The sequence below is a fragment of the Nitrososphaera sp. genome, from assembly GCF_013388945.1.
Lineage (GTDB): Archaea > Thermoproteota > Nitrososphaeria > Nitrososphaerales > Nitrososphaeraceae > Nitrososphaera.
Map to the genome: position 1 here is coordinate 1 of NZ_JACAEH010000017.1, position 54,843 is coordinate 54,843.

Consider the following 54,843-nt stretch of genomic DNA (forward strand, 5'->3'; position numbering starts at 1 on the left):
GAGGTAGCCTTCAAGTATCCGAGACCGACGCTGCCAGCGTACATGACGCCTATAGAGCCCCAGGTAGGTAAGTTCTACAACTCGCCTGTCGCTCTGGGATCTGGAGCTGGTGCAGTGCTAACGGTGCCCATCGCTGCGTTGGGTGCGAAGCTAAACACGTGGACATACAGATGGATGGCCGCGTGGAGCAAGTGGGATTAAACTCCCCTTTTCTTTCCTTTTTCTTATTTTTCCAAGACCCAGCGCAAGCCATACCGACAGGTTTATCATCGACAATAGCCTAACCCATTGGCATGGCGGAGACGCAGGTATACATGTATGCGGTGACGATAGGCGTGATGATCTTCCTGACAGGCATACTGTTCGGCACCAGGGCCAGAAGGCCTCACGGCTCGCAGGCCACTCAGGTAGGATCAAGCTAGCGGAACCAGCTCGCGCATTTGCCTTGTCTGGCGCCAGCGTGTGGTGAGAGTATTCTACATCATTATTATATAGCTCTTTAACGGTTCAAGTCCCATGTTCAGGGCAGTGGCCGTCGCGCTGGCAGGCATCCTCCTGCTTTTTGCGGCAGGTGTAGCGGTCCCTGCAAGCGCCCAGACGCACAGCCACGGGCACGGCCATGACGACCACCAGGGCATACCATACATGATGATGGCAAGCGGCACCGCCACACACATCAAGGACAGGACCGCCTCGGACTCCTCGGTTGACATACACATGCTGACCACCAAGGCCAACGACAACGCTGTCAGCTTCAAGGTTGTAGAGGGCGAGCTCAAGGTGGGTGATAAGACCTATTCCATAGTCGGAGGCAAGGCAAACCTCGCCGTCAAATCAGGGAGGCTCGGGATAACTATGACGCTCAAAGACGACGCGGGCAAGAGCCAGCTCTTAAGGATAACTTCCGTGCTGGCCGATCCACTGCCGCACGACGGCGACGACCCGGCGTCTGTCAACTTTAAAGTCGCCAAGGCACTGCGCTTCTGGAAGCTTGACATGAGAGGCGAGGTCGCCATGTCGGAGCCAGAGTCAAGCGGCTGATTTTTGGAAAACAGTGGGGTCGGCCGGATTCGAACCAGCGACCTCCAGCGCCCAAGGCTGGCATCCTGCCAAGCTAGACAACGACCCCCTTAGACTTGGCGCGGGGCCGGCGCAATTTTAACCTAGTGTATGAACTGCAGGCGGGTCTTTTGCTTGTGCAGCGTGCCGGTTATGGGTATCTGCTGTCCGCATGTCTTGCAGCGGTTGTGCGTGTCGAGGTTCCACGCGTCGATGGTAAAGCCGTACCGGCCGACGACCACGCTGTTGCAGCCGGGACAATAGGTATCTTCAAGCGGGTGACCCGGCACGTTTCCCAGGTATGCGTATGTGAGGCCCTCCTTCTTGGCTACCTCATAATGCTTTTCAAGCGTCTCGACAGGCGTGGGCCCAAACTCCATCATCTTGTAGTCGGGGTGGAAGCGCAGGAAATGAATAGGCGTGTCAGGGCCGAGCTCGTCGTGCACGAACCTGCACAGCTTTTTCGCCTGCTCCAAGTCGTCGCCCACCTGCGGCACGATAAGGTCGGTTATCTCCACGTGGATCTTTTTCTTTTTTATTTCGCGAAGCGTCGAAAATATCGGGTCGGCGCTTGGTATCCCTATGTAGCGCCGGACAAACTCTGTCTTGCCCGAGCCTTTAAAGTCGACTGTGATGCAGTCGAGGAACCTGCCCATCTCGTTTACAGACTCGGGCGTGTCGTAGCCGTTTGACACGAAGATATTGAATATGCCGCGCTTGTGCGCCTCGATGCCGCAATCGCGGGCAAACTCGATGAATATCGAGGGCTCGTTGTAGGTGTAGGCGATTCCCTGCGCGCCGTACCTCTGCGCGGTCTGGACCACCTGCTCGGGCGTCATCTCTGCGCCCTCGACCTTGCGCCTCTGCGAAATGTCATAGTTCTGGCAATACTTGCAGAGCCAGTTGCAGCCAGTCGTCGCTATCGAAAATATCCCCGAGCCGGGCTGGTAGTGCGTGACAGGCTTTTTTTCAATCGGGTCGACGTGGCCTGCTATCACCCTGCCATAAACGAACAGGCGCAGCTTGTTATTGACGACGCCCCGGACGCCGCAGAGTCCTATCTTGCCTTCAGGAATCTCGCAATAACGGGCGCAGGCAGTGCACTTTACCCTGCCGTTTGGCAGCGCGATTCCAAGCTCTGCATCCTTTCCGGGTACCTCTGTCTGCACCGGGAGTAATTCGCGTTATAATCTTATAAACCCACATTCTATCGCGCCGTTTTGGCATCTGGTCAGGTGTAGCAATGATACAGAAGACGGATGTGCAATGCAGATAAGCGCAGCCCGCCAGAAAAAGGCGTGCTATACAAGGCTCCCCTGTTTGCAGCCCTCATTGTTATTTCGCTTTCCGCCGGCGCCGCAAATTCTGCGTCGGGTTTTTCCACCGATGACAAGATCAACCTGAGCAACAGCCCGGGCCCGAAATCAGGAAAGGATATCGTAGCTGCAGGCGGCGACGCCTATGCGACGTGGTTTGAGCGGAGCACAGGCGAGATAATGATCAAAAAGATAACGCGCAGTCAGGTCACAGACATTGCGGCGCCCGAGTCTGGCTCAAATCCGCGGCTTGCTGCCGATGGAAAAAGGGTGTTCCTTTTCTACGACGGCACTGATGGCAAGACGCACTTCAAGGTCATAAATGCCGGCAGGCACTTTGGCGACGAAGTGGCGATGGGCGTAACTGCAGGCGCAAGCATTGCCATACAGGATGGCATCATGTATGCAGTGTATCCCGTTGGAGAGGGCAAGATGCAGTTTGCAAAGAGCACAGACGTGGGCAGGACGTTTCGCAACGTGACTGTGATTGAAGACAGCGACATAGAGGTGCACTATCCTGATGTCAAGTATTCTGGCGGCCAGAGGATTCTGGTTGACGGCAAGAACGTCTACCTTCTCTGGGTGGAGGGAGCCTATCCGCCGTCTATATGCGACTGTCCGTACCTCTACAGGTACCAGCACGTGCTCTTTGCCAAGAGCGGCGATGGAGGCGCGACGTTTGGCCCGACAGTCATCCTCAGCCAGGGGATCGGTGGCTACTTTGGAGACCCGCAGATATCCGCGTACAGGAACCACGTGTACGCCGTCTGGCACGTGGAAAGAGGACTGCCTTACTTCACCCTCAACACATACACAGCAGTCAGCGACGACAGGGGAGACTCGTTTAGTGTGATCCGCGAGGCAGAAGGTAACCAGTCGTTTGATTCAGACGTTGCGGCATCAAGGACCGGCGCGTACCTGGTGCTTGCAAACTATACGTCGGGAAATACCGAAATCCTGACAAGAGACAAGAATGGCATCGAGTTTGAAAAGGCAGCCACCGCAGGCACGGCGAACTGGACAAACGACCCCCAGATTGCCGTTGAGAGGAGGCACGTTTACGTCCTGTGGGAAGAGGGAGACGACGGATCAGGGTACGCAAACGACGTGTTTTTCAGGTCCTACAAGTTGAGGGACTTGGGCTAACCAGGGCGCAATCTTGGTGTGCTCAGGCGGCCTTGCCTATCCTGTCAACCGCCATCAAGAGCCCGTGCAAAAGCGCCTCCGGCCTCGGCGGGCACCCCGGTATGTACACGTCCACTGGAACCACTTTGTCTATCCCGCCCGTGGTCGCGCAGGTGTCTCCGAATATCCCGCCGCTGCACCCGCACGCGCCCACCGCGACAACAATCTTTGGGTCCGGCGTCGCCTCGTACGTCCTTTTCAGCGCCACTTCCATGTTCCTTGACGCAGGGCCCGTGACAAGCAGCACGTCTGCGTGCCTGGGCGACGCGACGAAATGTATGCCGAACCTTTCTATGTCGTATACCGGGTTGTTGAGCGCGGTTATCTCTACTTCGCAGCCGTTACACGAGCCGGCGTCAACTTCGCGTACCGCAAGCGACCTTCCAAGGATCTTGCCTATCTTCTCCTTCAGCTCCTTTCCCACCGCCTCGTACGACTTGTCGGCCTCGGAGCCAGAGGATTCAACAAGGTCCCCTCTTGTCTTTGCAGGCGGCGCATACTTGCTCCCAATCTTGAAAATGTCAGGAGCTGCCTCTCCGCACCTTCCGCACAGGATGCACTTGCCCATGTCAAGCGTTATCTGCTCCTTTGCCATCCCGATTGCGCGCGACGCGCAGGCCTCCTCCACTTGCCAGTATTTTTCAGGCAAAATTGGCACACTTGCAAGCGACACGTTCCCGCGGTAGTTTGGCGGCGCGCGGTCGCCTTTGAGCGGATCCCGCAGGGTTTCAACGCTGTTGCCCAAGATGTCTCTTTTGTCTTCTGCCATCAAAGATCATTCCCCGAATAAGAGAGATCCAGGCTCTTGTTCACTATCGGAAAATCGGGCACTATGTCGCTCAAAACTGCCTGCTCTATCGCCGGCCAGTTCACAAACGACGCGGTCCTTACTTTGTAGCGGAAAAGCGAGTCGCGGTTTTCCCCTATCATCACCCAGTGCATAGTCTGACCCCTGTGCGACTCGGCGTAACCCAGGGCGTGGCGGTAAGGCTCTAGCCGGTCCCGGACATCAGGAACGACGAGCTCGCCGTCGTGAAGGTTGTTTATTATTCTGACTATGATTCCTGCAGAGTTGACAACCTCTTCTGCCCTCACGTCAAAGCGGGACAGCGCGTCGCCCCTCCTCTTTTGCATCTCGACTTCGTACTCCATCAGGTGCTGTGGCGTGTCGTGGTGCTTGTCGATGTCAAGTTCCCCGTAGATGCCGTAGGGGTGATCGCGCCTCGTGTCGTCGTCTATGCCTGCGCACCTTGCGGCAACTCCTACCAGCGCTAGGTCGCCGGCCACCTTCCTTGCTATCGAACCCGTGTTCCTCAGCCTGTCCACGACTGACGACTTGTTTCTCAGCAGCGAAACCACGCGGTTGAAGTCTTCAAGCACAGAACTTGTGGTGTCCATTACCAGCTTTTCCTTGCCTTTCAGGTCTATCCCTACGCCGCCTATCCTGTTTACGCCAAACAGCAGCCTGCTTCCTGCCACCTGCTCGTTTAGCCGCATCATCCTTTCTTTTAGGATGTTCAGCCTGGCCGCGCCGTATGAAAACGCGACGTCAGTCACCATGCCTGCGAGAGTCCCCAGGTGGTTGTAGATGCGCTCCATCTCTGCACAGACGGCCCTTGTCTGGAGCGCCCTGCGCGGGACCTCCGCCCTTGCCGCCTTTTCAATTGCCTGACAGTATGCTGTCGAGTTTGCCACAGCCTCGTCGCCGGAAATCCGTTCGCTCAGGAGCAGGACCTTGTCAAGGTTCATCGTCTCTGCAAGTTTCTCTATACCCTTGTGCGTGTAGAAAAGGCGCGTCTCGAGGTTGACGATGTTCTCGCCCAGGACGCTGAACCGAAAGTGCCCCGGCTCTATTATGCCGGCGTGCACCGGCCCTACAGGTATCTCGCACACGCCTTCCCCTTCGACTTTTCCAAACGGGTATTCGCGCCCTTCCACCCTGCCGACCTTTGTGCGCCCGTCAAAGTCCTTCCTGAGCGGGTGCACGTCGCCGGGCCAGTGCTCGTGTAGCACAAGCGGCCTTGTGTCCGGGTTGCCTTCAGGCACAAGTCCGAACATGTCCTTTATCTCCCTCTCGAATAGCGCGGCCGCAGGTATGCGCAGCGCCACGCTTGGAAACGACTGCTCTGCTGCGTCGATATTCACAGTCACGAAAATAAAGACATCCTCGCCGTTTTCCTTGCCAAAGACGTACCTTACCACAAAGCCGCGGCCCTGCTGGCACTCGTCTGTGCATATCACCGTGGCAAGTTTTGTCTTCAGCTCGTCGCTTACAAAGTGGCACGCGTCCGGCGCATCCTCCTTGCCGGCAAGCGTGACGTGGATCTCGTTGCCGTTGAGCGTACGGACGGACCGTGCTTTTCTGCCCAGCTTGCGCAGGACTGCCGCCCTGTATTTTACGGCGCCGGCGTGCTCGACGTCGCCTGACATCATTAGCCCGAGGCGCCTCCCTCGACTGGACTTACCGCAACAGAACCCTGACCAAAGATCTGCGCGACGTCGCCGGCAAGCTCCTGCAGCGGCTGCGGGACGTAAAAGCCGAGCACCACCACAAGGCCTGCCAGTATCACCATGGGCACTACTGCAAGCCTGCCTTCGTCCTCCTTTGCCATACCTGCAGGAAGTCTCTTGCCGGGCTCCTTGGGGCTGCCAAAGACCATCCGCACCAGGTGCCTCATAAAGCCCGCAAATATCACCACCAGAAACGCCATGACAAGCGCGCTTGGGAGGAACTGGCCGCTCCCAAAGCCCGAGCTCAGTATCAGAAACTCGCTGACAAAGATGTTGAAAGGCGGCATGCCCACTATCGCAAGGCCCCCTATCAAAAAGAGCGCGCCGGTGACCGGCATGGACTTGATTATGCCCCTGATCTCAGACATGGCCTTTGTCTCGTACTTGTGGCTTATCGAGCCGCTTGCAAAGAACATGAGCGGCTTGGCTATCGCGTGGTTTATGATGTGCAATAGCGCGCCGTAGATGCCGAAAAACCCGCCAAAGCCCACCGCCACTGCGACTATGCCCATGTGCTCGACGCTTGAATACGCCAGCATGCGCTTCATGTCCTTCTGGAAGTATATCGACGCAGCCGCTATCCCGACTGATACGACGCCCAGAAGCATCAATAGCTGGCTTGAAAATTCGGCTCCCAAGGTGCCGGAGGTTATTATGTGGAACCTCAATATGCCATAGATGGAGCAGTTGAGGAGCACGCCGGACAGGAGCGCGCTGACAGGAGTAGGTGCCTCGCTGTGTGCGTCGGGGAGCCAGGTGTGCATCGGCGCAAGGCCGGCCTTTGTGCCAAGGCCCACCAGGACAAAGACGAACGCGACCTTGATGATGTTTGGGTCAAGCAACTTGGAGTTTGCTACCATGCCGGTCCAGTTCATGGCAGACTCGGGGTCTGCGCCTGCCGTGACGTTTGCATAGTAGAAAAAGACAGTGCCAAAGAGCGCAAACGACAGGCCGACTGTCGCGATTATCAGGTACTTCCATGCGGCTTCAATGGCGCTCTCTTTTGTGTAGAGCATTATCAAAAGCACGGATACAAGCGTCGTGGCCTCTATTGCAACCCACATGGTCCCCATGTTGTTTGACACAGGCACAAACAGCATAGTGAGGAGAAAGATGTTGAATCCCTGGTAGTACCTGATTATGCGCCTGTCGTCTATCAGGTCGTGCTCGTACTGCCTTCCCATGTAGCTTATCGAATAAAGCGACGAGATGAAGCCGACTCCTGCAATCGGCAAAAGGACGACTGCGCCAAAGGAGTCGAGGTAGAACAGCTCGCCAAACGCAGAGATCCGCTTTTCTGAAATGACCGCCCCTATCAGGGCGACTGCAAGCACGAGCATCAGTGACGCAGACGCGGCGGTAGCCACCTCTGCGGCCCTTTTTTTGCGCGAGACCGTGACTGCGACGGCGCCTGCAACGGGCGCTAGGAGCATAGAGAGCAAGAGCGCGCTTGACACCGTGGGAAGCGCCGCCGCGTCGGCAAGGGCGGTCAGCATCTCAGTCATCTCTCAGCTTCTCCAGGCTTCCGATGTCAAGCGTGTCAAACGTCTGGCTTATCCGGAAAAGCAGTATCGCCGAGATGACGACGCCCACTAGAATGTCTGCAAATATCCCTATCTCGATTACCAGCGAGACGCCGTGCGTGAGCGCGGTGGTGAAGAGGAATAGCCCGTTCTCTATTATGAGGAGCCCGACCACCTGGTTGAGCGCCATCCTCCTGCTCACGATGACAAACAGCCCTATGAAAAAGAGCGAGACTGAGACCGGCAGGCACGTCATCGCAACGACGTCAAGGCTGGACGATGAAAGCATCTGCTGCGTCAGGGCGTACGAGAGCGCGACCAGCAGCGCAGATATCAGGACCGAAAGCCGGAGGCCGACGTACGGGTTTGCCTCTATCTTGAACTCGTCTTTTATTTTCCTCGTGACCCTGACAAGCACCCTCGGTATGACGACTGCCTTTATCACAAGCGTGAGCGCGGCTGCGACGTAGATCTCCCATACGCCCGTGTAATACGCAATGACTGCAGTGACGCCGGCAAGGACAATGGTCTGGTACCTGTAGGCGCTCAGCCAGTCTGCAAACCCGCGCCTTACAACCACGCCGAACGTGGCTATCAGGAGCCCTGCCGACGAGATGGTCAGTATGTCTGCGGGAAGTATCTCGAGCCCCGTCATAGGTAGTAAAAGATCACTCCTATCATCGAGCTTGCGATTGCCATCACGAGCAGGTCAGGCACCCGGAACAGCCTCCACTTGGCGACCCGGGTTTCCACGAAGGCGACCAGCGCGGCTACAAGCGCCACCTTTGCCACAAACGCCCCGGCGCCGGCAGCGACCTGCCAGCCGGCGTCAAGGCTTGGAGGCATTCCGGCGGGGAAGAACAGGTTGACAAGAAGCGCAAGCAGTATCAGCTGCTTTATTGACTGCGACCACTGGACAAGCGCCAGGCTCTTGCCAGAATATTCAAGCACCATGGCTTCGTGGATCATGGTAAGTTCCAGGTGCGTCGCCGGGTTGTCAAACGGGACCTTTCCGGTCTCTGCCAGTATGACTATGAAAAAGGCTATCAGCGCAAAGAGCATGCTTGGCACCGCTACAAAGCCGGCCGACTGCGCGGCCGCCCCCACCAGGCTTGAGAGGTTCGTTCCGCCAAGCGTGAGCGACACGACAAAAATAGTCATGAACATCGCCGGCTCTGCAAGGGCAGACATCATCATCTCCCTGCTTGTCCCGAGGCCGCCAAACGCGCTTGCGACGTCAAGACCGGCAAGCATCGTGAAAAAGCGCGCAAGGCCAAAGAGGCCGAGCACCACCAGCACGTCGCCCACGGCGCCAAAGGGGCTGAGCGGCAATAAAGCAGGCACGAACAGCGCCGCGGTGACGGTTGCCACCATCATCACCCACGGCGCCGCGCGGAACACCCAGGAGCTCTGGTCCGATACGACCTCGTCCTTTTTCAGGAGCTTGGCAAGGTCGTAATAAGGCTGGAGCACGCTTGCGCCCACCCTCTTTTGCGTCCTTGCCTTCACCTTTCTCATGACGCCCGTCAAAAACGGGGCAAGCGCCACTATTCCTGCTGCCTGCACGACGCCTATTGCAACCGTCGCAACGTCGGCCATCAGGGCATCACCCTCGCCAGAAGGAGCAACAGCGCAAGCGCAATCATGACGTAGAGCAGGTAGGCGTTGACTTTGCCGGTCTGAATCCTGCGCACCCTGTCAAAGAATCCGACCGCGGTCTTGACTGCAGGTGCGTAGAGCCTGTCTTCAAAGACATCCTTGGTTTCCGACTCGACGCGCATTGATTTTTTCATGTATGGGTTGGAGTCAGAATAGCGGTCCTTGCTGATTGTCATCCGCGGCTTGTAAAGCGCCCTGAACACAGTCCGGATGGGCTGCGAGAGCGAGGATGCAGTATATTCCATCCGCTCGTTCAGCTCTCCAAACCCGCAGTCCCAGGTGCTGTATATCTTCCTCGCAGTCTTTCTCGAGCCGGAAGCAAGCACAAAGCCGGCGATGGCTGCGCCTGCTGCTCCCATCATCACTGCCACAGCAGGCATCGACATGCTGCTAATGGACTCTATGCCGCTGACGCTGTAAGGCACGGTCAATACGTTAAAGGAAGCGACGCTTTCGTCAAGTCCAAACGAGGAGGCTATCATGCCGGTCGCCGCAAAAGGCAGGATTCCAAAGACTATGCACAGGCCGGCTGCCACGCTCATTCCTGCTATCATCGTTTTTGGCACCTCCTTTGCGTGCTCGGCCTCCTTTGAGCGGGGCCTTGAGAGGAAGGTGGCGCCAAACATCCTGACAAATGTAGCAAGCGCGATGCCGGCGGTGAGCGCAAAGGCGATGCTTGCAAAGCTGATGGACACCTGCAGCGCGACGTTTGGCACCTGGTACGACGACAAGAGCGCCTGCATCGTGAGCCACTCGCTTGCAAAGCCGTTGAGCGGCGGAAGGCCGGATATTGCAATGGCGCCTATCAGGAAAAGGAGCGCGGTCCAGGGCATCTTTTTTGCAAGCCCGCCCAGCTGCTCCATGTTCTTTGTGTGCGTGCCAAAGAGCACCGAGCCGGCGCCCATGAAAAGCAGGCTCTTGAAAGCGGCGTGGTTGAGCGAGTGGTACATGCTTGCCAACAAAGCAACAGCGGCTAGCGCCTGCAGGCCAAACGAGAGGAACACCACCGAGAGGCCCAGGCCGAGTATGACTATCCCGATGTTCTCTATGCTGCTAAACGCAAGCGCGCGCTTGATGTCCTTCTCTATTGCGGCGTAAAGCACGCCAATGAGCGCCGACGCAGAGCCTGCGACGACCATCAGCATGCCCCACCATGCAGAGTCAGGCGAGCTTGGGGCCGCAAAGTCAAGCGTGACCCGTGCAAGGCCATAGATTGCAGTCTTTATCATGACAGCAGACATCAGCGCGGACACGTTGCTTGGAGCCGACGGGTGAGCCTGCGGGAGCCACACGTGCATCGGCACGAGGCCCGCCTTTGTGCCAAACCCGACAAGAGCAAGGACAAACACGATGTCCCTGATGTACGCAGGCATGGGCGACCCGGGGCTTCTGAACGAGTCAAACGACAGGCTCCCTGTCTGGAAGTACATGGCAAGAAACGAGCCGAGTATGAACGCGGTCCCAAGGTGCGTCATCACGATGTAGGTCATGCCAGCCCTGATGCTGCCCTCGCTTTCGTGCTCGTATATCACCAGGAAGAACGAGGCAAGCGACATGGCCTCCCAGAAAACAAGGAACGAGAACACGTTGTCAGAGGCAACGACAAGTATCATTGATAGCACAAAGAGGTTGAACAAAAAGCCAAGCGCCCTTATGCTGCGCTTTTCATGGTACTCGCTGCTGTAGCCTATCGAGTATATCGACACGGCAAGGGTCACAAGTCCTATTATGAGCATGAAAAACGCCGACATGCCGTCGATGTAAAACTGGAATTCTATTTCAGTCGCGGCTGCTGCAAAGGGCAGGGGCATTTCAAGCGCCGTGCCTGAAACTGCTATAGACGCGGCAAGTGCAATCGTCAGGACAGAGCCGGCGGCTCCTGGCGCAAACGAAGCGACGCTTGCTTTTCTGCTATTCCTGAAGGCAAGCGGCACAAGCGCGCCTGCGATGAACGCAAGAATAACCAAATAGAATAGGACCGAGTGGCCATCTCCAATAATCATAGTTTCGACACTTTTTTCCTTGGGTAGATGCACTCGAGCTGCCTTTCAGTTGCAGCAGCGGGACATCTTGGCTGTCCGCTTTTAAGCATTGGGGTAGAGATTACGCAATTTTGCAGAATTTCCAGATTTTCAGATTTTCGAAAAACTTAAAAACAGAAAAGGACCTGCAGACGCTGTTGCAGTCATCCAAGGCACGGAACATCAGGACGTACCTGACGCACTTTCCCGTAAAATCGTACTTTGAAGCAGACATCCTGTCAAAAGAGACCACTTGGCGCATCATGGACTACATCAGGCAGGCAGGCTCCCAGGGCATAACTGCGGAGGACATAATCAAAAAGGAAAAGATCCCAGCAAGCGTCGTTTATGCAACGTTGAAGGAGCTTTACCGGCTAGAGTTTGTCTTTCTCTACCCCAGAGAAAAGAAGGCAAGGGGGGAGCGCATGAAGAGGTTTGTCTGCGAGAGGAGCACATGGGGCAAATATGGTATCGACGAGGAGTTTGACGCCGCGCTCAGGGTGAGCGGACTTTTAGACAGCATCACGGAGGAGATGCGCGTGCCGGTGATGAAGGCGCTGAAGGTGGCATACGAGCAGTTCAGTACGAAAAAGGAGCTCCAAAAGTTCCTGCCCACCAAGCAGACGAACATCTGCCCCAACTGCCAGAGGAGCCACGAGGCGATGGAATTTTTCTACGCGACCCTGCTCCGCAGCATCGACCTGATGATAACAGAGTCAGACGAGTTCAAAAAGTTCCTGGTGGACATAAAGTACGCAAGCGACTGACCACGCAGGATCAATCTTTTCCGTAGACTTGCTTGTGGTCGCCCGCAGCATGCAATATTATTGTCCTGTTCTTACGGTCAATTGTGTATAACAATCTGAAGGAACCTGTGACATTGTAGGCGTAACACCTCAGACCCGATCCACGCTTGAAGGTTCCTAAGGCGGCAGGGTCTTTGCTTTCCGCCAGTTCAGATATTGCCCTTGCAAATAATTCATACCTTGGAGAATCTTTGAGCTTTCTTAACTGCCGCTTTGCGGTATCTGAAACTAGTATCGCCCAGATCAAAGTGTGTCGTTCTTGATTGCTTCCAAAAGTTCCTGTACGCTTGAATACTTCCTATACTTTTCTTCGGCGATGTCTTTTTCGCTCTGGCGCACTATGCGAGACTCGCTTGGAGTTAGCCTGCGTTTGTCTGAAATGACAGCCTTACGAGTCACAGTCTTGTGATTCCTATCAGAATTACGTGAGACCTTCTTTGCGTGCTTCGCCTGCAATACACTACCATCTTGCAGCTTCCACTATAAAAACGAGCTCGACAAGTCCTTACGCGACTGCCCGCAATTCCACTTCGCTTGACTTGCCTGAAATTTCAGTCGGCTCGGTATAGTCGTGCCTGCCCCAAGACACGCGTATGTCTGCTGACAGCCTGTGCGCGCCAGATGCCAGATCCTTTCCAGATAACTCTATCACCTTGTTCACGTCAAACAGGAGCGACTGCGCCTCTTCGACTGTGAGCGGGTAGTAAGGCGTCTCGTCCTTGACTATTGACACCCATACCCTGTACGGGATTTTCGGGTTGCGCGTCCAGAAAAGCGCCGCCTTTCTGACAAACTTGAGCGGCATTATCGTCTTGCGGCCCGACTTGAGGTCAACTTCAATTGTCATGCGGAAGCCGTTGTCGTGCTTGTTGTAGGCCTTTTCCCAGTTTTTCTGGACAAAGGCGTCCCTTATCGCACCCTCTATCTTGAAGCTGAGGTTGAGCGTAAGAGGCTGGTCCGGCCTGACCGTGTCCTGGGATTTCTCCAAGGTCGCGCCGGAGATGTAAGACGACAATTTCCCTTATGGTTTCCCTTTGCAAGAAGCATTAAACCTTTCTTTTTGCGACCAGCAAAGCAAATTAGACAAACCTGCATAATCATGCCATGAGTAGCCAGGATTCTGCAGAGATCAAGGTCCAGATCAATTCAATAAGTGTGGTCTACAAGCCACAGCACCTGACTTCTTCTTTCAATTACATGAGCCCAAACCCGCCGGTGCCAAAGCCGCCAGAGATAGACCCAAGCCACGTGCACTTGCATGTGGTACCTCTTGTTGACGAGCTTCGAGATTGCGTGGGCGGCAGCATCCTGATAAGAAAGGATGACGTGCGACGCCTCAACCTCATGGTCGGCGACACTGTAACGCTAAAGATAACCAAGTCGTAGGCGCGCAGCAGAGGCTTCATGCGTCCTTGCGGAAAACTTCAGGGCATCATTTATATCCTCAATAAGTAGTTGTCTTTTCGCCGTCATGCTTGCAGAGATTACCGATTTCAAGGATAACGAACTCGAGCTCAGGATATCAGAAGAGGACATCTCTGTCCTCTACATCGTGCAGCACGAGCTCTTGAAGGAAAAGAGCGTCGACTTTGCAGGAGTCATGCTCCAGCACCCGCTCACCAAGGACTTTAAGATGCGCGTCGTGACAAAGAGAAAGAGCCCGGTCGAAGTCATCCAGGACGCTTCTGCAGCCGCTGTCGATTATTCAAAGGAACTTTCAGGCACGATTAAAGCGGCCCTCAAATAGCGGAGGTTTTGCCTTGCGGTTCTGTCCTGATTGCGGAGCACGTTTGAGGCCCAAGCCCGGCGAGACCATCGTCTGCCCCAAGTGCGGCAAGAAGGTCAAGGGCGGCGACAGCACAAAAAAGGAAGAAGTGGTCAAGCAGGTCACAGGCAGCGCCGCGTCGCTCAAGGTCATGGAAGAAAACGAGGGCGAGGCATTGCCGACGATTGCCATGTCCTGCCCGTCGTGCGGCCACGGCGAGGCAGTGTGGTGGATGCTGCAGACAAGGTCGGCAGACGAGGCAACTACGCAGTTTTTCAGGTGCACCAAGTGCAACCACACCTGGCGCAACTATTCCTAGAACAACAGCGATACCAAGTCGCCAAAAAGTATTGAAACAACAAAGCCGGCAAGCAGGAACACCAGAAACGGTATGCCCGGCGTCACCCAGACATCCTTTCTTGACTCATAGTCTGCAGTCTCGGCATTTCTAAAACCGAAATCAAACTTCCGTTGCGAGCCTCTGCCCTCTATCGGGAACGCAAAGCGCGGGTTTGTCGCCCTGTAGCCTATCAAGAACGCGACCGCCTTTTTTGACGCGCTCTCCTGCTCAAACCCGACAAAGAGTCCGCGCCTCAGCGAGGAGAGGTTCCTTGCGACGTTTGCTGCTATCTGCAATGCTGATATCAAGAGCGCGTTTGTGAAAACCGTGAGCGGGAACAACAGGCCCGGCTCGCCTGCCTGCATGTACCTGCCCGTGTATTCAGGGACAAGCAATGCAAGGACGACGACTCCGATGGCGTCTGCCCCGCCAAAAAGGCCTGTCCTGTAAGCAGCAAACGACACGCCTGCAACCATGCCAAGTCCCAGAATCATCATGGGGAGCTCTTCTGCTGCAGGGACGTCGAGCGCGAACAGGATTGCCGCCGCTGCTCCAAAAACTATCCAGAGCCAGTCGCTAACTGACCGGCTCCGGAGGTCCCATGCCGAGGCCAGCGAAAGCATGGCAAGAGCCAGCAGTATGCGCACCTCTTCGGGCCCAAGCACGCAACAAGTCGCCCGAAATCGGTGTTATAGGTTAGTACGTGAGGGGGGCACACTTGCCGGGGTTGTATGTAGTACCTCTATACTTGCAAAGACTCTAGTCCACCGCCCTTAGTAGATTTAAATGATGAGCGGTCTAGCTAACGAGACGTTTGCACAGGCAATAGACAGGATATTCAAGTCTAACGAAAACATCGCCTACATGGCAGTCGTGGACGATGAAATAAAGGTGATAGCGCATAAGGGGTTCCTGGACCTGCACCCTTCCAAGATGGAGAAGCTCCACATCCAGGCTGCCATGCTCGTGAAAATGTGCTCGCTCTGGACCGAAGACTTTGGCAGGCTGAACTTTGCCGGCGCAAACTTTCTGGACAAGTACGAGATACTTGCAATCCCGCTTTCAAAGAGGCTGCAGGCAGTCGCGGTGCTCTCGCACGCGACTGAAGAGAACCTCAGGGCTCTGACAGTGAGCATAGCAGAGCAGTTCAAGTCGCTCAGGTAATTTTCCTGCTGCGGCGTCTATCCATCTTTTGCCCTTGACGCGTATGCAGGTCGCTGCTCCATCCTCCTATCTTTAAATAGCCTTGTGGAGAAGTAAATGGCATGACCACTGAAGAAACGATAAATGAAGAATCGAGCCTGTCAGTGGAACAGCTGGAGAAAATAAGGGCCAGACATCCAGACCTCGCGGAGGCCCTAGCCCAGGACGATCCATCGTTAATCAGGTCAGACTGACAACATTTTTGTCCAGATATCCTTCCACTTCATGAAAGATAGTCTTGTCCCCGGGGAACTTGAAAACCGTCTTGACCAATAGACCATAAATCTCCTTTTTTTCCTTTAGTGATTTGTCTTTGAGGTCAAAGCCATTGTTGTTAAGATAGCCTATCGTTGCATCCAATGCAGTTTCTTTATTGCCTTCAGAGAACGGCTGGTCAAAACAGATACCTGCCATTAAAGTTGCAGCCTTTTTGACTATCCTAGTTCTCCTATTTGGAATGTCGTTGAACCTATCCATGCGGACAACGATATTTTCGATTACATGATAGTCAACGTCAAAACTCTCCCCTGCTCTCCACGATCTTCTTGTTGTACTCTATCATCGCTTCGATGTCTTTTCGTGTGAGTGACTCTTTGCGGATAAGTGCCTACCCATCTTGTGGATTAATTACTTTTTCAATAAAGTCAAATGCCAGGTACGTTTCCGGGGCTCAGAAACACTGACGGCGTGATGTTGAACTCCAGCGTCATGACGGCTGCGCCCATCGATATTGCGACAAGCATGATGGCGTACTTGAAGCCGGCCACAAACGAGCCGGTCGATATCTTGCCTATCAGAAACCCCGTCAGCCAGGACTGTGCGGCTATGCCTATCGCAAACACTTTCGCCGAGTCCTCCTGGCTTTCTACAGCCGACGGGTCGCCGCCGGGCATTATAGTCTGGCTCACCTCGACAAAGGTCTGCGAGACCATTAGAGTAGTCACGGACATGAGCGCGGTCACCATGAACGCTATGAGGAAGTAGGGCTTGAGCATGCTCTTTTTCTCGTTCTCGATGTTGTACGCGGCCTCGCTTGACTTGGCGAGTATGTCAAGCGACGCGGTGTAGCCTCCGCCGCTCTCGATGGCCTCTATCAGTATCCTGAAGTGGATGAGCGCCATGCGCGACTTTACGCCTGCCGCAAGGTTCTCGTAGATCTTGCGAAGGGGCACTCCCCACTCTAGCTGGTTTGAAAACGACCTGACCACCGTGTGGAACTCGTGGTCCCGCAGCCTGTCTGAAGCGTATATTATGGATTTTTCCGGCGAAAGGCCTGCTTTTCGCGATTCTGCTATGTCGCGCAGGTACGACGGCAGTTCTGCCTCCATCCCCTTCATGTTGCGCTCCGAGCTGAGCGTCTTGTACGCAGGCCACACAGACGCGCCGATGAGAAAGAGCGGGAAGGCATAGACTGGGTCCAGTATCCCTTCGAGCATGCCCGTCAGGTGTATGAGCACAAACGCAAGGATGGCGGCGCCGGAAAACATCGCGCCCCTGAGGAGCACCTCCCTCGAGCCGACAAGGGAGGAAGACACGGTCTTGTCAAGCGCAAACAGGATTGCTATCGATATAACCGGCAGGATGACAAACACGATGAGGTAGGAAAACACGGGCGAGTCCATGGATATCGGAATCAGATCGCCTGCAGGAAGCGATGAAAGCGCCGCAACTACAACGTACAGGCTCAGACCTATCACCTGCATTATCATGTAGGCATCTACAAGCCCGCCTATCTTGGCAATAGACTGCCTTGCTATTGCGACTTCAAACTCGAAAATAGATTGCATCTTGCTCTGAAGAAAATCCGCAATGTCGCCACCGTTTCGCACCGTTGACACATATCCTAAAAGCAGGTCGCGGTACTGCCTTGACTTTGTGCCGTTGGCCCGCTTTTCCATGGCGCTGAGAGGGTCCTCACCGAGTATGTGCACCATGTTGACAATCTTGCGCGCCTCTATCATGACGTTTGGCAGGAGCTTGTACCTCGCAAGTTTCATGAAACTCCCAAACGGGCTGATGCCGCTAGCAGCCATTATGCTCACAAGCGTCACCACGAACGGGAGCTCGCGGTCAAGCCTTGACGCAAAGCCCGGCTGCTCTTTTGGCTTTTTTGCCTCCTTTGACTTGAAGAGCGGCATCAAGTGCTCTTCACCTTCTCCATCAGCCTCTGCGGCTCCTGGTTGAACATGCCTATCACCTTGCTTATGCTGCGGTAGTCGCGGATCCCCCTGCTCAAAAGCCAGCTCAATATCTCCTTGCGGCGCGCAAGGTCGTCGTAGACGTCGTTTATGTCGACACCGGTGTCAATAGCTATCTTGGGCAGGTGCTTGCTCTTTAGCAGGTTGTCGTGGTAGCCGTCGTACTCGGGGTCCCACTCGAACACGCTGTTGAGGCTGTTGTGCGACAGGACCTCGGTCACTTCGGTAACGCGCCTTCCCATCATGTTTGTCTGCCTGCCGCTCACAGGCTCGGTCCGCAGCTTGACGCGCTTTACTGTGATTACGCAGTTCATGAGCGGAACGTAGGCAGGCGGTATGTCCATCGGCTTTTGCTGGAGCCTCCTGACTGCGGCTTCAGAGTCGTCGGCGTGCATGGTGGCAATGCCTCCGTGGCCGGTCGCCACCGCTTGGAACAGCACGTACGCCTCTTCACCGCGTATCTCGCCCACCAGGATGTAGTCGGGCCTGTGCCGCATTCCTGACTTTAGCAGGTCAAAGAGCCCTATCTCACCCTGGCTCTCGAGCCCGAAACTTGCCCTTGAGACAAGGCTGAACCAGTTGGTGTGCGGGATGTTTATCTCGGCGACGTCTTCGACTGAAAAGATCTTGTAGGACGGGTTTATCAGGCCGGTGACGGCGTTAAGTATAGTCGTCTTGCCGCCGCCTGTAGAGCCTATGACCATGAGCGATTTCTTGTTGTCAAGCATCAGCCAGGCGTATGCTGCCATGTCAAGGTCAAGCGTGTCTGAATTTATCAGGTCGACGACTGTTATCGGGTCTTCGCGGAACTTGCGTATGGTAAACGACGAGCCCATCGTCGTGACCTCTTTCTTGTATAATGCTGCAAGGCGGTGGTTGCCGGGCAATGACGCGTCAACAATCGGGTGCGCCGCGCTGATGTGCTTGCCTGCCCTGTGCACCATCTTCATTACAAAGCTGTCAAGCGCCTCCTCGTCGTGGAACGAGACGTTGGTGCCAAGCCCCTCGAACTGGCGGTGGTACACGAAGATGGGCTTGCCAGGACCTCCGCACGTGATGTCCTCTATGAACGGGTCGTGGAACAGCGGGTCGATGATGCCGAATCCAAGCACGTCGCGCCTTAGGAAATATTTCACTTTTTCAAGCGCGATTGGCTGGTAGTCGCCGCTGAAGTGCTCGGACAAAAGTTTTGACACTTCTCCTACAAAGCTCGTTTCAATATTGTCAAGAAGGCGCGGCGAGTCTATCTTTTTCTCCAAAAGATCCTTGATGCTTGCGTAGACCTTGCGCTCTTCTTCGTTCATTGCCAGCTCGTCTATTGCATAGAGCATGTCCGAGTACTCGTCGCTCTGCATGATAGTCGCGTAGCAGAACGGCGGGACCAGCGCGTAGCGAAGCACGCTCTTGTAGCCTTCGGGCAGGTTCGGCTGCTTGCCTGTAGCGACAGAGTCGAGGTATTTTGCGACCCTGTCTAGTTGCACATTTAGGCCCGAGTCGAACATCGGCTCCTTGAAGGCCTCGATAAAGTCGTCTTCTTTTTGATTGTCAGGTTTCTTGTCGGATTTAATCTTCAGTTTAATGTTCATGTCGGTTCAAAAAAAGAAAAAGAGAGGTATCGTCAGCCTTATTGGTTGACGACGGACACTGTTTGCACTGCTGTTGCCTGTCCTGCCTTTATCTGGAGTGTGAAGAACTTTCCAGAGTCGATTGGAGTGATGTTACCAGCTTGGTTCAGGTAGACTATTGCTGCCTCACCTTGGTTCAGAGAGATGGTTCCGCCGAGCATCACTTCGTCGCCTACAACGTCGTCATCGACATCTACGTTTGCTTCAGTATAGTCCGCGCTCAGCTCTCTCTGGATATCATCTATCTGTATGTTCTTGAAGTAGTACCAGTCAGTGGTAGGTACCGAAACACCTCGCAGGCTTATTGAGGTGATAGTCACTGCCTTGCTACCTGTGTTTTGGACCACGAATGCAGTAGTAGCCGTTTCGCCTACGGCACCTGCAGGGTTCACCCACGAATGTACGTTTGACATTTCGATTGCTTCTGCCTGTGTGTTGGTCTGGAACAGTGAACCCCCGAAGAAAATGACGCCTGCGCCCAGCACGACTGATGCGATCAGGACGATCAGGGTGGTGATGACTGTACCAATACCCCTTCGCTTCTGAACTTTGTTGAAGTTCATGCGCTGACATAACTAACCTGTCGATAATAGAACTGCGATGTGCTATAGAGCTACACTCTATAAGAAAAGTGGTTGTCAAAGCAGATTACATACAAACCAACATAATGCAAGTTTGCCCTCTTGTCTGCATGGAAGACGCCCGGGTAGTGTCTCAGCACGAGAAAAAAGACGAGCTCTTTGAAAAGATAGACAGCCTTGTGGACCAGACCCTGCAGATCTATGAATTAAACTCCAAGGAAGGCGCCATCATCAGGTCTATCGACTCTTCGATTTCGATGCTGCTCAACACTCTTAGAACATCATTGCCCTTGTCTCCGGAAATATTTCACAGCGAGCTCCCGGGGATAAAGAGCGCTGTCCTGAACAACAGCGGCGAAATAATCATCATGCAGGCAAGCGGCAACATCGTCACCAAAAAGTTCAGCGAGCTCCAGACGGCGCAGGTGATGGAAATAGTCAGGGAAATCGTGCCAAAGCTGAGCGAAAGTGCAGATGCGATGAAAGCCTCTGCAACCGAAGAGATTGCGCTCCTCAAAAAGGTAGCCAAGCAGTTCCAGCGAGTAAAGACACCGCCGCAGGCAGAGCGCCAAAGTCGCGAGATTGAGTAAAAATGTCAGTTTCTACGCAGGTCATGTTTTTCGACAACCTGGGAGCGCTGGAAGCACACCTCCAGTGGCTCCTTGGCAGCTGCAAGAAAAGCTCTGAAAAATGCAGGGAAGCGCTTGGCAACCTTTTGCGCGAAAGGCAGGGCCAGAAGGAAGAGGAGCAGTGGTCGCAGCAGATCTCGCAGGCACTTTCCGGCAACCCTGCCGGTCCTGCTGAAAAGGACGCCAAGGAGAAAAAGGGTGGGATGTTTGGCAGCAAGCAAAAAGGCAGCATGCTTGGCGACAAGCCAAAGAAGGAAAAGGGCTCCATGTTTGGAGGAGGCAAGCCCAAGGCGCAGACTGACTGGGTGTCCTTTGATCCGTTTGCAGTCTTTGTCGGCCAGGAGTCAAAGGGGATGGCCGAGCTCTACTTTGAGGCGATAAACAGCCTCGACGAGAGCGCAAAAAGGATAGAGCTTGCACTTGCCACGCTTGCTACGCTCAAGGGCAAGGCGGCAGCCGCTGGCAACGTGTCGGCAGTCGTGTCTTTCATAAACGGTGTGCCTGCAAAGGTGATGTTAAAGCCTGCGCAGGAAGGAAGGTCAAAGAAAAAGAAGATAGAATACAGTTTCAGCGTCCCTGTGGCAAGGCCGGCGCTCCCACGGGTGCTGCCGCTGTAGCTGGCTTTTCTGCGCTTTCTGCCGGCTTTTCTTCAACGACTGGCTCGGACTTTTCTTCTTCAGCCGGCTTGTCAGCAGTCTTGCGCTTTGCCTTCTGCACTGGACGGCGCGCCGCCAAAGGCTTTGCCTCGCCGTTGCCGTTGCCGTCGGCGACCTTTGCCCCGGGCTCTTCCTGCTCTGCCGCAAGGCCTTTCACCGACTCTGCCCCAAGCGTGGTCGACTGCGGGTAGGACGACGAGGTGAGGCCGGCTAGCATGAACACGGCAGGGTACACCCTTTGATAGATGGCGTCAAGTATCCTCGGCAGGCGCGACTCGCCCCCTTTGGCGACTTCCATCATGCCGTCAAAATCTGCAGGGCTTCCAGTCACGGCGCAGGTTCCGCGAAACTCGTAGGTCACCAATGATTTTGGCTCGCTGAGCGTTAGCAGGAAAGAAAGCACAAGCCTGTTGTCCTTTCTTGACTCCTCGTCTATTTTCGCTGATACCTGGAACGCGCCGGGCGCCACCGGGCCCGCGTTCTTGTCCTGCGCCTTTCTTGACGCAAAGACGCTTTCAAGGGATACTTCCATCTGCGTGGTTACTTGCGATAGCACAGGTGTCTGTATCTGTAAAGGCGCAAAAGCAGTCGCGTGTCATTGCGAGCTACATACGAACTGATTTGAAAGTTCGAAGGATAAAGTCATCATGGAATACGTCTCGGGAAAGGGTTCTCTCAAGGGCAACAACAAGATTGTCACTCGCCTGCGCACATTCAACGACCAGTCCAAGATAACGGTCCAGATGTCAAGGTTAAAGTCGTACGAATCGCCTTTGAAAAAGCTGTACGGGGTAGACAAGTACGACCTTGCGCCCAATTACGCGTTCCCTGAATCGTTGTCAGAGCTTGTCCCCAAGAAAACTCCCGAGTACGTGGAAAAGGGTGAGCGCTATGTCGAGCGCATCATGCGGTCATTATATCACTTCAAGCAGTGCGCGCTCATCGGCCCGTCGGGCACGGGCAAGACCCACATCGTGTATCTGGTAGCCGAGATGGCAGGCCTGCCTCTTTGGGAGATAAACTGCGGCCTGCAGACGTCGTCGTTTGATTTGTTCGGCAGGTACGTCGGCCTTGGCAAGGAAAACTGGGTGGACGGCCAGATAGTCTCGTGGTGCAGGCACGGAGGCATTTTGTATCTGGACGAGGCAAACATGATGAAGCAGGACGTCGCAACCAGGCTCAACCCAATCCTTGACACGAGGGGCCACATGGTGCTCAACGAGAAGGACAACGAGATAATCCCGAGGCACCCGTACGGGTTTGTCATAATCAGCATGAACCCGTTTTCGATAGAGTTTGCTGGAACGAAACCTTTGAACGCCGCGTTCAGGCGCAGGATGAACGCCTGGATCACTTTTGACTACCTGAGCACGGGCAACAACGTCAACGAAGACGAGGTTGCGCTTGTCAGGGACAAGGGCGGCGTGAGCAAGGAAGTAGCGGTCCAGATGGTGAGGGCAGCCGCGCAGTTGCGGTTCAACTACAAGCGCGGCGAGATCCCGTACGCGCCGTCGGTGGGCGACATCGTCAACTGGGCCACGCTTGTAGCAGACGGGATGGGTGTGCTCGCAGCTGCCGAGGAGACCATAATATCGACCACGAGCGACGACATCACGACGCAGGAGACCGTGAGGCGGATAATAAAAGGCGCAGGAACACCAGAGACCAAAACAATAGAGCCCATGCAGGAATTCAGCTGATGTCGCTCTACCCCGCGCTCTTTGCCAAGTTTTCCAGCATGCAGGCAGAGCTTGCAGAAAGCCCGAGGTTTCTCTACCCCGCCGGCCCGTCGCCGTTTATCAAAATAGAAAAGTGCCTGCGCGACTGCGTGGTTGGGATACCCCAGGTCCGCGAGGAGGTCGGCCTGCGCTTTGGCAATATTGTCCTGAAAAACGACGAGTTTGGCCGCTACGCGGCAGGCAGGCTGATCATGGCGTCAACGTGCCTGCTTGGAGCCAAGGCGCTTTTCATGTGGCTTTTCCGCAAGCCCATTTCCGAGTGGACGGAAGCGCGGGACGACAGTCTGCGGGCGCACTACGTCGCTAACGTGGTGGCCGACGCGGTGGCAAAGGAGAGGATCGTAGAGACGCAGGGCGCCGAGTTTTACAAAAACGTAGTTGCGCCTGCCGACGTCATCTCTGCCTCGATGCTCGCAAAAAGGCCTGCATCCCTGCCCGAGCTTGCCCAGGTGGCGCTTGCCCGGTCGGTACTCGGCTTTCCGTCGCCCTACGCGCCGTCGCCCATATCGAGCATAGCCGAGGATTTCATGACAGAGCTCCGTACGATAATCAGGGGCGGAAGCTGCCTGCAGACACTTCTTGGCGACCTGTACGAGCTGACGGCCAGGATACCTGGCCCCTGGCACAGCGTGTATCTGCCCTACGCAAACGCGCTCCCAAAGGCGCGGGCAGAAACCAGCATATTTTCGGCAACTCCTGACATTGAGGCGTTTGAAGAGATAAGGGCGCAGGCAGGGATTGAGCCTCCAAACTACGACGACGCGTTTGGGCAGGACCTGTTTTTCGAGATAAGCAGGGAGTCAAAGCGCAGCGAAAAGGTGCTTGGAAGGCTTGCGCGCTCTGCCAGCAGGGCAAACCTTGGCACCTTCGGGTTCCCGCCAAGCGACCTTGCCTGCTACAGGCAGCTGTACGAGGAGATGGCGCCGCAGATAAGGCGGATGGTCGAGCAGGCACGGATGGTCAGAAACGTGCTTGACGAAAGCGCGTTTGAGCAGGCCGGAAACGTCGACCTGCAGGTTGCAATCCAGGCAATAGCAAGCGAGTCTTACCGCGACGACACGTTTGTGCGCGACGAGGACATCATGAAGGACGAGTCGTGGGCGGTGCTTGTGGACGCCAGCCTGAGCCTCGGCGGCATAAGCCGCGAGTTAAAGTCAGTCGCGCTGTGCATCGCCGAGATAGCAAAAGAGGTGATAGGCTCAAACCCGTGGGGTATGTTTGCGTTTTCTGACGAGTTTTACTGCATCAAGGACTTCTCCGAGCCGTACGACAGCCTTGCAAGGTCTAGGATAGGCGGCCTGACTACAGGCGGCCTGTCGCACATACCTGACGCGATAAGGGCCTGTAGACAAATGTTGTTAGAGCACGCAAGGGAGCGCAACTACATAATACTGGTGTCAGACGGCCTGCCTTCAGGCTACCCTGGCATAGAAAAAGAGCTTGCAGGCTCTATCAGGGAGGCTGGCATGTCAGGCGTGGCAGTGGCAGGCATTGGCATCGGGAGCAACAGGATAAAGAAGTACATCCCAAACGCCAAGGTGATAAGCGAGCCGGGTGAGCTTGCAAGGGCATTTTCGGAGATCTACTTCTCGCTCTCGTCCTAGGCCGGGATGTAGGATTTTACCAGCACATTTATCTAATCATGTTCGTCATTTAACCAACAGGACAATGCCGCAATGGGGGCTGGCTATCGGTGATGATAGACGATTAACGGAGGACAGGGACCTTTGATGGAGAAGAAGCGCCAGGACGCTCCCGAGACGCCTGTTGCGCTTGCCGAAAAGGAGATAGACGGCATTTGCATGGCGCTGCGCGAGTCGAGGAACCAGCCACTCCTGATACTATATTATCCCGACGACGGCGGCAGCATGGGCGACGACGACGTAGAGGCGATATACGGCGAGTTCAGGCGCCTTGGATACAGCAAGGACGCCAACAGGATAAAGGAGCTCGACGTGCTCATCCACACTGCAGGCGGCAAGCCGAGCGCCGGCTACATGGTGGCGCAGGTGCTTCGCAGGTTCGCGCTCTCTGTCAACTTCCTCGTGCCTTACAGGGCCGCAAACGCCGGGACCCTGACTTGCCTGTGCGCAGACAACATCTACATGGGCGCGTTTGCCCACCTCTCGCCCGTTGACGTGGCGCCCGACGCCAGGGTCGGGTCCATCGACTATTTCACAGACTATGCCATCCAGTGCAGGCTAAAGGCCGAGACAGCCCTGAAAAAAGAGAACTCCGAGCCCAGGTCAAGTGTCGAGTCCGACCTTCTGGCAGAATATCTGAAAAGCGTGGGCCCTGCAGGAGTCGCGGACCTGTACAAGCACCGCACCATTGCAGCAAAGTATGCGTACAGGCTTCTTTACGACTACATGTTTGCAGCCGACCCCCAGAGGGAGGAAAAGGCGGTCCAGGTGTCGCAGAAGCTGCTTTTCAGCTACCCTGCCGGCGACTTTTACATGGACTACCACATCTGCCGGTTTCTGGGGCTCAAAGCAGGGGAGATGTCGGAAGACGAGTCCGACATGACAAAGAGGATAGTAAGGACGATGGACAAGTACACGCAGGCAGGCATCATCTGCAAGGCGACAGCCAAGGACCGGCGGGCGCCCTTCATAACGCTGTATGGCGAAACATAGGTGCGAAAAGCGCGCAAGCTTTTTTCTGTATTGAATATCTTACAATCCGCTCTATGAATTTTATATAGAAAATTTGACTATTTTGAAATTCCGGGTATGTCAAACTTTGTTACAACAGCTACTTGATATATCTTGGCCCTCTACCCTTTGTTCTACGGCATGGAATCCCTACAGAAGATGGGCAGTTCAGACGCGGAGGCTCCTACAATGGACATTGAAAAGAACCTGATAACAGAACTCCAGAGGCTCGACCTGACGCTCAACGAATCCAGGATACTGGTCTACCTGATGACACACGGCCATTCCAGCGCAAGCGACATTTCGCGCTATACAGGAATCCAGCGCACTGAAACATACAACTACATTTCAGGCCTGCTTGCCAAAGGCATCGTGTTTTCGACTTTTGACAGGCCGCAGAAATACTACTCCATGTCGCTTGAAGAAGTAGTCGACTGTTTATTGCAGTCAAAGCGCAACGCCCTTGAAGCGTTTGAAAGCAAGAAGAAGGAGTACATGAACATGCTCGACGCCCTTGTCAGCAACAGGGTGGTCAAGCAGGAGGAGAAGGAGCGCTACAACGTGGTCATGGGCGAAAACGCAATCAACGCCAAGATTACAAGGATGCTTGCAGACGCAAAGGAAGAGGCGATGATCCTGCTGACTGACAGGAACATGGTCAACTTTTACCACGCAGGCATAACCGACCAGCTGATGGAGCTCACGACAAAGGGCGTGTACGTGAAGCTGAGGACTCCGTGCAAGAACCCCGACGAGTACATGTCGGGCCACAGCGACCAGGTGCTGTGCAACGTCACCAAGAAGGCGGTGCCGGCAAGCTTCGTTCTCGTGGACGGCAGGGAGATAATCGTGATACTTGAAAGCCAGCCGGTCAAAAAGTCAGAGGTGTGCGGATTTTACACCAACAACCTCGCGCTGGTGTCGGTCTTCAAGTTCCTCTTTGAGAACGTGATGTAGCTCGGCCTGACACGCTAAGCGATATACGGATTTTTACATATTCTTTCTCGTTGAGAAAGTACAGGCCCAGGGGACGGAGGGGCATAGGCACCGTTGTCACGTCGGTGATGCTTGTGTCAGCCGTCTCGCTCATGGGCGCTTTTCTGGTCTCCTGGTCGAGCTCGAGCTTTGCCACCAAGCAGGTCGGAGTCTCAGAGGAGATAGACGACAGGGTGAACCAGATAAGCGAAGGCTTTATCGTGGAAGATGTCTGGTTCTTTACAAATTCAACCAGTTCGTATTCAAAGGTCACTGTCCGCAACACCGGCGACGTCGCAGTAACGATATCGCACGTCTACGTCAACAACACGCAGGCCTGGAATGCAGGCAAGGTCATACCGAGGTCCGAGGTCGGGACCATCACTTTTGAGACTCTCTGGAGCGCCGGAAGCGCGCAGGATGTCTGGGTCAAGACGCAGCGGGGCACGGAGGCAAAGCAGCTGTGGAGGTCTTAAGATGAGGAGGGGCCTTGCCACAGTCGTCGGCGCGATTTTCATGATAATCGTGATGATAGGGGCGCTCAACGTCACGCTGTGGATGCTCCAGCAGCAGGACAGGGTGGGTCAGGCGATGGTCGAAAAGACAAGCGGCAACCTGGACAGGCTGAACGAAAAGATAGAGATTGCAAACGTCAGGATTGACGGCAGCAAGCTGAACATGACTGTCACAAATAACGGAGGGCAGCCGGCGAAACTAAAGTCGCTCTACGTAGTAGACGAGACCGCAGTCCCAAGGCAGCAGTACAGGTACGACCTTGACATCCCGGTTGACGGCAGGGACTCGGCCAAAAACGTCGGGCAGGGTGTGCCGTTCACCGCGTCGACCACGTCGCTTTATTCTGTCAAGCTCGTCACAGAATCTGGCAACACTGCAGCGTCTGTCATAACACCCGTCTCGGCAGTCGCGCTCCCGATGTCTCTTTACGTAATACCGCCCACGGTGACGCCGGGCCAGAACGTCACGCTTTTGTATACCGTGACAAACGACCGCGCCGATTCGCACATTGCGGCGGCAGTCACGCCGCAGGTTTCATACTCGATGGGCTGCAGCCCAGGACCCGGCTGCCAGCTGACGCAGTACGTTGCCCCGTCAAGCACGGTCATCAACAGCGGGACCACCGCGCTTTTCAAGTGGGTGTTCAAGGTCGACGCCCCAGACAACACGACGGTGGCATTTAACGCGACCATTGCCAATGCAAAGCCCGGCAACTATGTCATTGAAAAGGCGCGCGCAAAGCTGGTGTCGGCTTCTGAGACATCCTTTTACAGCGAGTCCACCACCACGATAATCTATTCGGCGCTTGCGCAAAAGCCAGAGCTGTTCCTGATAGTGCCAAGCCCGTTTGGCGAGGACCCCGACGACGGCAAGGGGCTCTGGGGTGTGATGGTGGTCAACCCCACCGACGCGCCGATAGAGGTGTCCAGGGTGATAATTTCTGCAGGGCCTGTCATCACCGACAGGACAGAGCGCATCATAGACAACAACGGCACGCCGTGCCCGAGAACCCCCATAAACCCGACTCCTGCTGCAGAGTGGAGCTGCCCCGAAGAGAACATGATCCAGTGGAGGGACACCGCAAGCCCGGAGGTAGTCCAGCCCAGAAGCGTCGTCCCGTTCCTGGCAAAGTACGAGCCCGGCACGCTTGGCGGAGGTGGCGACGACCCGGCGTTCCTGATATCTGCAAGCGTGTTTTCTAGCATGGGCCAGTTCACAAAGTCCGGCTATTCGACAGGCATGAGAAACGCTGCGGAGGCTATAGGAAACGTGTACCTCACCGACACCACGGTAGAGGCTACTGCGCTCCAGAGCAACCACATGTTCGGGAGCATGACGGGCGTGGCTTCAGGCGGCGAATTTACCATGCACGTCGCCATGGCCGACCTTGGCAGGAACACGGCGGGCATACAGGCAGGCTCAAAACTAATAGTCAACGTCCCCAAGGGCTTTACCATCGAGCAGTCCGACATACTGTCGTGGACGGGATTTGACGATACACCCACCGTGACGCCGTTTACAGACGGCTCGTCGCAGATCCAGGCCACGCTCACAAACGATCTTGGAACGTCAACGTCGGAGGCAGCAAGGATACTGAAGTTCCGCGCAGACGCGCCGGTGGTGCCTGAAAAGAGGATCTACATCTTTTTCACGCTCGTGCACGGGCAGACGACGTCGGGAAGCAACCTGTCGGTGGGAGCGGTTGGAGAATTTCCGGTGCAGATAGTGCCCTAGCTGTCAGACTTCCACACTTGCAGCGCCAGCCCGCCGAGGCCCATGTCGACAAGCATCAGCGTCAGGAAAAGCTTTTGCGCGTACAGTCTCAGGAACCCTCTCAAGCGCTGTCGTCGTTGGGTACGACACACATCGTAATAAATATCACTTTGTAAATTTTCGTCAATCTTTATTTTACAAATATCAAGGCTGAAAAACTAAAATTATGCAAAAGGCAGCAGGCATGAGGGGCTGCCGGCTCACAGGTGTATTGCCCCAAAGTGCTTTGCCCTGTTCTTGTGCCTCTCCAGCGCCTCTTTTGACGTAAACGCCATCTTGCATTCCTTGCAGGTAAATCCGTCCTTGTCGGTTTTTGAAAATGGTGATTTCATCGGTTCCAGTTTCATGGCGCCGCTATAAAGAGTAACTTAACATAGTTCACTGGCAAAAAGGCCCCGCCCAAAAGCTGGTTGCATGGGTTGGCGGGCAGGGACCTTCTTGCGACGCTGACTTGGATGCAGCAATTTTGCTATTAAGCGTGGCTTAACCTTGTTCACCCATTCGGACTAGAGGTTATATGGAACGGCAGGCTACTGCAGCGCAACTGCACATTCAATGTCAGGCTCCCCAGGCTCGTACCGCGACAGGATCTACATCGTCAAGGACATCATCATCAAGCTCCTGGAATACGGCGAGCTGAACCAGACGGCGCTTGTGAGCTTTTGCGGCCTCAACCTGACAAAGCACAAGCGCATACTCGACGAGCTTGAGGCAAACGGCCTCATAAGCAGGACCGAGAGGGTCGTGGGCAAGAGGACCATAACCGTCTACGGCCAGACGCAGAAGGGCGTGGAGTTTTGCAGGAACATCCTTGAGCCGTACGAGCGCATGTTCCCGCGCAAAAAAGAGGCCGACGAGTCCGGGACCAATATAGGGATGCTACTGCTCCTGGTCTAGCCCAAACTGCGAGGCTATCTTTTTGTCCATCTCTTCTTTTCCCCTAGCGTAGCTGTCGTACCTTTCCTTCCAGCTGCTCATCGAGCGGTACTGCCGTACGCCTGTCGCAAGCCAGATGGCAGAGATGACAATGACGGCGCCAAGGAGCACGCTCAGCACGACGCCAAACTCGTTTTCTATCTCCAGCACGGCAAAGAATGAAGGGTGTACCAGAAGATATGCAGAAAGGCCTATTGCAAGCGGAGCGAGGATTATTGCCGAAAGCGAAACGCCGAGCAAGAGCTTGCGGATGTGCTGTACGTGCTCAATAAAGCTGTCCAAGAGTGACAGGACGTCGTCAGCCAACGGGCGGTCCGGGCTTTCTGCGCTCATTTGCTTATTTCCCACCCTCACTCTATTATTATTTCGCCTTTCATCTCGGGGTGGATGCTGCAGTAGTACTGGAACGTGCCGGCCTTGTCCGTGACAAAGCTGACGGTCTGCGACTCGAAATAGCCCAAGTCCCTAGTGTGCACGTTGAACTCGTCTATGTTCAGGTTGTGCGCCGAATGCGTGTCATAGTCCTCGTTGATAAAGTGCATAGTCTGCAGCCCGCCCTTGCTCATCGTATAGGTGGGGTTGACGATTGCGCCCGAGGTGTTCCTGATGCCTTTTGCCCCTCCAGGCGACGTGGTGACGTAAAGGTACCCGCCCTTGCTCGTGTGCGTGGCCTTTAAAAAGTGGTTGAGAGGCGGGCTCAGAACCGGCGCGGTGCCGTTTGCAGGAATCGTCGCATTAATGCTGAAATATCCTATGGTTGCGACCACCGCCGCCAAGGCTGCATAAGCAATCGCCTTGTTCCTAGTCATGCGGTACGGCCGCTTTTCCTTCTTCTTCACATCCTTGACTTTGCATCTTGACTATTTAGGCAATGATTAACATGGTTAATCATGTCAGCGTGGAAAATCGCAATATCGTGCCCTGCCGGCCGCAGTCAAACGTATAGGTTTCATCAGAAAAGATGGGCATGTGCTCCACAAGCGTGCTGCCGCAGGCAAGGCACCTGTCGACGGAGGGCGTGGAAAAGACGGAGGCGCACCAGAAGCATTCCCTGCAAATAATAAAGTGCGCCTTTTGAGTCCCGCGCTCGCAGGTCATGGCTGCTCTTGCATTTCTGCACTAATTAAGATGGATTAACAAGGTTAAGCCACGCCGATTTTCCGGCAGAAAATTGCCAAAACTCAGCTTTCGGGAGTCTTTTGCTTCTCTATCACTTCGGGCGTGGTCTTTTGTATCCTGACAGAAAGAGGCTGGCTCCTGCCGGTCTCTTCCACTATTATCACAACGTTTCCTATCTCCAGCCTGTCGCCCTTTCTTGGGATCCTCTGCAGCATGTGGTGCAAGAGCCCGCTCAGGGTGGAGTAGTCCTTGTCCTTTGGCAGTCTGATATTGAGCGCCTCGTTGATGTCGTCTATTTCCACGTCGCCCCGGGTCACGACGGTCTGCTTGTCCAGCTTCTTTATCTGCTGCGCCTCCACGTCGGTCTCGTCGGCTATCTCGCCCACGAGCTCTTCTATGATGTCCTCAAGCGAGACCACCCCCTCGGTGCTGCCGTGCTCGTCCACCACTATTGCCATGTGGATGTGCCTGCCCTGGAACTCCTTCATCAGCTTGTTTATGCCCATCTCCATCGAGACAAAGAGCGGCTTTCTTGCGACGTCTTTTAGCATCATGTAGGAGGTCTTGGTCTCGACTGCCTTTAGCACGTCGCGGATGTGCACAATCCCGACAATGTTGTCCTTGGTGCCCTCGATTATAGGTATTCGCGAATAGCCGCTCTCGTTTATCACCGGGAGCGCGTCCCAGAGAAGCATGCGCGCATCCAGCGTGAACATCTTGTTGCGCGGCGTCATGATTGCGCGCACCTTGGTGTCGTGGAATTCAAGCACGTCCTCTATCATGTCCTTCTCTGACTTTTGCAGTGCCTTCTCCTCGACGCCCACGTCTATGACCGCCCTGACCTCCTCCTCGCTGATGGGCTGGGGCTTGCCGTCGCTTCCAGTCATCTGGAATATTCCCTTTGTCGCGCCCTCAAGCGCCCTGACAATAGGATAGAGCGCATACTGCATGCCAAGTATCACCCGGGAAAACCGCAGCGCGATGGGCTCGGCGTGGATGTTGCAGTACGCCTTTGGCGTTATCTCGCCAAAAACAAGGAGTATCATGGTCATGGCGCCGGTGGCAATGCCGAGCCCGACGCTGCCAAAGAAGCCGATGGTCAGGTCGGTGGCAACCGACGCGGCTGCCACGTTAACAAGGTTGTTGCCGAGAAGGAGCGTGACTAGCATCCTGCTCGGGTTGGACTTTAGCTTCTGGACCGACTCGACGCCCTTTCTTCCCTCCTTGACCATGCGCCTCAGCTGGCCCTTGCCTATCGAAATGAGCGCTACTTCCATCCCGCTGAAGAAAGCCGAGAGGGCCACTAGGCCTCCAAGAAGCGGCAGGGCGATTAAGGGATCCAACATCTTAGAATATGGTAGAAGTTAGCGGACACGATAATTAAAGATTCGCGGCAGTCTGCGCTAGCCCTTTCTCAGGAGCGCCTTTGCCCGCTCTATTATGGCGCTCGGCTCGGGCTTTTCCGCAGACACGATGCCAAGCTCCTGGTCGGGGCCGATGTGTATTATAGTCACGCGCATGTTGCTGTGCTGCAGTATCACGTATTCCGTGGGCCCGGCAAAGTCCTCGTTTGTCTTGGGTATGCTTGCCATTATGTGGATCTGCAAAAGTATCTTGAACAGCCGCTCCTTGTCAGGGGCCTGCGCGCCGGGCTTTGCCGCAAGTGCAACCAGCAAGCCCTTGTCCACGACGAACGCGGCGATGACGTCGCGGATCTGGGAAATCTCCTCGCAAAGGCGCGAGTAATCCATGCAAGTGACACTGCGCTGACGTTAAATAAGATTTTGGCAGCGGCTCTTGAATAGCAATGTTTAAAATTGGACCGGGCTCTCACATACCATAATTTGGTGTTTGTAGCCCGGACAAAGTCCCCTGAAGAATGGAAAGCTGTCGCTTCCGCCATATCCACGCTGGTGGACGAGGCCACGTTTGAGGCCACCGCGGAGGGCATCTCGTTCCGCGGCATGGACCCGTCGCACATCGCGCTTATCGACATCTACTGGCCCAACCACGCGTTTGAGCGCTATGAGTGCGACAGCGCAGTCAAGTTCGGGATCCGCGTCGACGAGTTTTCCAAGCTGGTCAAGCGCGCCGACAAGAAGGACGTCGTCGAGATATCGCTTGGCGACGACAGCATGCTGCACGTCAAGATGCAGAACGGCTACAGGCGCGAGTACAAGACGCGGCTAATAGAAAGCTCGGCAAGCTCGACGCCACTTCCAAAGCTGAACTTCAACGCCAAAGTCGTGCTTTCAGCTACGGCGTTTGACAAGGTTCTGTCAGACGTGCAGGTAGTGTCAGAGTTTGTGTCCCTTGATTCAAAGTCAGGTAGGATAACCTTTGCGGGCAGGGGCGACTCGGGTGAGGCAGACGTCTCGCTTGAGGCAGGAAACGAGGGGCTTGAAGAGCTTGCAGTCAAGGAGGACAGCAAGGCCACCTACAGCCTCGACTATCTGAGCAAGATAACAAAGGCAGTAATAGCGATGGGCGGTTCTGTCACCGCCGAGTATTCAAGCAAGATGCCTCTAAGGCTCGAATTTAAAATTGCAAACGTAGGCCGCATACATTTCTATTTAGCACCCCGGGTCCAAGACTGATAGCCCATGATGTTCGTGATGAAGTTTGGCGGCACGGCGGTGGACTCGGCCGGCAAGGTCAAGCATGTGGCAAAGCTGATAAAATCGTACAAGGACAGGGGCGACGGAGTAGTCTGCGTCGTTTCGGCAGTCAGGGGAATGACCGACGGCCTGCTTGCGATAGCAGAGAGCGTAAGGCGCGGCGACAGGGCGTCGATAGAGGATTTCGTGAAAAAGGCGCTCAACACGCATGTTGACATCGCGACCGGCGCGATTTCGGACAAAAAGCTGAGGCAGGGCGCGCTTGCAGAGGTAAAGAGGACGGTAGGCGAGCTGCAGGACGTGCTTTCAGGCATCGTGCTTCTGGGCGAGGTCACGCCCAAGTCGCTTGACTACCTGATGTCGTTTGGCGAGCGCCTGTCGGCGCCCATCGTGTCGTTTGCGCTGCGCGACATCGGGGTCGACTCGGAATTCCTTACGGGCAAGGACGCCGGCATTGTCACCGATTCCAATTTCGGCGAGGCAAGGCCGCTCATGGACACTACAAAACTTCGCGTGAACCACAGGCTTTCTCCCATAACAAAGCGCGGCGCGGTTCCAGTAATTACGGGCTTTATCGGCGCTGACCAGCACGGCAACACCACCACGATTGGGCGCGGGGGCTCCGACTACACCGCCACCATAGTGGCGGCAAGCATCAACGCCGACGAGGTGTGCCTCTGGAGCGACGTGGACGGCCTGATGACTGCCGACCCCAAGCTGGTCAAGACCGCCAAAGTCCTGAAGGAGGTCTCTTTTGCAGAGGCGATGGAGATGGCGCTCTTTGGAGCCAAGTACATGCACCCAAGGGCGCTTGAGCCTGTGATGGACACGAAAATACCGATCCGCATACGCAACACGTTCAACGTAAAGCACCCCGGGACTGTGATAACTCAGGAGCCGAGCAGGGACTCGCGGAGGATTGTAAAGTCTGTGAGCGCAATCAGGCATACCGCGCTCATCGACGTGAGCGGGGGCGGCATGGTGGGCGCGCCCGGAACTGCCGCAAAGATATTCGACGCGCTTGCGAAAAACAGGGTCAACATAATGATGATATCGCAGAGCCCGTCGGAGTCGAGCATCTCGATGGTCGTGAGAAAGAGCGACCTTGACAAGGCGACTACGACGCTTGAGCTGAGCCTGCTTGGGCGCGTGATAAAGAAGATAAACGTGAGCGACGACGTCGCGGTCATCGCAGTCGTGGGCTCCGGGATGCGCGGCATAAAGGGGGTAGCCGCAAAGGTGTTTGGCGCTGTCGCAAAGCACAACGTCAACGTCATAATGATAGCCCAGGGCTCGTCTGAGCTTAACCTGGCGTTTGTCGTAAACGACAAGGATTGCGAAAAGGCAGTCGGCGCGCTGCATGAAGAGTTTGGGCTTGGAAAAGCGCGCGGCTAGCCCTGAAGCTCTTTTAATATCTCCGCCTTCAGCTTGGAAAACTCGTCGTCTGTTATCAAGCCCCGCTCCTTCAGCTCCGCTATCCTGCCAAGCTTTTGCACGGGCGTATCAGGGCTGTTGGATTTCCCGGTATCCCGGCTGTCAGCAGGGCGCGCGAACTCGCCCCTCATCCCCTTGTGGATCATGCCGCTTACCTGCTGGGCCACTTCCTTGTCCACCGCAGGCAGCCTCACCTCGTCGGACAAAAAGCGCGACTTCAGGAATATCTCTGTCGAAAGTATTCCCCGCTTCAGCCTGACGTTGGAGATGTCGACATAGTTCACGTCGACGATGTTTGCCCTCAGCCCGAACAGGCGCGGATCCTTGAAAAGCAGCCGGACGTTTGTGATATAGATGGTGTTTGGCGTGGTTATCGACCCGCCCGGCCTGAGCCTGCCCTGCTCGGCAGTCATCAGTATCTCTTCTCCTTCAAGCAGCATGCCCTTTATCTCCGGGTCAAGCTCTGCAGACATCGCTTGCGATGCTCCTTCCAAGCCTCTTAAGCCTTGTAGAGAAAGACAACAGAATCTAGGAATATACCAATGTGCTGCGGCAGTCAGCACGTTACGCTTCCAAGCATTCCTTGCACGTACACTTGCTCTATCGCCCTTGACTCGCATTCTCCTATGCCGGTTATGGGCGTGCCGTTGACGACGCTTATCGTGTCAGACATCACGCTTGACTTGTCAGTCGAGTGGCCTAGACCCAGGGCGTGGCCCAGCTCGTGGTTGGCGACTGCCATCAAAAACTCCCTGTCGTTGATATCGCTCACAATCACGGTTATCTCCGCCCTGACTATCGTGCTCTTGTCCATCAAAAGCCGCGCCCTTGACGGCTCGCCGTTTGGCTGGTGCAGAAATATCACGATGTCAGACTCCTCACCGCCCGGCGAGAGGACTGGAACCGAGTCGCCGAACTGGCCCCTTTTTTCCTGCAGGACGGCGTTCCAGCCGGCCGACGGGTCGAGCAGGTCCTGCACGAACCTGTCGACAGAGGCCCTGTCAAACTGGTCAGACTCTGCCCATACTGTGATGATGCTTTTGTTCCACGCGCCGTTTGCAACGATGGTGGCCGGCGCCGGTTCTTGCGCGGGTATTTCCGACACTTCTCTTATCACAAAGTCGCTGGTAAAGTCCCTGACCCGGTACTGGCCCGGATCCTGCGCGGCCGGGGTGATTTCAGCCTCCTTCCTCTCTCCCACGTCGATGTTTGCAGACAGGAAAACGTAGTATGACATGGCGCCCACGACGGCTGCAAGCGCGGCTGCAAGCAGGGCGTTTCTGCTGTTTATTCTCCACCACCCGTGGCATTTGCAGGAACCGTGAAGTAGAACGTGGTGCCCTTGCCCGAGTCGCTTTCGACCCATATCCTGCCCCCGTGCGCCTCGACTATGCCTTTTGAGATGGCAAGCCCCAGGCCGCTCCCGCCCGTCTTTCGCGAAAGCGATGTGTCGACCTGGTAGAACCTTTTGAACAGGTCGGCCTGCTTTTCCTTGGGTATCCCGATTCCATTGTCCCTGACTGCAAAAGTCACGCTGCCGTCGTTTTGCTTCGCAGAGACTTCCACAAAGCCCGTGTTTTCAGGGACGAACTTGATGGCGTTATCCACCAGGTTGTCGAGGACCTGGACTATGCGCGTCATGTCGCACCTGAGCGACGCGCCACTGTCTGAAAGGTCGTCTATCCTGACGTTTCTCTTACGCGCCTTTTGCAAGTTGTGGTTGACGCTTGTCCTGACAAGGTCCGCGGCCCTTGTGACTTTGAATGCAAATTTTATTTCCCCAAGCTCCAGCTTGTGGGCGTCAAGTATGTTTGATATGAGAAGCGTGAGCGAGTTGGCTGCGTCTGCCACTATCCCGACCTTTTCCTTCTGCTGTGGCGTCAGCTCGCCAAGCGAGCCGTCAAGCAAAAGCTCCGAATACCCCAGGATTGCCACAAGCGGAGTCTTGAGCTCGTGGGTTATCATGGCAGAGAACTCCTCCTTTTCCCTGTCGATTTCGTGCAGCCGAAGCGATGCCTTTACCAACTCGCCGTTTAAGTGGATGAGCTCCTTGTTGCTTGACTGGACTTTTTCCGTGCTGCTCTTTATCACCTCGACCATCCGGTTAAAGTTCTGGTGGACTATGCGATATTCCTCGTCGGCGGCCTGCTCGGTTATGGGCTCGAAAGTCCCGTTTTCCACCTTCTTCATGTGCTTCAAGAGCTGGCGCAGAGGGGTCGTGAAACGCTGCGACATCAGGATGGCCACCATTACGGTGGCTGCCATCACGCCGGCTGTCAGCAGCATAAAGTCGTCCTGCAGGACAAATATCGGAGACAGGACCTCCTGTGCATCCTGCTCGGCTATCACCACGATTCCAAGCTCGGGTATGCACTTTGAGGCGCCGTAGACAGAAACGCCCCGGTAGTCTGCATACTGGACGCCTTCCAGCTCGACCCGGTTGTCAAAGCACTCACGCACCGCAAGCGTGTCGACGCGCACCGGGACCTCGCTTACAAACCTCGACGGGCTGAGCATAATGCCGTCCCTGCCGACAATATAGGTCTCGCCAGTCTGCCCGAGGTTGGTGTGATCGCCAAGCACCGTGTGCAGCGTGTTGATGTCCCTTGTAACGACAAGCATCCCCCGGTACTCCTCGCCGGCAAACACCGACCTGACAGGCGACACAACTATCATTTCAGGCTCTTGGCGCTCGTCGTCAAATTCTAAAAGATAGAATGCCCTTTCCAGCCCCTCCGGGAATACGGCCGCGTCATCTATGGTGGCACCGAGCAGGGGCGACGTGCCAAGAAAGACGGTCCCGTTTTCGTCTGCCATGCTTATCTCGTAATAGCCTCCCGCAACAGACGACCCTGTCGTGAACCGGTTGAACCCTTCGTAGAGAAATTCCTCTTCCAGGCTTGCCCTCTCGCCGGGGGCAAGTGCATATTCTGTCCCTTCCAGATAGTGTGCAAGGAGCAGTTTCTGGGCAGGGGTTTCCTGCGCCGCGGCAGAGACCTGCCTCAGAGTCGAGTCGGAAATGCCTGTTATGGCCCTTGCACGATCGTCAACGATTGCCTTGAGCGCGTGCCGGGCATTTTCCTGGATTAGGGCCTCTGCCCGAAAGTACGCGACGGCAGACAGCGTCCCTATCGATATTATGGATACCAGGATTGCAAAGGTGAACACCTTTGACCTGATGCTCGAGAGGAACCTAGGCGTCTGGCAGCACCCCTGTCAAAGTTCGACGGCTGTCTGTAGCCATGTCTTCAAATCCGGGTATTCCCGGAGGATATTTACGATCCCGGAATTCTTTGCCATGCAGTGCAGTTGCAGGGCAAAACCTGAAAACATACTGCCCAGAGTAATATGCAGGCTCTTTCTGTCCACTATCGGGCATTTGCGCCAGAGGCGGTGTCAAGCCTGGATACGGGTACAGATGTCGATTTTTATCAGATTGCGTGACAAAGCCCTTTTGTAGCCGCACTGTACTACATTACAGCAATCTTGGCAAAAATACTGGCAATAGACGACTCGGAGTACAACACCCAGCTGATAAAAGACATCCTTGCCACAAGGAACCACGCAGTCGAGACCGCGTCCTCAGGGGCGGAGGGGCTTGAAAAATATGCGGCGTTTAGGCCCGACGTTGTACTGCTCGACCTTGCCATGCCCGGGATGGACGGCAGGGAGGTGCTCGAGCGCCTGATGAAAGTGGACGATAACGCCTGCGTGGTGATGGTCTCGGCGGTGGGCAACAGGCAGATACTTGAAAGCTGCATACAAAAGGGCGCAATAGGCTACGTCGAAAAGCCGTTTTCAGTCAGGCACCTTGCTTCAGTAGTCGCGTCGGTAATAGCAGGCAAGGCTTATCCAAAGATATTTGCGCTCCTGTCCCTTGTGACAAGCAGGACCGAGAAGAAGGTCCAGGACGTGCTTGGGAGCGCGGCCACGCTCAGGCTTGCAGGCATGAGCATCGCCGGCGCGCAGAGCCCGGACCTTGAATTCAGGTCAAGGTTTGCAGACAGGTCGTCGATGCACATGCAGCAGGGAACGGCCATCTTTTTCAACAAGTTTTCCGACGACAGGACAGGCGTGATAGCGTCGCTTGTGCGCGACGAGGACATGGACGTCATCCTGGGCGACGCGCTTTACGAAAAATCGCCGGGCAGGTACAGGGTGGGTTCGGACTTTTTTTCCCTGATAAACAGCAGGTTCCTTTCAGAGATATCAGAGCACAAGAGAGTCGATCTAAGGCCTGACAGGGCGGAATTCCACGTCGTCAGCCAGGGCGATAGGTTCTGGGAGTCGCTTGTGGCAGAATATCCAAGGTCGTGTGTAGCGACGCTTGAGATGTTCTACTACGGCAAGGCCGTAGAGTTTGAGGTGCACGTCAGCTCCGACTCTGACCTGTTCTGACTGCCACGTCCTGGATAGCGCGCTGGACATTCTGTATCAGCTGGTGCGTGTAAGGGCCGGCGACTGACACCACCATCACGTGCCCGCCTTCAAGAGGAAACAGTATGTGGTCGCCCGAGCCGTGGTTCACGACCACGTACCCGACCTTGCCAAACGCCTTCTCGTTTGTCCGGGGTATGCCCACCAGCAGGTCGAGCTGAAGCAGTATCTTGTCAAGCGCCTTTCCCTCCGGAATGAATATGCCCGGCCTGACGCGGCTTGCCAGAACCTTTCCCCGCGAAAGCACTGCAGATACAATGATTGACGGGGCAAGCCCTGCGACGCCCTCGCACAGCGATTCATATTCTCGGGTCACCAAGTCCATGCGTGGCTGGCATCGCCGGAGGATATAGCCTGCAGGCGTACACTGCCATGCACCGCATACGCCCCGGTAATATGCTATAGTGCAGTACAGCCTCCTGATGATGGGCCAGCAAAAGAGCGTGACAAGCGGCCGCCTGAGGCAGACGCTACTGGGCCTGGAGGACATAATCGGCATGAGCGTGACAGAGACGATAATCGAGAACTTGAACATGAAGGGTGTGTCCTACGCCCTGAACTGCGACAATATTGTTTATCACAAAAGCGAGATCACAGGCGCGTTTGAAGAGATGCTGGGTCCGGAGATAGCAGCGCTATTGACGGGGCACCTTGCAAGGCAGTGCGAGGAATTGTGCTAGGACTGCACTTGCCGCATTTCTTATTAGTTCTGGGGACGTCATAAGCCGCATGTATCTGGCGCTGCCTGCAATCGCGGCCAAGGCTGCCGAAGCGCAGTTCAACGCGGCAAGGCTTGGGACCGTCTACGGCTTTGCCTACCTGCGCGGCTTTCTCCATGCGCTTTATGACAAGAGCCAGGACGGCGCCGACATGTACTCAAAGTGGCTGTCCCGTGTGGACAGCGAGTTTGACGCGGCTCTCAAGAGCAGGAATTTTGCCTCGATACTTTCCGACTATGTCGATTCCATGATAGACCTCCGAAGGATGTTCCGCGACGCAGGCTACCCCGTCGATTACATGGACAGGGCGTTTGACGCGTACGTGCACAACATGATGGTGTTTTCAAACATCCCGGGCAGGTTCAACCTGACGCCGTCTGACGTCGTCCTTACAAACGGCAAGACCCGGCTTTTGCACTATCGGGTCGACGGGCAGAAGAAGGGGGCTCCACTGCTTGTGATATACGCCCCGATAAACAGGTACCACATACTTGACATCGAGCCGGAGAAAAGCGTTGTAAGGAGGCTGGCTTCAGGCGGCCTTGACACATACCTGCTTGACTGGGGGCACCCGGGCCCCGGCGACGACAGCCTGTCGCTCAAAGACTACGTCGGCTACGTCGAGGCGGCGGTGGATTTCATCAAAAAGTCCGGCGCAGAGAAGGTCTCCATCCTCGGGTACTGCTGGGGCGGGATAATGGCGCTCATCTATTCGGCGCTCCACGCGGACAGCGTGAACAGGCTGGCGCTCATGGCAGTCCCTGTCGACACAAGCCAGGACGACACCATTCTTGCCCACTGGGCAAGGGCGCTTGATTCAGACAGGATAGCGGAGGAATTCGGGCACATGGACGGCCAGATGCTTGACCTGGGGTTCATCCTGCGCAACCCGCCAAGGTTTGCCTTTGACAAATACGTCAGGTTCTTTGAAAAGATGCACGACAGGGGCTTTGTGGACACGTTTACTGCAGTCGAGCGCTGGCTGTACAACACGCCTCCAATCCCGGGGAACCTGTACAGGGACATCATCAACGGCTGCTACAAGCGCAACGCGCTCTTCAAGGGGGAGATGACGCTCGACGGCAGGAAGGTCAACCTGTCAAAGATAGACGTGCCGGTGCTTGCAATTGCTGCAGAGCACGACGACCTGGCCTCGCCGGCTTCCACGCTTGCGGTGCTTGGCGCCGTCTCAAGCAAGCACAAGGACTCGATGAGGATGCCCGGCGGGCACGTAGGGCTGTGCGTGAGTGCAAGCGCCCACAAGAACCTATGGCCGCAAGTCGCAAGGTGGCTTTCGTCTTGAGTATTCAGGACTTGCATCATGAAAAGAGATAAATTGCAAACCGGCACTTTTCACCACAAATGACCCAAGCCAAGAGGGGCAAGCTGTACGTCGTCGGCGTTGGCCCGGGACACCACGACCACATGACGTACAGGGCAAAGCAGGTCATCGAGGAAAGCGAGATAATAGTTGGCTATGAGACTTACGTCGGGCTCGTCGAAGACTTGATCGCCGGGAAGGAAGTCTACCGCTACGCCATGACGCAGGAAGTCGACAGGGCAAACCAGGCCATAGGGTTTGCAGAAAAAGGCAGGGTCGTGTCACTGGTGTCGTCTGGCGACCCCGGGATATACGGCATGGTCGGCCTGATTTACGAGATACTTGCCGAGAAGGGCTGGGACAAGGAGACCGGCATCTACGTCGAGGCGGTGCCAGGCGTGTCGTCGCTCAACTCGTGCGCGGCGCTTGTGGGGTCGCCTTTGATGACTGACTTTGCAGTGGTCAGCATGAGCGACCTTTTGGTACCGTGGGACATGATAGTAAAGCGCGTCGAGGCCGCGGCGCTTGGCGACTATGTCACAGTCATCTACAACCCGGCAAGCAAAAAGCGCGTGCACCAGCTGCGCGACACCCGCGACATTTTCCTGAAATACCGCAAGCCCGAGACGCCTGTCGCGATAATCAAGGGCGCGTACAGGGAGACCCAGCAGGTCGTGATTACAACGCTAGACAAGATGCTTGAGCACCAGGACATGCTTGGCATGATAACGACTGTCATCGTCGGTAACTCGTCGACTTACAACTACAAGGGCATGATGATAAACCCCCGAGGCTACACGTCCAAGTACCAGCTCGTGAAAGAGACGCAGGCAAAGAGCTAGCGTATCATGGACTGTCAGAAAAGTCTCGAACTTTACGATAAGCCAAGAACTATGGGATCTCGACTGCGGCATCTTGCGATTAGCCGATGTCGACTGAATTCCAGTCTGCAAGAGATGCGTCTGACCCATCGGATGGACTAGCTGTGCCAATTGTTGTCTACCACCGTCTGCCGGCGTCCACTGGCAATTTCGGGTGAAACACATCTAGAATACTCTGAGGTACGACTCTTCAATAATTCTTGACTTTGATAGAGTACCAGACATGAGAGTTGGCGACAGAAAAGGAAATCAAGCAGGATAAACTGTTATTTAGTACAGGTCTTGGAGTAGAAAGTTAGCCAAATGGCGAACCCAAAGAAGGCGATTGCCATTAGTGCAGCCGCAGCTGGCGGATCTTTACTACTCGTGGCTTTTGTCCTGAATTCGCTTGTCGCAACTGGCATGGTCATCCGCGACATTGAGACTAGCGAGCACGCCGACGATGTGCTAATGGTCACACAGACCCCGGAAAGTGCGGCGGGTCCCCAGACCCTAAACCTCAACGGCTACTGGAAAAAACCTGTTGTCACAGTTTCATTCATACCCCAAGGTATTTCGCAATCCGAGCTTGAGCAAATGACTGGGACGCTTGAGGAGACAATGCAAGTTCGAATAGAAGGTTCGTCCAGCAATTCGACTACCATGTTCATAGGATGGCCCGACCTGCTTGCCACCCTGTCGAACAGTTATAGTGTGCCATATTTGCAGACAATAGAACTGGGCTCGGAGACTGCGGACATCAGAGTCTACCTTGACGGAGAGAGTCACCCAGACAACAAGCTGGGTCTGGCAAGGATAGCCAGAGATAAGGTCACTCACGAGATAGTGTACGCAGAGGTACACGTGTATTCCGTGCGTGAGCTGCATCAGGTCGGCGTATTGGATCAGGTCTTCAAACATGAGCTTGGGCACGCGCTTGGAATTGGACATGGCAGCTCTCAAACCAGCATCATGCACAGCCCGATAATCATTGTCAACAATACCGCGATAGGCAACATAGGGGATTGTGAGGCGGAAGGCACAGCGCGTGTCTACTCTGGAGGCGGCATCGGCGAGGTCACCTGCCGGCTGTAGAATTTTGCACAGTCATAGGAATAGAAAAATAGAATGTAGATCCTGCACCGGGCTTGCTTTCAAACCAGATCTTTCCCGCATGCGATTCAACTATGCCCTTTGATATGATGAGGCCAAGGCCGCTGCCCCCTGCCTGTCTTGTCAGTGACTTGTCGATCTGGTAGAATTTTTTGAAAAGGTCACGCTGTTTGCCTTCGGGTATGCCGATGCCGTTATCCTTCACAGAGAACAGCACATGATCGTCACGTTTTGTGGCGGACACCTCGATCATGCGGTGGTTGCTCTCTTTTGTGGCCTTGATTGCGTTGTTGACCAGATTATCAAGTACCTGTAAAATCCTCTGCTGGTCGCACACAAAGTACACATCGTCGGCGTCTGACACGATATCGAGCGCGTACAACTTGGCAAGAGGGAGCGAGCGGCTGACACACTCTTCTACCAGCTTTTTTGCAGATACCTGCGCCGACATCTTCATTTTGAGAACGCCGTATTCCAGCTGGCGCGCGTCTATGATGTTCTGTGTCAAGTACAGAAGCGACCATGCTTTTTCAAGCACGACTTTCAGCTGGTTTTTCTGAGGCACCGTTAGCTCGCCAAATGTGCCGTCAAGCAATAGTTCCGAATAGCCTATTATTGGGACGAGGAATGTCTTTAGTTCGTGCGAGATCATTTCAGAGAACTCTTCCTTCTCCCTGTCTGCCTTGATGAGCTCGTCTGCCTGCACCTGCAGCCTGGAGGACATGAAAGAGAGTATGTCGTTCTTCAAGTGGAGCCTTTTTGTCTTGATCCCGATTTCCTCTACCATTGTGTTAAAGCTGTTGGCAAGTTCGCCTATTTCGTCGCGCCTTTCAATGTCCACCTTTTCAAAACGTCCCGTCTGTACGTGACCCATAGTCTTGCGCAGGCTCTGCAGCGGCTTCAGAATTGAGACGGAGAGGAAAAAAGACGCGCCCGCAGCCGCGAATATTATCACAGCGGTTATCAGTAGGTACTGATTCTGAAGAAGTACAAGCGGACCAAATAGTTCTGCGCTGTCCACTTCTGACACCAGTACTACCCCAAGACTCTTTTCGCAACTCGAGGCCCCGAACACTGTAACCCCACGGTAGCTAGGGTAAGACGCGCCGTTTACGTCCGCGCTATTGCGGAAGCACTCTTGCACGGGAGGCGTGTCAACTATCTGGCTGTTCCTCGCTCCCGCAACAAATCTCGAGTCGGTGATCATCAGACCGGCATTGTTTACTAGATAATTCTCTCCGGTGGCTCCCAGAAACATCTTGTCCGCCAGTAAGCGGTTGGCATCATTAAGGTCACGCAAGAGTACTACATAGCCGGCCACAGGCGAGTCTGATTGTGGACGAACAGGTGCCGCAGCCACGAACAGGGCTGCAGAGCTGCTGTCAACAGAACCTATCGCATAATACGAACGTTGGCTTGCCCTAGCCATCATTTCTCGGGAAAGCACAGTCCCCTCTTGTGCGGGGTCCCCGGCTACCAGCACCAACCCCTGTGAGTCGGATATCCTGACCTCAACGTATGTGGCATCTCTTCCCTTTGTAAGTGCTTCAAAGTCTGCGACTGTTTCCCGAGCGGCCTGCTCCGAACTTGTCTGCGTACTGGGCTGGAGTAAGGAGACGACGTTCGGGTTTCGGGCCAGCGATTCCGCCTGTTCAACTCTGAGATTCCACACATTCTTCAGAGTCTGCATCCTATCAGACGCGATGACGTTCATCCTCTGGGCGGCATCGTCTTTTATGATCTTCTGACCAATATCTATGCTGATGGTTGCAAGTCCGGCTATAGACAGGATGGATGTAGCCATCACCAGCACTACCACTTGTGTGTGCAGGCTGCTGCCGATAGGATTCCTGATGCGTATTTTCTTTGGCGTCTTGCTGCCTAGGATAGCCATCCCTCGATCTTTTCTAACAGGAACTTTTTGCTGAAAGGTTTCTTGATGCAATCCAAGACGCCAAGTTCTTCAACATTTAGTTCTGTTGCAAGTCCTGAGGAAGAAGCGGTAAAGAAGACGATTTTCTGGCCTGCGAGCAACCCTTTCTTCCGTAGCGCGTGTATCACATCGATGCCGCTAAACGATGGCATGGCTACGTCGAGTAGGACGAGGTCGTACTTTTCCTGTTCAAGTTTTTGCACGCATTCGATGCCCTTGTTTGCCACGGTGCATGCGTATCCTGCGGACTCGAGTATCAGGCGCGTGAGGTCAGAGATACTGCTGTCATCGTCCACCACGAGTATTTTCTTTGCCAACCGTGTCACCCTGACGTGTGCTTTCCCACAAAATTCAGTAGCTCAGCTTTGGTGAAGGGCTTTCTCAGGCATCCACGTGCGCCCATTTTTTCGTAATCAGCGATATCCAAAGAGGTGGCCGACGATGCGGTAAAAAACGCTACGTTGACCCGTTCAAGAGATCCTTCCTGTTTCAGCGCATTCAGAACATCTACTCCCGAAAAGCCGGGCATTGCTACGTCAAGCAAGATGAGATCGTAGCCATCATCGTTTTGATAGCTCGCCCTTACTGCATCAAGGCAGCTTTTTCCATTATTCGTTTTTGTACAGACGTATCCTGCAGAAGTGAGTATTATCTCGGCGAGGTCGGCCACATTCTTGTTGTCGTCTACGACAAGGATCTTTTTCATGCCTCGGCGCCTCCAACAGCATTGTTGACCATTGGTATCGAGAAATAGAAAGTTGAACCGACCCGGGGCGTGCTTTCAAACCAGATCTTGCCGCCATGCGCTTCAACTATTCCTTTTGATATTGCAAGACCTAGACCACTGCCGCCTACCTCTCTCCGAAGCGATGTATCCACTTGATAGAACTTGCTGAACAGCCTGGCCTGCTTTTCTTCAGGTATACCTATACCATTGTCTTTTACAGCAAACTCGACGGAGTTGGAGTTCCTTCTTGCTGTTACTTGCACCACGCCGGTTTTTTCTGACACAAACTTGAGGGAGTTACTAATCAGGTTGTTCAGCACTTGCTGGATCCTTTTGGGATCGCATGATAGCATCAGGTCGGAGCCCCCGCCGTCAGGAGCCGCGGTATAGGTCAGCGCAATCTGTTTTGACTTGGCAAGTGGTAGGAACGAGCCCACAGCTTGTCCCACTATGTCCTTGACAGGAGTTTCTAGAACATCGAATTTCATCTTGCCCATCTCAAGCTTGCGAATGTCCAGAAGGTCAGAGATGAGCCCTGAAAGTGACACAGCGCTGTCGTGCATCAACTGGATCTTTTCTTTCTGAACAGGCGTAAGCTCGCCAAGCGTCCCGTCAACCAAAAGTTCAGTGTACCCTACTATTGGCACCAAGGGAGTCTTGAGCTCGTGGGTTATCATGGCGGCAAACTCTTCTTTCGCAGCGTCCATCTCCTTCAACTGTGTAGCTTTTAGATCGAGCTCCTTGGCCAGGTACTCTAGGTGCTCGTTTTTTGACTTGAGCTCGCTTGATAGTGATTCCAGACGGGCCTTGTCCCCTTTCAGGTTCTGATTGAGAGTCTTGAGCTCTTCGTTTACGTCTTCCAGTTTGTCCGTGAGGCGGACGTTGCCAAGCATGGAGCGGAAGAGAATGTACCCTGACACGCTCATTATTCCTACTGTGATGGCAATGATGGACAGTGCCTCGCTCTGATGCAGATACACGTCGCTGAACGCGTCTGAATAGGGCTGGATCAGAAGAACAGACCACCTGTTGCTTCCGAGGTCCACCGGGGCACGGGTAATGTACGTGTCTTTACCGCTTGCATCGATCCTGGCGGACATTGCGGTGTCGCCCATGATATCTTGCAGGTAGGAGAAGGAACGCCGCGGTGTGGTATCCCCCACCGGTCTGTCTGAGCTTGCTATCTCGTTCCAGTCTCCGTCAACGATTACCGCGACTTCGTTTTCGTCGAGGTCGAGCATCCGGAGTTGCTCGTTGATGACGCCCAGATTCAACGCTCCTACCAGCAAGCCAGCAAGTGATCCATCCTTGAAAACAGGAACCGCAATAACTGTTGTATAGTTGTATGTGGCTGTAGACTGGAATGCGGCGCTTACGTAGGTGTTCTGCCTGTTGATCACTTCGATATAATAATCGCGGTATGCAAAGTTGACAACCGGCAGGTTTTGCTGGAGTATCGACGGCTCGACGCTATACACGTCGCCATTTGGCATGAGAAATCCTATTGACTCGAGGCTCGGAACTGCCAAAAGTACGGCCTTTTGCACGTTTCTCTTTTCCATGTCAACGTTGACGGGTACCCCTTTGTTTTCTTCACTGATTAGGTCCGAGTATTCCGTACTTTGCATCTGTGGCATGTCGGCAGCCACTTCGAGTGCTGCGATTGCAGTCTGCACGTGCTGCCCTGCCTGGCGTGCCATCGAGCCGGCAAGATTGCCTTTATTTTTTTCCACGCTTACAATCTCTTTGTTGATATCTTCGGTCAAAAAGAAGTAAAAGATCGTTATGACAAGTGCTGATGCGATTGCACCGATTATTACCGGTTGTAGTGCAGCCCTGCGCATAGTCATTGATAGTTCACCTCGCTGCAAAGTGTCATTTGAACAGCCCCCCATCATAGCACATCTGTATCGCAAACGGAACCGTTTTGCCGCCGTAGCCCATCTCAAAAATGCCCATATCTATCCTGTTCCACATTCTCGCGGCTTCTTTCCAGAAATTGCCCATCGCGCCCGGCCTTACAAAGGACATCACCGCCTCCCCATTGATATTTGACCGAGTTGAATTGGCCAGTTCGGAGGTGACCTTGATGTTTATCATGTTGAAAAATTCTGTTGCTTTGTCAGGTGTCTTGTTTTCGATGTGATCGTTGGTGCCGAACAGGTATTGCAGCTCGGCGGCTTCTATCACAGATATGACCATGCCCTCTCTTTCTCCAGTTATCCTCGTGACAAAGCAGACGTCATGTTCAGAAGGCGTGTAGTGCTGTCCCTGCGCAGCACCGTATCTGCCTTGATCCACCTCGAGATTCCGGATAGTCTGGATGTTTTTCAGCTCGATATAGGAGTCGGGGAAAAATGAGTCTCTTGCAATGTGGCGAAGCTTACTCTGAAGATGAGAAAAGAAAATAGCTGCGTCATGGTTGCAGTACTTGCGACTTTCCATAGTCCTCTTTATCGTGTTGACGAGGTCGCTTGCGTTGAATGGTTTTGATATGAAGTCAATCGCACCTTCTTGAAGACAGCGTTGCAGAGCGGATGAATGGTTCGCTGCAGTGAGCATTATCACGTTTACGTAGTTGTCCAAGCGTTTCAGCGAAGCAAAGGTCTCATAGCCGTCCATGCCAGGCATTGCAAGGTCCAGAGTGACGACATCAGGCCGGAATTCTTTATACTTAATCAACCCCTCCTTGCCGCTATGCGCAGTTTCTACCTCGTACCCTTTCGAAGACAATGCTGTCGATATTAGCTCCAAAACGGTGCTGGAGTCGTCTATCGCCAACACCTTCATTTGCTATCTAGGCATCTATATAGAATCTAATAACCTCTTTGATCAACTATACTAAAGTATGGAAAACTGTGACCATTCTAGGAATAATTATGTAAAATTCACCTAACGAACCCGAAGGTGCCTGATAGCTATCTTAAGCACGCTGCATAACATTGCCATGATTCCTGACTGCCATCTGCAAGAGATGCTATGAAGGTGTCGCTTTAGATAACATAGGTACGCATGCCTTAATTGCGCGAACTGCGAATTTTATTTGAAAATGGTAGACAGGGCGCGTCTGGCAATGACAAGGTGTCTGCCGCTGAGCGCTATTGGTGCAGGCATATCGTTTGTAGCAGGATTCATACTGAATCTGGCGCCTGCGCAGGTCATGGTGGCAGCAGGGCTGACAGCCACTCTGGTGTTCAGCGGGCTTCTCTTCCAGTCGTTTGGCCGGGAAAAAGAGCTGGCCGAGACTGAGAGGAAATAGTCTGCGGAAGGTCTTTTTCTATTTATTCCGCCCAGCATCAAGACCGAATACGGAACGATTAGTCAGATATTCCTGCGATCAGCTATTACAAATGTTATATAGCTGATTTCAGTTACTGTAGCAATGAAGTTAGCTGTAATCGTGGCAGCGGTGATGGCAACTACGATAGCTACAGCAAGCCTGACAAGCGCGTATGCACAGGAAGTTGTTCGCGGTACATTTGTGGTGCGCATGCCGCCGGGCTCGTACCAGGAAGGAGCCGACGTATACTATGACCCGACAAACATAGCCGTGCCGGCAGGAACTACCGTTGTTTGGTTCAACGACGATCCAAACCAGATACACACTGTCACAAGCGGTAATCCAGGAGACGAGGACGCAGGCAGCGTCTTTGACTCGAGTTTTATGAATGATGGAACGTTCTTCCAGCAAACGTTCAATGAAGCCGGCGAGTATCCATACTACTGTCAAGTCCACCCGTGGATGGTTGGCAGTGTCTTTGTCAGCGACGCATCTGAGGAAGGAGACAACTTTAGGCTATCATACGGCACGGGGACGACGTTCAACTTTGCAGAGCATGAAAGGACTCTCCTGGTCTTTGAACCCACGTCCGTCGACATACCCGAAGACGAGCCGGTAACCTACCAGATCACCATACTGAAAGACGGCGAAGAGATGTTCTCAGAAGAATTCCGTTCGCTGGGCGGAAGGCTGGACATCGAGCTGATTCCAACCGACGAGGCGACCCAAGTCACAGGTCCGGACATCAGTGACCCGATTATTGGGGCATACCACATCCATGGCAGCTTTTTGAAAGAGGAAGCGGCTTATACCATCCGCGCCGAGATAACGCAGATCTTCGACCGGCCGCCGGAGGAGCCAATTGCAGACGAATTCGGTGTGCAGATAGTGCCCGAGTTCCCGGTGGCGGCAGTAGCGGCTTTGCTTGCAATAGGTGGCGCAGTAGCGTACGGCAGGTTCCAGGGATTTTCCAACAGGGGCTAACCCCCTCTTTTTTCTTTCAACTTGCATGCAGGTTGTGTCTATCCCTAGTCTTTTTCCATCTGCGATATTGCCCGCACCACGTCTGTAGAAGTTATCACGCCCACCAGCTCGTCGGCAGAATTTATGACCGGCAGGCCGCTTATCTTGTTGCCTTTCATCATCAGGGCCGCGTCCGCGACGTCGCAGTCCTCTGTCACCGTTATAGGATCAGGCTTCATCACGTTTGCCACCTCGATGGTCTCGATGGTTCCTGCGGGTATGTAGACCTCCTTTTTCTTTTTCAGGTCTTCTGCAGTACGCAGCAGAGGCATTACGCGCAAAAGGTCGCGCCCGGTTATGATGCCGACAGGCTTGCCGTGCGACACGACTATGACTCGGGAGATCCCCTTGCCAGTCAAAAGTGCAAGCGCAGAGGTGACAGAGTCGTCCGGCCTGACAGTCTGCACGTTCCTTGTCATGTACTGGCCCACCCTGGCCCTGCCTGCAAGGCGCCGGGCATAGAAATCAAGGAGATCGGTCCGGGTAAAGATGCCAATAGCCTTTTCGCCGTCGTCTGCCACTACAAGGGAGCTGATGCCGTGCTCCACCATCTTTCTGGCGCACTCGGCAAGGCCTGTATCCTTGCTTACCGACACCAGCGCACGCTTTGGCAAAAGCTCCAAGATGCCTATCCTGTGGAGCGGCTTGTTTGTGACGCCCGAGTAAAGCGCGAGACATCCTTCTCTGTCACTATCCCGATGGGTTTGCCGTTTTCTTGAATCACCACCCGGCTTATCCTGTATTTCAGCAGGACGTTGCGTAGGTCCTGGAGCGTCCTGCCAGAAGCAAGCGTGATTGCGGGCCTGCTTACGTCCTCTGCTTTCAACCGTCAGGTAAAGGACTCTAGCCTGCTTAAACCTAGCGAAGATCGAGTTTCGTTGCCTGAAATCATTGCTAGGACAACTTGCCCATCATAATGTGTGTAATTATCTTTCGATTTTGGCGAATAACGAATTGCACTAAGACTAGTTGTAGTGTTATATGCAACAACCGAAGGATGTCGAGTCATTGGAGGACCAAATTCATCACGTTTTGGGGCTAACACGTGCGTTACAGGCTCAAATCACTTCATCTTGTACTACGGTGCGGATATTATAGATGGAGTCATAGATGTCAAGAATCTCAACGTAGGAGCAGGATAGCTGTTAAGAATGCGTCGCGATCAAGGGAATGTCGTGATCAAATGTAAGGACTCTGCGATGACACAGGCAGGAGGGAAGAAAATCTGGTTTGACCACAAATATTTTGAATATGAGCTGTCGGGCAGAAAAAATGAAAACAATAACTGCAAAGGCAGAGACATTCGCATACTTTAACAACCACTACAATGCAAAAGCGCCCACAAACGTGCTAGAGCTCCTGCAGATGATTGGAGCCATGACAGAAAGCTAGGAAAGGGTGCTGAAGTTGATAGGCAGGCGCGCCAAGGGGGCTACAAAGATAACCGACTACGTCGGCACGTGACGTGAAACTGATCAGGACGCTAGTCGGAAAACGAGAACGTTATGGTCTCTCCCACGACCTTGATGCCGGCCTTCTTGCCTAGGACATCCTGCGCAAGCTCTGACACGAGTGTCCTGATATAGAGCGACCACTTGCTCCCGAGGTTGTGCTGTATCTTGAGCCGGTACGCTCCGTCGTTCATCTCGACGTTCTGCTGCATCCACGACACGTTCAGCCACATCCTTATGAGCTCTACAAAGTCCCCCACGGTAGGGCTGTCGTTCATGAAGGCCAGTATGTTCTTGAACTTTTGCTTTTCCAGCTTTTGGGCGAGGTTCACCACCTGCTCGTCGCTCAGCTGGTGGAGCGCCTCCTTCAGGAAGGCCTCAGTCATGGGCAGGAGGCCAACCTTCCTTTCATACCTCTCCCAGAGTATGTGGTTGGAGAAGATCTTGGACGCGTAGCTGTTGAGGCTCACTCCCTCGACTTCGGCATCGCGCCTGAGCTCTTCTATCAGGGCGGACGGCAGCCTGAACGTTATGGTTTCGGTCTTGACCTTCTGCGACTCGGCTTCGCTTTTGTGCAAAATGGGCGCCTGTCAGCTTTGGACTTGAACAGAATTAAAAGATTTGCATGATAAGAACTCACCACTTGCGTGAGTCTCCCTCAAGTAGGCCCGAGCCGCGGTGCAGCCTGTCGATGTGCTTTGACAGCTCCTCGTTGTTTGCGAACTTGGACTGGCAGTACGGGCATGACACCGTCTTGTCTTTCATGACAATACTGTTCCTTCGGGCTATTTAGCAGGCGTGTTTACATTGTGTTGCAAAGTGGACGCGCTGCCCAAATACGCCGGACAAGCAGACACGTCGATTGTTTGAAGACGGCCTTGCGATATGGGTCCTGTTCGGGCTCTTTGTGGGCGTCGCACTTGCAGTGGACCTTGGGCTGATAGGCGCCATAAGGAGGCTGGCCGGGCTCAAGCCGCAGGCCGTCTACGAGACGAGCGCGTTCCGGCAGGGCCTCACTTGGACCATCGTCTGGATAGGCCTTGCTGCAGTCTTTGCAGTGCTCATTCTTCTCCAGTTGGGCCAAGACAAGATGCTCGAGTTCGTCACCGGCTACGTGGTCGAAAAGTCGCTAAGCGTTGACAACATGTTCGTGTTTCTTCTGATATTTTCGTCGCTCGGCGTACCACACGCCATGCAGCACAGGGTTCTTTCCGTAGGGATCCTGAGCGCGATAGCGATGAGGATACCACTAATAATCGTTGGAGTATCGCTTCTTGAAACATTCCACTGGATGATCTTTGTCTTTGGCGGCATGCTGCTGCTCACGGCTGCCAGGATGATCGTGCAGAAGAATGAGAAAAAGATCGAAGTAGAAAAGAACCTCGCAGTCAGGATGCTGAAGAAGGTGATCCCTGTTTCTGCCGAGCTGCACAACGGCAAGTTCCTCACAAGGATAGGAGGAGTCCTGTACGCCACTCCGCTGCTCGTCGCGCTCGTGATCGTCGAGATGACCGACCTTGTGTTTGCCATCGACTCGATTCCGGCCGTGCTTGCGATTACCAGCGACCACTTTATCGTCATAACTTCAAATGTCTTTGCGATCCTCGGCCTCAGGAGCCTGTACTTTCTGCTTGCAGGTATGATGGAGAAATTCTATTACCTAAAGCCAGCGCTTATTGCACTGTTGCTGTTCATAGGCGTCAAGATGATTGCTTCAGAGGTGCTTCACATTCCGGTCACCGCATCGCTTGTGGCAATAGGCTCGATACTTGGTGGCGCCTTGGTATTGTCAGCAGTTCGCGTGAAAAGGGAAAAGGCAGCCAGGACTCCAGATTCTGGTGGCAGAATAGAGTGAAATGTTATCTTTCGATTTTACTGCGTATCAAGATGCGTTCAGACCCGGCGTAATAGAATATGCAACATTCCTTGTAGCATATATCGCGAATATCTTTTCGTTTCTACTCCTGACAAAAAATTAATGGCAGCGCACGAGAAATAATACATTTATCAACAGCACCATTGCGCATATGGTTATGGGTAACCTTCATGGCAAGACAGAAACTATAGCTTTTAGACTAGATATCTCAATAATTGAAAGACTAAGAAATGAGGCAAAACAGAAGGAGATAAGCCTTAACGCTCTTGCCGGACAGGTTTTCAAACAGCATGTAGACTGGCATTCAAATGCCGCAAAGGCAGGATTCTTGACGGTCAGAAGAGGATTGATAGTAAAACTGCTAGAATTGGCTACAGACCGTGAGCTAGTCGAGATAGCTGAGTACATCGCCAAGAAAGAAACCAAGAATTTTGTCTTGATGTTAAGAAACGAGTACAACATAACGTCTGTCCTAGATGTGGTAGAAACTTGGATAAGGATAGCAGGCTATCCATACAGGCATGAAGTGAAATATTCCAAGCATTCCTATACCATTCAACACGACATGGGGAAAAAGTGGTCGCTCTACATCTCAAACCAGTACCAGTTCATGTTTGAGGATTTCGGACTGAAGAAAGTGGATTTTGAAATTACCGACAGTGTGATCTCTTTCACGGTAGACACCGAGCACATAGTATGACTGTGCATACCATTTCTTTGTTCTACCTGCCGATGTCGCATGATTGGTGGAGTTTCATACGGGTATTTCGCATCTACTGGATTCATTTCATAATCTGAGGCTGCCAGGATGATGTGGATAAATGAATCCCTCAGCATGTCCACACGTGCACAAATACCTTGGGCTACCGTACCGTTCCCTCATGATCTTGTCGCACATCGGACACCTCCGTGTCCCCTTTTTGGTAAGGACTTTCTTTTGATTCAGGCTTGAATTCGCAGTCATTCGCCAGAGCTCACACTTTTTGTACGGGCGGTGTTCCGGACTTGGAGTATGCGAAGATCATTTCGTATCCTTGACTCAAATTAACATCCTTGCCGATTTGTTCGATCTTCGACTTTGGAATGTCAAACCTATAATGATGGTGACCAAGAACAATAATACTCTTATTGGTATCGACTATCACGTGACCAACGAATTGACCATCCCGACTCTTTACTTTTCTCCCGACTAACAACTTTGTATGCAATTCTTGTGAGTTTGACCGTTCAACTCTCTTTGGCTTCCTCTCAAATCGGTGAAC

General features: G+C 54.2%; 64 protein-coding genes, 1 tRNA gene and 1 pseudogene. 30 read left to right on the forward strand and 36 right to left on the reverse strand.

Annotation, left to right across the window (positions count from 1 at the left end; genetic code table 11):
* From HXY31_RS08715 to HXY31_RS08725, 3 genes and pseudogenes are all read left to right on the forward strand, one after another.
* A pseudogene (locus HXY31_RS08715) lies at positions 1–201 on the forward strand (ammonia monooxygenase); the annotation flags it as partial.
* Positions 202–293: 92 nt separating this feature from the next.
* Positions 294–422 carry a hypothetical protein gene (locus tag HXY31_RS08720; protein WP_292642061.1) on the forward strand — a complete coding sequence of 43 codons (129 nt, stop codon included), beginning with the start codon at positions 294–296 and terminating at the stop codon, positions 420–422.
* A 94-nt stretch (positions 423–516) separates the two neighbouring features.
* Positions 517–1,041 carry a hypothetical protein gene (locus HXY31_RS08725; RefSeq protein WP_292642064.1) on the forward strand — a complete coding sequence of 175 codons (525 nt, stop codon included), beginning with the start codon at positions 517–519 and terminating at the stop codon, positions 1,039–1,041.
* A 14-nt stretch (positions 1,042–1,055) separates the two neighbouring features.
* Here the strand turns inward: HXY31_RS08725 and HXY31_RS08730 are convergent.
* Together HXY31_RS08730 and amrS are read right to left on the reverse strand one after the other, a co-directional pair.
* Positions 1,056–1,129: transfer RNA gene (locus tag HXY31_RS08730), tRNA-Pro, on the reverse strand.
* 34 nt (positions 1,130–1,163) lie between these two features.
* Positions 1,164–2,228 carry an AmmeMemoRadiSam system radical SAM enzyme gene (gene amrS, locus HXY31_RS08735; protein WP_292642067.1) on the reverse strand — a complete coding sequence of 355 codons (1,065 nt, stop codon included), beginning with the start codon at positions 2,226–2,228 and terminating at the stop codon, positions 1,164–1,166.
* Positions 2,229–2,357: 129 nt separating this feature from the next.
* Between amrS and HXY31_RS08740 the strand changes: the two genes are divergently transcribed.
* The gene (locus HXY31_RS08740; RefSeq protein WP_292642070.1) at positions 2,358–3,521 is read left to right on the forward strand and encodes a hypothetical protein; all 1,164 of its coding nucleotides are present in this window, start codon (positions 2,358–2,360) and stop codon (positions 3,519–3,521) included.
* Positions 3,522–3,543: 22 nt separating this feature from the next.
* Here the strand turns inward: HXY31_RS08740 and nuoB are convergent, their stop codons facing one another.
* Genes nuoB through hyfB form a run of 6 tightly spaced genes read right to left on the reverse strand, consistent with a single transcriptional unit; the run spans position 3,544 to position 11,220 of the window.
* Entirely contained in the window at positions 3,544–4,329 is a 786-nt protein-coding gene (nuoB, locus tag HXY31_RS08745) for an NADH-quinone oxidoreductase subunit NuoB (protein WP_292642071.1), read from the reverse strand.
* Positions 4,329–5,993, reverse strand: a complete 1,665-nt coding sequence (locus HXY31_RS08750) for an NADH-quinone oxidoreductase subunit C (protein WP_292642074.1) — start codon at positions 5,991–5,993, stop codon at positions 4,329–4,331. Before HXY31_RS08750 ends, nuoB begins: the two co-directional genes overlap by 1 nt.
* Positions 5,993–7,576, reverse strand: a complete 1,584-nt coding sequence (locus HXY31_RS08755) for a hydrogenase 4 subunit F (RefSeq protein ID WP_292642077.1) — start codon at positions 7,574–7,576, stop codon at positions 5,993–5,995. The genes HXY31_RS08750 and HXY31_RS08755 overlap by 1 nt, the downstream gene beginning before the upstream one ends.
* Positions 7,569–8,249 (reverse strand): NADH-quinone oxidoreductase subunit K, encoded by a 681-nt coding sequence (locus HXY31_RS08760; protein ID WP_292642079.1) that lies wholly within the window; start codon positions 8,247–8,249, stop codon positions 7,569–7,571. Before HXY31_RS08760 ends, HXY31_RS08755 begins: the two co-directional genes overlap by 8 nt.
* Positions 8,246–9,193 (reverse strand): NADH-quinone oxidoreductase subunit H, encoded by a 948-nt coding sequence (locus tag HXY31_RS08765; protein ID WP_292642082.1) that lies wholly within the window; start codon positions 9,191–9,193, stop codon positions 8,246–8,248. Before HXY31_RS08765 ends, HXY31_RS08760 begins: the two co-directional genes overlap by 4 nt.
* The gene (gene hyfB / locus HXY31_RS08770; RefSeq protein WP_292642084.1) at positions 9,193–11,220 is read right to left on the reverse strand and encodes a hydrogenase 4 subunit B; all 2,028 of its coding nucleotides are present in this window, start codon (positions 11,218–11,220) and stop codon (positions 9,193–9,195) included. The genes HXY31_RS08765 and hyfB overlap by 1 nt, the downstream gene beginning before the upstream one ends.
* Positions 11,221–11,432: 212 nt before the next feature.
* Between hyfB and HXY31_RS08775 the strand changes: the two genes are divergently transcribed.
* Positions 11,433–12,041 (forward strand): hypothetical protein, encoded by a 609-nt coding sequence (locus HXY31_RS08775; protein WP_292642086.1) that lies wholly within the window; start codon positions 11,433–11,435, stop codon positions 12,039–12,041.
* A gap of 10 nt (positions 12,042–12,051) precedes the next feature.
* Here HXY31_RS08775 and HXY31_RS08780 read toward each other — a convergent pair whose 3' ends face one another.
* The 3 genes from HXY31_RS08780 to HXY31_RS08790 all read right to left on the reverse strand — a co-directional run bounded on the left by HXY31_RS08780 (position 12,052) and on the right by HXY31_RS08790 (position 13,095).
* Positions 12,052–12,327, reverse strand: a complete 276-nt coding sequence (locus HXY31_RS08780; protein ID WP_292642089.1) for a type II toxin-antitoxin system RelE/ParE family toxin — start codon at positions 12,325–12,327, stop codon at positions 12,052–12,054.
* Positions 12,324–12,479 carry a hypothetical protein gene (locus HXY31_RS08785; RefSeq protein WP_292642091.1) on the reverse strand — a complete coding sequence of 52 codons (156 nt, stop codon included), beginning with the start codon at positions 12,477–12,479 and terminating at the stop codon, positions 12,324–12,326. Before HXY31_RS08785 ends, HXY31_RS08780 begins: the two co-directional genes overlap by 4 nt.
* A gap of 106 nt (positions 12,480–12,585) precedes the next feature.
* On the reverse strand, positions 12,586–13,095 hold the full coding sequence (locus HXY31_RS08790) for a hypothetical protein (protein ID WP_292642094.1): 510 nt from the start codon (positions 13,093–13,095) through the stop codon (positions 12,586–12,588).
* A gap of 89 nt (positions 13,096–13,184) precedes the next feature.
* On the opposite strand from HXY31_RS08790, the gene HXY31_RS08795 reads away from it, so the two are divergent.
* From HXY31_RS08795 to HXY31_RS08805, 3 genes are all read left to right on the forward strand, one after another.
* Positions 13,185–13,466, forward strand: a complete 282-nt coding sequence (locus tag HXY31_RS08795) for a hypothetical protein (RefSeq protein ID WP_292642097.1) — start codon at positions 13,185–13,187, stop codon at positions 13,464–13,466.
* A gap of 85 nt (positions 13,467–13,551) precedes the next feature.
* On the forward strand, positions 13,552–13,827 hold the full coding sequence (locus tag HXY31_RS08800; RefSeq protein ID WP_292642100.1) for an RpoL/Rpb11 RNA polymerase subunit family protein: 276 nt from the start codon (positions 13,552–13,554) through the stop codon (positions 13,825–13,827).
* Between the two features lie 13 nt (positions 13,828–13,840).
* Positions 13,841–14,164, forward strand: a complete 324-nt coding sequence (locus HXY31_RS08805) for a transcription factor S (protein WP_292642102.1) — start codon at positions 13,841–13,843, stop codon at positions 14,162–14,164.
* On the opposite strand, the gene HXY31_RS08810 is transcribed toward HXY31_RS08805, so the two are convergent.
* Positions 14,161–14,850, reverse strand: a complete 690-nt coding sequence (locus tag HXY31_RS08810; RefSeq protein WP_292642104.1) for an A24 family peptidase C-terminal domain-containing protein — start codon at positions 14,848–14,850, stop codon at positions 14,161–14,163. The two genes, HXY31_RS08805 and HXY31_RS08810, sit on opposite strands and share 4 nt — an antisense overlap.
* Positions 14,851–14,974: 124 nt before the next feature.
* Between HXY31_RS08810 and HXY31_RS08815 the strand changes: the two genes are divergently transcribed.
* Positions 14,975–15,349 (forward strand): hypothetical protein, encoded by a 375-nt coding sequence (locus HXY31_RS08815; RefSeq protein ID WP_292642106.1) that lies wholly within the window; start codon positions 14,975–14,977, stop codon positions 15,347–15,349.
* Positions 15,350–15,450: 101 nt separating this feature from the next.
* A complete protein-coding gene (locus HXY31_RS08820) occupies positions 15,451–15,582 on the forward strand; it encodes a hypothetical protein (protein ID WP_292642109.1) in 132 nt (43 codons plus the stop codon).
* Here the strand turns inward: HXY31_RS08820 and HXY31_RS08825 are convergent.
* From HXY31_RS08825 to HXY31_RS08840, 4 genes are all read right to left on the reverse strand, one after another.
* On the reverse strand, positions 15,569–15,886 hold the full coding sequence (locus tag HXY31_RS08825; protein WP_342816432.1) for a Fic family protein: 318 nt from the start codon (positions 15,884–15,886) through the stop codon (positions 15,569–15,571). The genes HXY31_RS08820 and HXY31_RS08825 overlap by 14 nt on opposite strands.
* A gap of 146 nt (positions 15,887–16,032) precedes the next feature.
* The gene (locus HXY31_RS08830) at positions 16,033–17,526 is read right to left on the reverse strand and encodes a type II secretion system F family protein (RefSeq protein WP_292642112.1); all 1,494 of its coding nucleotides are present in this window, start codon (positions 17,524–17,526) and stop codon (positions 16,033–16,035) included.
* The gene (locus tag HXY31_RS08835; RefSeq protein WP_292642114.1) at positions 17,526–19,172 is read right to left on the reverse strand and encodes a type II/IV secretion system ATPase subunit; all 1,647 of its coding nucleotides are present in this window, start codon (positions 19,170–19,172) and stop codon (positions 17,526–17,528) included. Before HXY31_RS08835 ends, HXY31_RS08830 begins: the two co-directional genes overlap by 1 nt.
* A 38-nt stretch (positions 19,173–19,210) precedes the next feature.
* The gene (locus HXY31_RS08840) at positions 19,211–19,774 is read right to left on the reverse strand and encodes a hypothetical protein (protein ID WP_292642117.1); all 564 of its coding nucleotides are present in this window, start codon (positions 19,772–19,774) and stop codon (positions 19,211–19,213) included.
* A gap of 128 nt (positions 19,775–19,902) precedes the next feature.
* Between HXY31_RS08840 and HXY31_RS08845 the strand changes: the two genes are divergently transcribed.
* Both HXY31_RS08845 and HXY31_RS08850 read left to right on the forward strand, forming a co-directional pair.
* Positions 19,903–20,382, forward strand: a complete 480-nt coding sequence (locus HXY31_RS08845) for a hypothetical protein (protein ID WP_292642119.1) — start codon at positions 19,903–19,905, stop codon at positions 20,380–20,382.
* A gap of 2 nt (positions 20,383–20,384) precedes the next feature.
* Positions 20,385–21,038 carry a hypothetical protein gene (locus HXY31_RS08850; RefSeq protein WP_292642120.1) on the forward strand — a complete coding sequence of 218 codons (654 nt, stop codon included), beginning with the start codon at positions 20,385–20,387 and terminating at the stop codon, positions 21,036–21,038.
* Here HXY31_RS08850 and HXY31_RS08855 read toward each other — a convergent pair.
* Complete coding sequence (locus HXY31_RS08855; protein ID WP_292642122.1) at positions 20,989–21,609, reverse strand: hypothetical protein; 621 nt, start codon at positions 21,607–21,609, stop codon at positions 20,989–20,991. The genes HXY31_RS08850 and HXY31_RS08855 overlap by 50 nt on opposite strands.
* A 115-nt stretch (positions 21,610–21,724) precedes the next feature.
* On the opposite strand from HXY31_RS08855, the gene HXY31_RS08860 reads away from it, so the two are divergent.
* From HXY31_RS08860 to HXY31_RS08885, 6 genes are all read left to right on the forward strand, one after another.
* Positions 21,725–22,777 carry an AAA family ATPase gene (locus tag HXY31_RS08860; RefSeq protein ID WP_292642124.1) on the forward strand — a complete coding sequence of 351 codons (1,053 nt, stop codon included), beginning with the start codon at positions 21,725–21,727 and terminating at the stop codon, positions 22,775–22,777.
* Positions 22,777–24,420 carry a vWA domain-containing protein gene (locus HXY31_RS08865; RefSeq protein WP_292642127.1) on the forward strand — a complete coding sequence of 548 codons (1,644 nt, stop codon included), beginning with the start codon at positions 22,777–22,779 and terminating at the stop codon, positions 24,418–24,420. The genes HXY31_RS08860 and HXY31_RS08865 overlap by 1 nt, the downstream gene beginning before the upstream one ends.
* A gap of 126 nt (positions 24,421–24,546) precedes the next feature.
* Positions 24,547–25,452, forward strand: a complete 906-nt coding sequence (locus tag HXY31_RS08870; RefSeq protein ID WP_292642130.1) for a hypothetical protein — start codon at positions 24,547–24,549, stop codon at positions 25,450–25,452.
* A 159-nt stretch (positions 25,453–25,611) separates the two neighbouring features.
* Positions 25,612–26,427, forward strand: a complete 816-nt coding sequence (locus HXY31_RS08875) for a TrmB family transcriptional regulator (RefSeq protein ID WP_292642133.1) — start codon at positions 25,612–25,614, stop codon at positions 26,425–26,427.
* Positions 26,428–26,477: 50 nt separating this feature from the next.
* Entirely contained in the window at positions 26,478–26,921 is a 444-nt protein-coding gene (locus HXY31_RS08880) for a hypothetical protein (protein ID WP_292642137.1), read from the forward strand.
* Position 26,922: 1 nt separating this feature from the next.
* Positions 26,923–28,695 (forward strand): hypothetical protein, encoded by a 1,773-nt coding sequence (locus HXY31_RS08885; RefSeq protein ID WP_292642139.1) that lies wholly within the window; start codon positions 26,923–26,925, stop codon positions 28,693–28,695.
* A 239-nt stretch (positions 28,696–28,934) separates the two neighbouring features.
* Here HXY31_RS08885 and HXY31_RS08890 read toward each other — a convergent pair whose 3' ends face one another.
* Positions 28,935–29,066, reverse strand: a complete 132-nt coding sequence (locus HXY31_RS08890) for a C2H2-type zinc finger protein (RefSeq protein ID WP_292642142.1) — start codon at positions 29,064–29,066, stop codon at positions 28,935–28,937.
* A gap of 223 nt (positions 29,067–29,289) precedes the next feature.
* Between HXY31_RS08890 and HXY31_RS08895 the strand changes: the two genes are divergently transcribed.
* Positions 29,290–29,631, forward strand: coding sequence for a winged helix-turn-helix domain-containing protein (locus HXY31_RS08895; protein ID WP_292642145.1), 342 nt, complete (start codon positions 29,290–29,292; stop codon positions 29,629–29,631).
* Here HXY31_RS08895 and HXY31_RS08900 read toward each other — a convergent pair.
* The 5 genes from HXY31_RS08900 to HXY31_RS08920 form a co-directional block, all read right to left on the reverse strand.
* Positions 29,614–30,003, reverse strand: coding sequence for a hypothetical protein (locus tag HXY31_RS08900; protein ID WP_292642148.1), 390 nt, complete (start codon positions 30,001–30,003; stop codon positions 29,614–29,616). The two genes, HXY31_RS08895 and HXY31_RS08900, sit on opposite strands and share 18 nt — an antisense overlap.
* Before the next feature lie 17 nt (positions 30,004–30,020).
* Positions 30,021–30,509 (reverse strand): cupredoxin domain-containing protein, encoded by a 489-nt coding sequence (locus HXY31_RS08905; protein ID WP_292642150.1) that lies wholly within the window; start codon positions 30,507–30,509, stop codon positions 30,021–30,023.
* A gap of 49 nt (positions 30,510–30,558) precedes the next feature.
* Positions 30,559–30,768, reverse strand: coding sequence for a hypothetical protein (locus HXY31_RS08910; protein ID WP_292642152.1), 210 nt, complete (start codon positions 30,766–30,768; stop codon positions 30,559–30,561).
* A gap of 83 nt (positions 30,769–30,851) precedes the next feature.
* The gene (locus tag HXY31_RS08915; RefSeq protein ID WP_292642155.1) at positions 30,852–32,093 is read right to left on the reverse strand and encodes a hemolysin family protein; all 1,242 of its coding nucleotides are present in this window, start codon (positions 32,091–32,093) and stop codon (positions 30,852–30,854) included.
* Positions 32,094–32,192: 99 nt separating this feature from the next.
* Positions 32,193–32,540: a hypothetical protein gene (locus HXY31_RS08920; RefSeq protein WP_292642157.1), complete on the reverse strand. Its 348-nt coding sequence runs from the start codon at positions 32,538–32,540 to the stop codon at positions 32,193–32,195.
* A gap of 96 nt (positions 32,541–32,636) precedes the next feature.
* Here HXY31_RS08920 and pcn point away from each other — a divergent pair, with 96 nt between their 5' ends.
* Positions 32,637–33,386 carry a proliferating cell nuclear antigen (pcna) gene (gene pcn, locus HXY31_RS08925; protein ID WP_292642232.1) on the forward strand — a complete coding sequence of 250 codons (750 nt, stop codon included), beginning with the start codon at positions 32,637–32,639 and terminating at the stop codon, positions 33,384–33,386.
* Between the two features lie 6 nt (positions 33,387–33,392).
* Positions 33,393–34,802 carry an aspartate kinase gene (locus HXY31_RS08930; protein WP_292642160.1) on the forward strand — a complete coding sequence of 470 codons (1,410 nt, stop codon included), beginning with the start codon at positions 33,393–33,395 and terminating at the stop codon, positions 34,800–34,802.
* Here HXY31_RS08930 and HXY31_RS08935 read toward each other — a convergent pair.
* The 3 genes from HXY31_RS08935 to HXY31_RS08945 all read right to left on the reverse strand — a co-directional run bounded on the left by HXY31_RS08935 (position 34,799) and on the right by HXY31_RS08945 (position 38,009).
* Entirely contained in the window at positions 34,799–35,314 is a 516-nt protein-coding gene (locus HXY31_RS08935; protein WP_292642163.1) for a PH domain-containing protein, read from the reverse strand. The genes HXY31_RS08930 and HXY31_RS08935 overlap by 4 nt on opposite strands.
* Positions 35,315–35,397: 83 nt before the next feature.
* On the reverse strand, positions 35,398–36,078 hold the full coding sequence (locus tag HXY31_RS08940) for a matrixin family metalloprotease (protein ID WP_292642166.1): 681 nt from the start codon (positions 36,076–36,078) through the stop codon (positions 35,398–35,400).
* A 50-nt stretch (positions 36,079–36,128) separates the two neighbouring features.
* On the reverse strand, positions 36,129–38,009 hold the full coding sequence (locus HXY31_RS08945) for a sensor histidine kinase (RefSeq protein ID WP_292642169.1): 1,881 nt from the start codon (positions 38,007–38,009) through the stop codon (positions 36,129–36,131).
* 318 nt (positions 38,010–38,327) lie between these two features.
* Here HXY31_RS08945 and HXY31_RS08950 point away from each other — a divergent pair, with 318 nt between their 5' ends.
* On the forward strand, positions 38,328–39,239 hold the full coding sequence (locus HXY31_RS08950) for a response regulator (protein ID WP_292642172.1): 912 nt from the start codon (positions 38,328–38,330) through the stop codon (positions 39,237–39,239).
* Here HXY31_RS08950 and HXY31_RS08955 read toward each other — a convergent pair.
* On the reverse strand, positions 39,214–39,603 hold the full coding sequence (locus HXY31_RS08955; protein WP_292642174.1) for a hypothetical protein: 390 nt from the start codon (positions 39,601–39,603) through the stop codon (positions 39,214–39,216). The two genes, HXY31_RS08950 and HXY31_RS08955, sit on opposite strands and share 26 nt — an antisense overlap.
* 79 nt (positions 39,604–39,682) lie before the next feature.
* Here HXY31_RS08955 and HXY31_RS08960 point away from each other — a divergent pair, with 79 nt between their 5' ends.
* The 4 genes from HXY31_RS08960 to HXY31_RS08975 all read left to right on the forward strand — a co-directional run bounded on the left by HXY31_RS08960 (position 39,683) and on the right by HXY31_RS08975 (position 43,273).
* Positions 39,683–39,958 (forward strand): hypothetical protein, encoded by a 276-nt coding sequence (locus HXY31_RS08960; protein WP_292642177.1) that lies wholly within the window; start codon positions 39,683–39,685, stop codon positions 39,956–39,958.
* Positions 39,959–40,007: 49 nt separating this feature from the next.
* Positions 40,008–41,300: an alpha/beta fold hydrolase gene (locus HXY31_RS08965; RefSeq protein ID WP_292642180.1), complete on the forward strand. Its 1,293-nt coding sequence runs from the start codon at positions 40,008–40,010 to the stop codon at positions 41,298–41,300.
* 59 nt (positions 41,301–41,359) lie between these two features.
* Positions 41,360–42,160, forward strand: coding sequence for a precorrin-3B C(17)-methyltransferase (cobJ, locus tag HXY31_RS08970; RefSeq protein ID WP_292642183.1), 801 nt, complete (start codon positions 41,360–41,362; stop codon positions 42,158–42,160).
* 342 nt (positions 42,161–42,502) lie between these two features.
* Positions 42,503–43,273, forward strand: coding sequence for a matrixin family metalloprotease (locus HXY31_RS08975; RefSeq protein ID WP_292642186.1), 771 nt, complete (start codon positions 42,503–42,505; stop codon positions 43,271–43,273).
* Here the strand turns inward: HXY31_RS08975 and HXY31_RS08980 are convergent.
* The 5 genes from HXY31_RS08980 to HXY31_RS09000 all read right to left on the reverse strand — a co-directional run bounded on the left by HXY31_RS08980 (position 43,257) and on the right by HXY31_RS09000 (position 48,732).
* Positions 43,257–45,185 carry a HAMP domain-containing sensor histidine kinase gene (locus HXY31_RS08980; RefSeq protein WP_292642189.1) on the reverse strand — a complete coding sequence of 643 codons (1,929 nt, stop codon included), beginning with the start codon at positions 45,183–45,185 and terminating at the stop codon, positions 43,257–43,259. The genes HXY31_RS08975 and HXY31_RS08980 overlap by 17 nt on opposite strands.
* Entirely contained in the window at positions 45,173–45,541 is a 369-nt protein-coding gene (locus tag HXY31_RS08985) for a response regulator (RefSeq protein WP_292642192.1), read from the reverse strand. The genes HXY31_RS08980 and HXY31_RS08985 overlap by 13 nt, the downstream gene beginning before the upstream one ends.
* Positions 45,542–45,546: 5 nt before the next feature.
* Positions 45,547–45,930, reverse strand: coding sequence for a response regulator (locus HXY31_RS08990; protein ID WP_292642195.1), 384 nt, complete (start codon positions 45,928–45,930; stop codon positions 45,547–45,549).
* A complete protein-coding gene (locus HXY31_RS08995; protein WP_292642197.1) occupies positions 45,927–47,684 on the reverse strand; it encodes a sensor histidine kinase in 1,758 nt (585 codons plus the stop codon). Before HXY31_RS08995 ends, HXY31_RS08990 begins: the two co-directional genes overlap by 4 nt.
* A 142-nt stretch (positions 47,685–47,826) precedes the next feature.
* Positions 47,827–48,732, reverse strand: a complete 906-nt coding sequence (locus tag HXY31_RS09000) for a response regulator (protein ID WP_292642200.1) — start codon at positions 48,730–48,732, stop codon at positions 47,827–47,829.
* Positions 48,733–49,000: 268 nt separating this feature from the next.
* Here HXY31_RS09000 and HXY31_RS09005 point away from each other — a divergent pair, with 268 nt between their 5' ends.
* Together HXY31_RS09005 and HXY31_RS09010 are read left to right on the forward strand one after the other, a co-directional pair.
* Entirely contained in the window at positions 49,001–49,210 is a 210-nt protein-coding gene (locus tag HXY31_RS09005; RefSeq protein WP_292642203.1) for a hypothetical protein, read from the forward strand.
* 123 nt (positions 49,211–49,333) lie between these two features.
* Positions 49,334–50,215: a plastocyanin/azurin family copper-binding protein gene (locus HXY31_RS09010; RefSeq protein ID WP_292642206.1), complete on the forward strand. Its 882-nt coding sequence runs from the start codon at positions 49,334–49,336 to the stop codon at positions 50,213–50,215.
* A 44-nt stretch (positions 50,216–50,259) separates the two neighbouring features.
* Here the strand turns inward: HXY31_RS09010 and HXY31_RS09015 are convergent, their stop codons facing one another.
* The 4 genes from HXY31_RS09015 to HXY31_RS09030 form a co-directional block, all read right to left on the reverse strand.
* The gene (locus HXY31_RS09015) at positions 50,260–50,877 is read right to left on the reverse strand and encodes a CBS domain-containing protein (RefSeq protein WP_366933094.1); all 618 of its coding nucleotides are present in this window, start codon (positions 50,875–50,877) and stop codon (positions 50,260–50,262) included.
* 5 nt (positions 50,878–50,882) lie between these two features.
* Entirely contained in the window at positions 50,883–51,080 is a 198-nt protein-coding gene (locus HXY31_RS09020; protein WP_292642208.1) for a CBS domain-containing protein, read from the reverse strand.
* Between the two features lie 657 nt (positions 51,081–51,737).
* On the reverse strand, positions 51,738–52,283 hold the full coding sequence (locus HXY31_RS09025; RefSeq protein WP_292642211.1) for a hypothetical protein: 546 nt from the start codon (positions 52,281–52,283) through the stop codon (positions 51,738–51,740).
* Between the two features lie 58 nt (positions 52,284–52,341).
* A complete protein-coding gene (locus HXY31_RS09030; protein ID WP_292642214.1) occupies positions 52,342–52,470 on the reverse strand; it encodes a hypothetical protein in 129 nt (42 codons plus the stop codon).
* 97 nt (positions 52,471–52,567) lie between these two features.
* On the opposite strand from HXY31_RS09030, the gene HXY31_RS09035 reads away from it, so the two are divergent.
* Positions 52,568–53,560: a TerC/Alx family metal homeostasis membrane protein gene (locus tag HXY31_RS09035; RefSeq protein ID WP_292642217.1), complete on the forward strand. Its 993-nt coding sequence runs from the start codon at positions 52,568–52,570 to the stop codon at positions 53,558–53,560.
* A 178-nt stretch (positions 53,561–53,738) separates the two neighbouring features.
* Positions 53,739–54,281 (forward strand): hypothetical protein, encoded by a 543-nt coding sequence (locus HXY31_RS09040; protein WP_292642218.1) that lies wholly within the window; start codon positions 53,739–53,741, stop codon positions 54,279–54,281.
* Positions 54,282–54,843: the final 562 nt, after the last annotated feature.

What these genes read in the sequence shown, in the direction of transcription:
- HXY31_RS09010 (WP_292642206.1), top strand. Translation starts at nt 49,334, where the DNA reads ATGAAGTTAGCTGTAATCGTGGCAGCGGTGATGGCAACTACGATAGCT.
- HXY31_RS08955 (WP_292642174.1), bottom strand. Translation starts at nt 39,603, where the DNA reads ATGGACTTGGTGACCCGAGAATATGAATCGCTGTGCGAGGGCGTCGCA.
- cobJ (WP_292642183.1), top strand. Translation starts at nt 41,360, where the DNA reads ATGACCCAAGCCAAGAGGGGCAAGCTGTACGTCGTCGGCGTTGGCCCG.
- HXY31_RS08975 (WP_292642186.1), top strand. Translation starts at nt 42,503, where the DNA reads ATGGCGAACCCAAAGAAGGCGATTGCCATTAGTGCAGCCGCAGCTGGC.
- HXY31_RS08720 (WP_292642061.1), top strand. Translation starts at nt 294, where the DNA reads ATGGCGGAGACGCAGGTATACATGTATGCGGTGACGATAGGCGTGATG.
- HXY31_RS08760 (WP_292642079.1), bottom strand. Translation starts at nt 8,249, where the DNA reads ATGACGGGGCTCGAGATACTTCCCGCAGACATACTGACCATCTCGTCG.
- HXY31_RS08865 (WP_292642127.1), top strand. Translation starts at nt 22,777, where the DNA reads ATGTCGCTCTACCCCGCGCTCTTTGCCAAGTTTTCCAGCATGCAGGCA.
- HXY31_RS08930 (WP_292642160.1), top strand. Translation starts at nt 33,393, where the DNA reads ATGATGTTCGTGATGAAGTTTGGCGGCACGGCGGTGGACTCGGCCGGC.
- HXY31_RS08855 (WP_292642122.1), bottom strand. Translation starts at nt 21,609, where the DNA reads ATGGAAGTATCCCTTGAAAGCGTCTTTGCGTCAAGAAAGGCGCAGGAC.
- HXY31_RS08725 (WP_292642064.1), top strand. Translation starts at nt 517, where the DNA reads ATGTTCAGGGCAGTGGCCGTCGCGCTGGCAGGCATCCTCCTGCTTTTT.
- HXY31_RS08830 (WP_292642112.1), bottom strand. Translation starts at nt 17,526, where the DNA reads ATGCCGCTCTTCAAGTCAAAGGAGGCAAAAAAGCCAAAAGAGCAGCCG.
- HXY31_RS08820 (WP_292642109.1), top strand. Translation starts at nt 15,451, where the DNA reads ATGACCACTGAAGAAACGATAAATGAAGAATCGAGCCTGTCAGTGGAA.
- HXY31_RS08755 (WP_292642077.1), bottom strand. Translation starts at nt 7,576, where the DNA reads ATGACTGAGATGCTGACCGCCCTTGCCGACGCGGCGGCGCTTCCCACG.
- HXY31_RS08835 (WP_292642114.1), bottom strand. Translation starts at nt 19,172, where the DNA reads ATGAACATTAAACTGAAGATTAAATCCGACAAGAAACCTGACAATCAA.
- HXY31_RS08990 (WP_292642195.1), bottom strand. Translation starts at nt 45,930, where the DNA reads ATGAAAAAGATCCTTGTCGTAGACGACAACAAGAATGTGGCCGACCTC.
- HXY31_RS08795 (WP_292642097.1), top strand. Translation starts at nt 13,185, where the DNA reads ATGAGTAGCCAGGATTCTGCAGAGATCAAGGTCCAGATCAATTCAATA.
- HXY31_RS08800 (WP_292642100.1), top strand. Translation starts at nt 13,552, where the DNA reads ATGCTTGCAGAGATTACCGATTTCAAGGATAACGAACTCGAGCTCAGG.
- HXY31_RS08875 (WP_292642133.1), top strand. Translation starts at nt 25,612, where the DNA reads ATGGAATCCCTACAGAAGATGGGCAGTTCAGACGCGGAGGCTCCTACA.
- HXY31_RS08750 (WP_292642074.1), bottom strand. Translation starts at nt 5,993, where the DNA reads ATGATGTCAGGCGACGTCGAGCACGCCGGCGCCGTAAAATACAGGGCG.
- HXY31_RS08890 (WP_292642142.1), bottom strand. Translation starts at nt 29,066, where the DNA reads ATGAAATCACCATTTTCAAAAACCGACAAGGACGGATTTACCTGCAAG.
- HXY31_RS08870 (WP_292642130.1), top strand. Translation starts at nt 24,547, where the DNA reads ATGGAGAAGAAGCGCCAGGACGCTCCCGAGACGCCTGTTGCGCTTGCC.
- HXY31_RS08850 (WP_292642120.1), top strand. Translation starts at nt 20,385, where the DNA reads ATGTCAGTTTCTACGCAGGTCATGTTTTTCGACAACCTGGGAGCGCTG.
- HXY31_RS09040 (WP_292642218.1), top strand. Translation starts at nt 53,739, where the DNA reads ATGGGTAACCTTCATGGCAAGACAGAAACTATAGCTTTTAGACTAGAT.
- HXY31_RS08765 (WP_292642082.1), bottom strand. Translation starts at nt 9,193, where the DNA reads ATGGCCGACGTTGCGACGGTTGCAATAGGCGTCGTGCAGGCAGCAGGA.
- HXY31_RS08935 (WP_292642163.1), bottom strand. Translation starts at nt 35,314, where the DNA reads ATGTCTGCAGAGCTTGACCCGGAGATAAAGGGCATGCTGCTTGAAGGA.
- HXY31_RS08815 (WP_292642106.1), top strand. Translation starts at nt 14,975, where the DNA reads ATGAGCGGTCTAGCTAACGAGACGTTTGCACAGGCAATAGACAGGATA.
- HXY31_RS08885 (WP_292642139.1), top strand. Translation starts at nt 26,923, where the DNA reads ATGAGGAGGGGCCTTGCCACAGTCGTCGGCGCGATTTTCATGATAATC.
- HXY31_RS08845 (WP_292642119.1), top strand. Translation starts at nt 19,903, where the DNA reads ATGGAAGACGCCCGGGTAGTGTCTCAGCACGAGAAAAAAGACGAGCTC.
- HXY31_RS08840 (WP_292642117.1), bottom strand. Translation starts at nt 19,774, where the DNA reads ATGAACTTCAACAAAGTTCAGAAGCGAAGGGGTATTGGTACAGTCATC.
- HXY31_RS08980 (WP_292642189.1), bottom strand. Translation starts at nt 45,185, where the DNA reads ATGGCTATCCTAGGCAGCAAGACGCCAAAGAAAATACGCATCAGGAAT.
- HXY31_RS08965 (WP_292642180.1), top strand. Translation starts at nt 40,008, where the DNA reads ATGTATCTGGCGCTGCCTGCAATCGCGGCCAAGGCTGCCGAAGCGCAG.
- HXY31_RS08940 (WP_292642166.1), bottom strand. Translation starts at nt 36,078, where the DNA reads ATGTCATACTACGTTTTCCTGTCTGCAAACATCGACGTGGGAGAGAGG.
- HXY31_RS08895 (WP_292642145.1), top strand. Translation starts at nt 29,290, where the DNA reads ATGTCAGGCTCCCCAGGCTCGTACCGCGACAGGATCTACATCGTCAAG.
- HXY31_RS09005 (WP_292642203.1), top strand. Translation starts at nt 49,001, where the DNA reads ATGGTAGACAGGGCGCGTCTGGCAATGACAAGGTGTCTGCCGCTGAGC.
- nuoB (WP_292642071.1), bottom strand. Translation starts at nt 4,329, where the DNA reads ATGGCAGAAGACAAAAGAGACATCTTGGGCAACAGCGTTGAAACCCTG.
- HXY31_RS08860 (WP_292642124.1), top strand. Translation starts at nt 21,725, where the DNA reads ATGGAATACGTCTCGGGAAAGGGTTCTCTCAAGGGCAACAACAAGATT.
- HXY31_RS08900 (WP_292642148.1), bottom strand. Translation starts at nt 30,003, where the DNA reads ATGAGCGCAGAAAGCCCGGACCGCCCGTTGGCTGACGACGTCCTGTCA.
- HXY31_RS08920 (WP_292642157.1), bottom strand. Translation starts at nt 32,540, where the DNA reads ATGGATTACTCGCGCCTTTGCGAGGAGATTTCCCAGATCCGCGACGTC.
- HXY31_RS08910 (WP_292642152.1), bottom strand. Translation starts at nt 30,768, where the DNA reads ATGACCTGCGAGCGCGGGACTCAAAAGGCGCACTTTATTATTTGCAGG.
- HXY31_RS09030 (WP_292642214.1), bottom strand. Translation starts at nt 52,470, where the DNA reads ATGAAAGACAAGACGGTGTCATGCCCGTACTGCCAGTCCAAGTTCGCA.